Here is a 44,711-nt window from a genome sequence, read left to right as displayed (position 1 = left end):
TATAAAACATGCAAAAGAGGTTTTAAAAGAGGCATTTTTACATAAGGGTTACGCACTTGTCGATATCTTACAGCCTTGTGTCACCTTTAACAAGGTAAATACCTATGATTGGTTTAGCGAAAATAGCTATGTTTTAGATGACTCTTATGATGCGAGTGATTTTGAGCAAGCTGTAAAAAAGTCCTATGAGACTATTCCTATGCCCATAGGTGTTCTTTACAAAAATAAAAATAGTAGAGTATCATTTGAAGAGGCTATAAGAGGCAAAGATGCTAAGCCACTTCATACTTTAACTCATGATGTTAGTCAGATTCAAAGCCTATTTGAGAGTTATTAACACCAAAGTTTTGATGCTATAAGATAAGCATAGCATCACCATAAGAGTAGAATCTGTATCTTTGTTCAATAGCTATTTTGTAGAGCTTCTGTGCCTTTTCTAAACCCGTAAAAGAGGCAACAAGCATTAGCAAAGTCGATTTGGGCAGATGAAAATTGGTAAGTAGATGATTGACTCTTAGAGGTCTGTTGTTTGGATGCAAGAAGAGATTTGCTTCCCCTTTTTGAACTCTGCTTCTTGCATAAAACTCTATTGTTCTAGTAGATGTAGTTCCTACACTTAAGATTTTTCTATCTGAATCCAAAAGTTCCTTTGCTTCATCCGAGATGGCATAATACTCTGAGTGCATCGGGTGTTCTGTAATGGTGTCGCACTCGACGGGCTTAAATGTCCCACTTCCTACATGCAGCGTAACATATGCATGTGCAAAGTTTTTGCAGACTCTCTCGTGCTGCTCCTTTGTAAAATGCAGAGATGCAGTCGGAGCCGCAACTGCTCCCTCTTCTTTAGCAAATACGCTCTGGTACTCACTCTCATCTTCTTTGTTATCTTCTCTTTTTATATATGGAGGAAGTGGGATATGACCGATTTTATCTATGATTGGAAGAAGCTCTTCAAAACGCAAAGGCTTCTCGGCTAAATAAAAGTTTACTATTCTGCTTCCGTCATCTCGAAGCTCTTTTACCTCTGCTACCAAATCTTTGGCAAAGAAAACTTTTGTTCCTTCTTTTACCTTTGCTCTAATATAAACATTGATATCGTTTGCGTTAATAGCTCTGTTTATTAGCAGTTCAATTTTTCCTCCACTCTCTTTTTTGCCAAAGAGTCTTGCTTTAATAACTTTGGTGTCATTAAAAATAACTGCACACTCTTTGGGGATAAATGTTTCTAAGTCAGAAAATCTTACATGTGATATTTCATCCGTAGCTCTATCATAAATAAGTAGCTTTGCGCTATCTCTTGGACTTGCAGGGCAGGTTGCTATGAGCTCTTTTTCAAGGAAGAAGTCATAGCTAGAGGTTAAAAGTTCTTTATTATTCACTATCTTTATTTATCGCTTTTAACTCATCAAGAAGGTTTATATCTTCACTATCCTCACTCTCTTCTTCTAGCGGAGGTGCAGGGTTGACCATTTTTACAATCAAGATGGAGATTCCATATAGTAAGACAAGCGGTCCTGCCATTAGAAGCTGTGTCAAAACATCCGGAGGGGTAAGAAGTGCCGCTACTATAAAGATAAGTACAACCGCATATTTGAAAAATTCTCGCATCTGTCTGTCGTCAACCATTCCAAGGAGTGCTAAAAAGTAGGCAAAAACAGGAAGCTCAAAAGCGATACCAAAACCAAACATAATTTTTGTGAAAAATCCTACATAATCTTCGATATTTATAAGCGGAGTAAACTTGAAGCTACCAAACGTAATAAGAAAGTCAAAACCAAAAGGGGTAACAATATAGTAGGCAAATAAAACCCCTACTGTAAACATTGTAGTTCCGCCGAGGATAAAAGGGATGACCATCTTCTTTTCATTTGCATAAAGAGCCGGTGCGACAAAAGCCCATATTTGGGCAAGTATTATAGGAAGTGCTCCTACAATTGCTGCAAAAAAGGAGACTTTGAGGGCTACAAAAAATGCTCCACCGACCTGATTTGTCGTAACCATTCCATCGGCTGCATGAAGCGATTTTTTGCCGACTTCTATAAGTGCTACATTTAACGGCTCAACAATCCACTCTAAAAGCGCCTCATGAAAGTAGAACATTACAAAAAACATAACAAGCAAGGAGGCAACTGAAATTGCCAGCCTTTTTCTAAGCTCAACTAAATGTGGTTTTATCTCATCAAACATTTTTATTATCTTCTTCTGTTTTATCTATAGCTGGGCTCTTTTTTTTCTTAGTAAGAGTTGCTTCTTGAGGCTTAGAGGTACTCTCATCTTTTGGTTTATCAAATAAACCTTCATCACTAAAACTATCATCTTCAAGTGTTGTTAATTTTGCTGCCATTTTTTTAATATCAGTCGCACTCTTTACCTGATTTGACGCATTTTGAAGCTCTTTTTTATATGCAAGGGCTTCATCTTTCATGCTCTTCATATTTATCTCTTCTTCAAATGACTGCTTCATGCTGCCAATAGTGTTTTTTGTATTTCTAAAAAATTTAGCTATTTCAACCATGGTACTTGGAAGTTTATCAGGACCAAGGAACAAGATAGCTATAACAGCAATAATAAGTATTTCCGTAAAACCCATACCAAACATAAAAAATCCTCAAAGTTATTATTAAGGCAATGATTCTATCTAAAGAATAATTAAATTACGATATAAAGAGCGCAATCTCATCAGCTAAGAGGTACTGTGTGTTGTAAAAGGTATCATCTTTTAGTAGTAATTTTTTCTCTTGAACTAAAAACTCAGCTCTTTTTAGCTCCTGCGCATTTAAGATATTTTTATCAACCCCGACACATGAGCGAAGCCCTAAAAATATCTGTTCTGTTTTTTTGTCGTTTAAATCTAGTTGCTCTGTTTTTATGCTTAGAGGATTTTTTATATACTCTTCTATATCAGTTGAGGGATAGTACCTTTGCATGCCGAATTTGCCGACAGCTCCGCTTCCTAAGCCTATATAATCCTTATATTCCCAGTAGCCAAGATTGTGCGTGCTTTTATATGAGCCGAAGTTGCTTATCTCATACTGCCCAAATCCAAAATTAGCAATCTTCTTAAACAGCCATGATGTAAGATTGAGCCTCTCTTTTGACATATGGGGCTTTTTTTCAAACAGTGTGCCCTCTTCAATAGTTAGAGCGTAGGCGCTTAGATGGTTGATTGGTAGGGAAAAAGCAGTTTTTAAATCATTTTGCAAAAGCTCTTTTGAGTCGCCTAGCGTAGCGTAAATGAGGTCAAGTGAGATGTTTTTGAATCCTGCCTTTTTTGCATTTAAAACCGCTTCTTTTGCTTGAGTAGCGTTGTGCGCACGATTTAGAAGTTTCAGTTTTGCATCATCAAAACTCTGTACCCCAAAGCTTATTCGGTTGATGCCTAGCTGATGCATCCCCTCAAGCCATGTTTGTGTTGCGCTGTTTGGATTAGCTTCGCTGGTTATCTCAATATTCTCTTTTAGATATGGGCGCAAACTCTCAAAGATTTTTTCATAAAGTTTTGGTTCAATAGTTGAGGGAGTACCCCCTCCGATAAAAATCGACTCTATCTCTTTTGGGGCTACTTGAAATCTCTCTAGTTCAAACGCAAGCTGTTTTTCAAGAGAGAGCATGTAGCGCTCTTTTAGATGAAACTTATCTACATAAGAGTTAAATGCGCAGTAATAACATTTGGAATCACAAAAAGGAATATGTATATAGAGTAACATCTTCTACTTTGAGAGGTTGCTTAGTGTATTTATTATCTCATCCATCTTGTCATTTATTAAACTAATTTCGCTTGAGATATTATTAACTTCATTTGCATTTTTATTAAGGGCATCAGAACTCTCAGAGATAGACTGAATAAGAACATTTGTGGTTGCTGAGGTCTCGGCAAGACTTTTTTGCGTTCTCTCTGCAAGCTTACGTACTTCGTCGGCAACAACGGCGAACCCTCTTCCATGCTCACCCGCGCGTGCTGCTTCGATAGCAGCGTTTAGTGCCAAAAGATTTGTCTGCTCTGCAATATCACCGATGGTTGCTAAAATAGTTTTTGTCTCATTTGCATTAGCAACAAGTGTTTGTAGATTTTCAACCATATCATTTTCTTTATGTGCCACATTGTGGATTCTCTCAACAGCACTATTTATCATCTCTTTTAAGTCTTTGATTGTAGTGTTTGTAATCGTTGAAATAGTTTCATTAAGTCTGTTTGAAGAATCAACTATGGCTTCTTGATTCTCTTTGTTTTTTTGCTCCATGCCCTCAAGAGACTCTCCAAGAGCGTTTATGTTATTTAGCAAATCTGCCATTTTTGCCTCTACGTCTATCTTGCTTCTTGTAGAAAAAGAGCCTTCAGAAAATTTCTGTAGCGTTGCTATAGCGTTGTCTATATTTTTCTCAGATGCGACAAGCATATTGTTAAGGCTATTTCTAAGAACGTGGACATACGGCGTTTTGGAGTCAGATGAGATTCTGCATGAGTAGTGTCCTTTTGAGACTTTGTCGGTAAGTAGAACCATCTCTCCGGCAACTTTTGTATCAGCAAGCATAGAATTTTGATATTTTGTGATAATTTGATTGAAGTTAATTTCCGCCTGATCTGTTGTATTTTCATTGATAGTAATTTTGTTTCTTTCAAAATCCATCATCTCGATAAGTTCTAATCTTTTTTGATTTAACTCATTAGAACTTTTAGAACTGTTTTGCATATTAAGTATGATTATAACGCCAAATACTACTATTGTTAAAGCAGCGTGGATAATATTTGAATCTATCATAAATAAAGAGACAACAAGGATGAGAAAAGCTGTAGCAAGGATTGCATTTTTTATTGTATTGTTCATTTTATCTTTCCTATTTAAATGTTTTGTAGAGCATTTGAGCTTCATCTATCTCTTTTTGTGAAGGTTTTCTTCTGCAAGAGAGGTAGGTTTTTTCTTTTCTGGTCTCATCATATATTGGGTAGATTGTAGCATATACCCAGTAGTATCCTCCATCTTTAGTTCTGTTTTTTACATATCCGGACCATATTTTATCGTTTTTTACGGTATCCCAAAGATCTTTAAATGCAGCCTTAGGCATATCTTTGTGACGGACGATATTGTGTGGTTTTCCTACCAGTTCATCAATGCTATAGCCGGCAATTGCGCAAAAATCATCATTTGCAAAAATTATAGTGCCTTTTGAATCGGTTTGAGAAACTAAAAAATCATCATTTTTTAAGACGTACTCTTTCATGGTTTGCCTTTTTTTCGTTTTTGTCATAAAGTTGGCATGATTTTAACAAAGTATAAGTTAATAGCCGGTAAAGGAATTATAATTCTTTTTATGCCTAGTTATAATACATTTATGTAAAAAATTGTTTTATCAAAAATTTTCTTGATTTTGGTATAGAGAATCATACAAGAAAATTAGTTTATTTTAATAGCATCTTTTGTATAATCGCACCAATATAATAATAAGAGCTTTTTGAAGCTTTTTGCTAAGTGAAGTAATGATAAAAAAAGATTTATATCGTCCTAACGTTGCTATGATTGTTGTCTCTAGTTCTTACCCTCGGGTAAAAGAGATTTTTTTGGCACAAAGAAATGATTTGAATGACGTTTGGCAGTTTCCTCAAGGCGGTATAGACGAAGGAGAAGCGGTTGAAGAAGCACTTTTTCGTGAGCTTTTAGAGGAGATAGGTACTGATAGCGTAGAGATTATTGCTGAGTTTCCTGAGTGGATTTCTTATGATTTTCCTTCTAGGATTGCCGAGAACATGAAGCCGTTCATTGGGCAAAAGCAGAAATATTTTTTAGTTAAACTCCATGAGAGCGCAACAATAAATATTCATACACATCAACCTGAATTTAGCGACTTTAAGTTTGTAACCGTTGAGGAGGCTTTAAATATGAGTGCTAGTTTTAAAAAAAATGTTTATGAGAGTGTATTGGGTTATTTCAAAAAAGAGGGATTACTGTAGATGTTGATAGTTCAAAAATTTGGCGGAACAAGTGTTGGTGACTTAGATCGCATCCAAAATGTGGCAAATCGTGTAAGTATTACAAAAAAAGCAGGAAATGATATTGTTGTTGTTGTCTCTGCAATGAGCGGCGAGACAAATAAGCTTGTCTCCTATGCAGAGCATTTCTCAAAAGCTCCTGCAAGGGCTGAGATGGATATGCTTTTGAGTTCCGGGGAGAGAGTAACGGCTTCGCTTTTAGCGATAGCTTTAAGTGAGATGGGGTTTCCTGCAGTATCTATGACGGGAAGAAAGGCTGGTATTGTTACTGATAATATTCATACAAAAGCACGCATCGAGGTAGTAGATCCAACAGCTATGAAAAAAGCTATATCAGAGGGTAAAATCGTGATAGTAGCAGGTTTTCAAGGAGTCTCTCATGATGGCAATGTTACCACACTCGGTCGCGGCGGAAGTGACTTGAGCGCTGTAGCAATTGCAGGAGCTCTAAAGGCTGACCTTTGTGAGATATATACAGATGTTAGCGGAATCTTTACGACTGATCCAAGGATTGAGCCAAAAGCAAAAAAGCTTGATAAAATTTCATACGATGAGATGCTAGAACTTGCCTCTTTGGGTGCAAAAGTGCTTCAAAACCGTTCAGTAGAGCTGGCTAAAAAATTAAACGTAAATCTAGTAACAAGAACAAGTTTCTCAGACGAAGAGGGAACATTAATAACTAAGGAAGAAAATATTATGGAAAAACCGTTAGTAAGTGGAATTGCACTCGATAAAAATCAAGCTCGCATCTCTTTAGTAGGCGTAAAAGATAGACCGGGAATAGCATCTGATATATTTACAAAACTATCAAATAACAATGTAAATATTGACATGATAATCCAAAATGTCGGATATGACGGCAAGGCAAATATTGACTTTACCGTTCCTGTTAGTGACCTAGCTGATGCTAAAAGAGTGGTGGAGGCGTTTGTAGAAGAGGTTGAAATTAATGAAGCTTCTTATGATGAAAACATCTGCAAAGTCTCAATAGTCGGTGTTGGCATGAAGTCGCATACGGGCGTGGCAGCAAAAGCATTTTCTATAATGGCTAAAGAGAATATAAACATTAATATGATCTCAACTTCAGAGATAAAAATCTCTATGGTTATAGATGAAAAGTATGCAGAATTGGCGGTAAGAAGCCTACATGCCGCATACGAGTTAGATAAATAATCAAATGTCTGATTTTGCACAGTGGAGCTTAGATGCTATAAGGGAAGAGGGTGGTTGTTTTAGCTGGCTTGAGGAGCAGCGTTTTGACTGGACAACTACCACTTCACAAGCGCTTGAGCAGATACTTAGCGGCAAGACAATTATTTTAATAACCGACGATAAGAGAAAGTGGCTTGAGACCTATATACTTGAATTTTTAAATGATGTCAAGATGGATCGCCCGCTGCTTCCTATTTTCAGTATAGATAGCATGTATAAACATTTTAACTCTGTCAGCGGCGGCGAGATGCTTGAGGTTGTAGAGGATATGATATCTTTGGCGCACAAAGATGAATACTTTTTTTGGTATATCGGCAGGGGCGAAGATAAAAGAGCTGATATTGCAAAAAGAAAAGATACGAGTTACTTCTGGATTTTTGATGAAGATTATATTAACGCTTTTACCTTGAAATCTTACGACAAACAGCTTGATATCAAGCTGCTTCAACTCTTTCGCCTTTTTAACGCATCTTTAAATGCAACGATGTTTGGAGAAGTTGATGTTGGTTCATGACTCTAAAAAAGGCTACATCTTAATATCTACAGAAAAAGAATCACAGCTTGATAGAATAAGAGAAGAGTTAAAACCAAACAGGGTTGTTGCTTTTTTAGAGGATGAGTTTAAAATTGAACATGCAAAAGCCGTAATTGCAGAAGCCTACATTAGCGAATCAGAGACAAAATATATAGTTATCGGAGCTAATAACTTCAACAACATATCTCAAAATGCACTTCTTAAAATCCTCGAAGAGCCTCCTAGAAATATAGAACTCATCATTATATCTCCTACAAAATCAAATCTTCTTCCCACGGTTCGCTCAAGAATGCCTATAGTAAAAGGCAATAAAATTCGCATACTTCAAGAGATGAAGCTAAATCTCTCACGAGTAAATTATGGAGAAGTTTTTGATTTTTTAAAAGCAAATGCAAGAGTGAAAAAGAGCGAGGCTAAGGCTCTTGTTGAAGCACTTTACCATAGAGCGACTGTTGTAGAGAAACTTATACTAAGCACCCAGCAGCTTCAAAATTTTGACAAAGCATATAGGCTTTTAGAGTTAAACTCAAGACCACAGAGTGTTTTAGCACAGCTTATCATGAGTTTTACAGGAGAAAAAAATGCAAATTGAACTTTTGTCAAACAGTATAGATAAGCATAAATATTTAAAGGAGCTGGGCGTAGATAGCGGAGGTATCGCTATTATGGCAGCAAAGGCAACATACTATACTATTTATATCAGAGATTTGCATGTCGGCGGAGCAAATATCTTAAAGCAGGATGCTTTGAGTGTCGGAGCCGATTTGGCGGTGCCGCGCGGGACGGTAATGGCGAGGATTCCGCATGTAAACTGCATCCTCATAGCTACTGCAAGACAACTCAAAACCCTTAGTACAAAGGAGCTAGCTCAGCCGTTTGGACTAAAAGAAGTGGCAAAAAATCTTCAAGAGATTTTAAAAGTTAGGAGACCTTGCAAAGTAGAAGTCATGGGAATAATAAACGCAAATGACGACAGCTTTTTCTCAGCTTCAAGATTTAACGGCACTAATGCACTCCAAGCAATAGAGCAGATGATAGATGATGGTGCTGATATTATAGATATAGGCGCGGTTTCATCTGCTCCAAACTCTTTGCATGTAAGTAAGGATGAAGAGCTTGCAAGAGTAAGACCCATTTTTGAAGCTATAAAAAAAGCAAAACTCTACAATAAGATAAAGTTTAGCATAGACAGTTATGAGCCTGAGGTGATAGCATGTGCTCTAAAAAGCGGATTTGAAATCGTAAATGACATTACAGGGCTTGCTAATAATGAAGTTTCTAGCCTCTGCGCGAGCAACAATGCAACAGCTGTTATTATGCATATGCAGGGAACTCCGCAGACGATGCAAAATCAGCCACAGTATGAAAATATTTTAAGTGATATATACTCCTTTTTTGAGCAAAGAGTAGCCAAGGCTGAATCTCTTGGTGTAAAAAAGATAACTTTGGATGTCGGAATAGGATTTGGCAAGACACTAGAGCACAACTTGATGCTCATAAAACATCTTGAACACTTTTTAACTCTTAAAAAACCTCTGCTTGTAGGTGTTTCAAGAAAGTCCATGATAGATAAAATCTCTCCATCTTTGCCTCATGAGAGGCTAGGTGCAACACTGGCACTAAATCTGGAAGCTGCAAAAAATGGAGCCTCAATCATCCGCGTGCATGACGTCAAAGAACATGTGCAGGCATTAAGGGTACAAGCGGCATTAAACACGATATAAAAAGGCGGGTAATAAATATGGTATTTCCAAAAGTAGGAAACATAGCGACGACTTCGGTTGTTACAATAGATATAAACAGTTTAATTTCTGATGCTATAAAAAAGATGTTTAGCAATGAGCATAGAAATATAGTAGTTACCGAGGGCAATATTTTTCGCATAATGAGAGTAGCTGATATTTTAAATATGAAAGCAAGAGGCGTAGAACTTGAGAGCTCTTTAAAAAATAGAGATTTACCGATAATTCCCGTAGTAAATAAAGAAAAAACGATTTTATATACATTGGAGTATTTAAATTCTGAAACAGAGTATGTGTGTGCTGTAAATGACGACGGCTCACTATACGGATTAATCTCTCATACAGATATTATAAGCAGTATAGATCCAGACACCTTGATGGACAACTTTTGTCTTGTCGATTTTTTAAAACTTGGAAAAAGATCTAAATGGGTAAATAAAGATTTAAAAACATCAGAGCTACTTTGCGAAATGGCAAAAAATTCATTTGAGAGCGTAATAATTGTAGAAGATTTAAAACCTATAGGCATATTTACTACCAAAGATGTTATTGGGGTTATTGAGAAAAACAAAGATTTGAATGTGCCCATTAGCAAATACATGTCCTCACCTGTTGAGACCATAGCAAAGAACTCTTCCGTTAAAGAGGCTATAGAGTTTTTAAAAAAGAAACATTATAAAAGAGTAATAGTTGTTGATGATGATGGAAAAATGTCTGGTGTTGTTTCGCAAAAAGAGCTTATTGCCACTACATACTCAAGATGGGCAGCTTTAACAAAAGAGTATCAAAAAGAGCTAGATGATATAAACAGTGCACTTGTGAGTAAGAATATAAAATATGAGGAGATGGCATCTAGAGACTCTTTAACAAACCTCTATAATAGATACAAATTTTTAAAACTTTATGAATCATCCCACAAAACAATGCTTGAGAGAGAAAATGAGATGTCTTTAATAATGGTTGATATAGACTATTTTAAAAAGATAAATGATACATATGGGCACAATGTCGGCGATAGTGTTATAGTAGAAGTGTCAAAAGCGCTGTTAAAGGGCTTAAGAAATATAGACATGGTATGCAGATGGGGCGGGGAGGAGTTTGTCATTCTTCTGCCTGCTGTAAATATAGAAAATACTCTTTTGATTGCAGAAAAGTTAAGATGCAGTATAGAGGAGCTTAGAGTAGAGGGTGCTAGCAAAGTAACTGCAAGCTTTGGAGTCTCAAGGGTTAAGAGAGATGATGATATAAGTAGTGTTGTAAATAGAGCGGATATGGCGTTGTATTTGGCAAAATCTTCCGGAAGAAACTGTGTAAAAAAAGCAGACTAAAAAATCATTTTTAGATTGGGTTTCCACAGATAGCGTGGAAACCCATATGGACATTACTCTATTTCAGCGTCTATTACATCATCATCATCTTTTTTCTTTTTAGCATCAGCCGCACCTGCTTCGCCGCCTTGCTCTTTTTTGTACATCTGCTCAGCCATTTTATGACTTGCTTCTGTTAGAGTTTTTACTTTTGCTTCGATTTGCTCTTTTGTTGCGTTTGTATCTTTAAGAAGATCTTTTAGCTCAGTTATAGCAGACTCGATTTTTGTTTTTTCTTCAGCTTCGATTTTATCGCCCATCTCGCCTAGAGATTTTTCACTCTGAGCAATAAGTGCATCAGCTTGATTTTTAAGCTCAACTAGCTCTTTTCTTTTAGAGTCTTCTGCTTTATGAGCCTCTGCATCTTGAACCATTTTGTTAATCTCTTCTTCACTTAGTCCAGAACTTCCAGAGATTGTGATTGACTGAGATTTGCCTGTTCCCTTGTCTGTTGAGCTAACAGTAAGTATTCCGTTTGCATCGATGTCAAAAGTAACCTCGATTTGAGGCACGCCTCTTGGAGCCGCAGGAATGTTGCCTAGTTCAAAAAGACCTAGAGATTTATTATCTTTTGCGAACTCTCTCTCACCTTGAACAACCGAGATACTAACTGCTGGCTGATTATCTTCAGCAGTTGAGAAGATTTGAGATTTTTTAACAGGTATTGTCGTACCTTTTTCAATGATTTTAGTAGCGACACCGCCAAGAGTTTCAATTCCTAGTGAAAGTGGAGTAACATCTAAAAGAAGTACATCTTTAACATCTCCACGTAAAACACCACCTTGAATCGCTGCACCGGCTGCTACAACTTCATCAGGGTTTACACTTTTGTTTAGTTTTTTACCGCCAAAGAACTTAGATACCATCTCTTGTGCAAGAGGAACACGAGTTGAGCCTCCAACCATAATAATCTCTTTGATAGCATTGTTATCTAAACCAGACTCTTTCATAGCTGTTTTGATGTGATCTATTGTCTCTTCAACAAGTTTTTCAATCATGCTCTCAAATTTTGCACGAGTAAGTTTGATAACAAGATGCTGTGGTCCAGCTTCTGTCATAGTGATAAACGGCAGGTTAATTTCTGTTTCGGTTGAGCTTGAAAGCTCCTTTTTAGCATTTTCCGCAGCATCTTTTAGACGTTGTAGCGCCATTTTGTCATTTTTAAGATCTATGCCATGTGCATTTTTGAACTCGCCATTTAGGTAATCAACGATTTTATTGTCAAAGTCATCTCCACCTAAAAATGCATTACCATCAGTTGAGAGAACCTCAAAAGTACCCTCGCTAATCTCTAAAACAGTAACGTCAAATGTTCCGCCGCCTAAATCGTAAACAAGTACATTCTCATCGCCTTTACTATCTAGCCCATACGCAAGCGCAGAAGCTGTTGGCTCGTTGATGATACGAAGAACGTTTAGTCCTGCAATAGTTCCCGCGTCTTTTGTCGCTTTTCTTTGTGCATCATTGAAGTATGCAGGAACCGTGATAACCGCATCTGTTACGCTAGAACCTAAGTAAGACTCAGCATCTTCTTTTAGTTTGCTTAGTATCTTTGCTGAAATCTCTTGAGGAGTGTAGATTTTTCCTGCAATATCAACTGCTGCCATACCGTCTTTATCTATAATGTTGTATGTTACTTTATCATGAGCGGCTTTTGCATTCTCTTCGCTCATCATAAGACCCATAATTCTCTTAATAGAAGAGATAGTTTTGTTTGGATTTGTAATTGCTTGACGTTTAGCAGGATCTCCTACTAAAACCTCACCTTTGTCTGTAAATGCAACAACTGAAGGTGTTGTATTTTTTCCCTCTTTGTTTGGGATTATCTTTGCCTCGCCGCCCTCATAAACTGCTACACAAGAGTTTGTTGTTCCTAAATCTATACCTATTACTTTTGACATGTTGTTATTCCTTAATTTAATTTTATTTGGCGCGAAAGAAACAAGTTCCTTTCACTTTTTCTAGCCACTATGGCACAAAACTTTAGTTTCTTTAGAAAAGCTTGACACGTTTGTGTCAGATTTTATAATAATTTATTAAATACAACGAAATGATATCGTTATATCTTTTTTTTCTTTGCTACTTAAGTAACCTCAGATTAATTCGCTACAACTACCATCGCTTCACGCAACGGTCTCTCTTTGTATCTATAACCTGTTTGAAATGTTTGAACAATTTGCCCACTCTGCACAGTGTCGCTATCTACGCTCTGCACAGCGTTGTGGATGTTTGGATCAAACGGTTCGTCATGGGAGACTATTGTCACACCGTGTTTTTCTAAGGAGGTTGTAAGCTGCTTAAGCGTAAGCTCAATACCCTCTTTGAGTTTTTCTAAATGCTCCTGTGGATCAGAGAGATTTTGTGTAGAAGACAGAGCCATCTGAAGTGAGTCCATAACCGGAATCAAATCTTTGGCAAATTTTTCATTTGAATACTCTACAGCAGCATATTTCTCTCTCTCAAGCCTTTTTTTGATGTTATCAAAATCGGCATGAACACGAGCATACTTATCTTTGAGAGAAGTTAACTCCTCTTGCAAGAGGTCAAGTTCATTCTCAACTGCTTCCGCTTCTGCGGCAGCTTCTTGAGCTAGTTCATCCAACTGGGTGTTTTTGAGAGACTCTTCTTGAATCTCTTCATTATTTTCTTTTGACATAGTTGTTAAAGCACTCCTTTTCTAAAAAGATAGCACTATTATACATATTGAGTGTAACAATGTCAAGCAATAGTTGAATATATTTAGTTAAAAAAGTTGAGTCTGTTATTGTCAACTAGTTTATTTGCTTAAAAATAAGTTTCTGTAGTATCATTACAAAAATAAATATAGGTGGGTAGTATGAGATATTTTGCTTGGTTTTTCGGTATTTTGGCTACATTGATAGTTGTTGTTTATGTGGTTGCTTTTACATCGCTAGGAAATGGATTAATTAAGCCTATTTTAGAGAGCAAGATTAAGGAGCAGACAAAATTAGAGAGTAAGCTCTCGAAATTTTCCTTAAGCATGAGTGATTTTGAGATTGTTTTAGAGATAAACGAGAACAATAAGGCTGAGATAAAAGGGAGCTACTCTCTTTTTTCACAGTCGTTTGATCTCTCTTATGATATAAGTCTTAAAAATTTAAAGACACTAAAATCATTCTCGGGAACCGAACTTAGAGGAGAGTTTTATACAAACGGAAATGTAAAAGGTGACATTGCTTTTATGAAGATAGATGGTAAGAGTAGTGTAGCAAATAGCGATACATCTTATCATGTAGAACTGAGGGAGCTGAATCCTACATCTATTATTGCCAATATAAAGGGTGCAAAACTAGCCGCACTTCTTTATATGGGTGTTCAAAATCCTTACGCAACGGCAGATATAGATATGGATGTAAATTTTAGAGATATAACGCCGCACAAGATGGATGGAGAGGTTGTTTTAAAAACCAAAAACGGCAAAATAGATCCTAAATATATGTTAAGTGACTTTAATGTGAGTATCCCTCAAACCCTATTTTCTATGAATCTTGATGCAAAATTAAAAGGTAATGATGTAGATTACAAATATGAGTTACTCTCAAATCTCTTTAAGATTAACTCAGCAGGTCTTATAGTGCCAGAGCCTTTAAAAGCTGATTTAAAATATTCACTAAATATTGAAGATCTTGAGGTGCTAAAACCCATTACAAAGGCTGATATTAGAGGCGCATTTAAATTAAACGGCAGTGTTAAGGGAGATAAAGAGAGACTTTTGGTATCAGGAGTCAGTGATTTAGCTTCATCAGATATGGTTTTTGAAGCTGTCTTAAAAGAGTTTGCTTTGGCATCTATAAAAGCAAAAGTAGTAAATCTTGATGTTGCAAAACTGCTATATATGTTAAAGCAGCCACACTATAGCGATGGTTTGTTCTCTATGAATGCAGATATTAGTGATGCAAAAGTAGAAAATTTAAGCGGAAGCGTTGTGATGGCAATATCAAAAGGAGTGCTTGATTCAAAATATTTGAGTAAAACATATGAGTTTGCATCTCCTATGCCTAAAACTATATTTGACTTCACGACAACAACTATGTTAAAGAGCGCTATTGCAGAAACTAAAGTTGATTTTAACTCCAACATAGCATCTCTTAATATTAAAAACGCAAAATTTAATATCGAAGATGGCTCGTTAGGGAGTGATTATAAGATTGTTATACCAAACTTAGACGCTCTCTTTTTTGTTACACAACAGCATATGCAAGGTGGAATTACGGCAAATGGAGAGCTTTCTAGGGCAAAAGATTTGGATTTTACATTACAAACCGAAGTTGCAGAGGGGAAAATCAATGCTAAACTTCATAATGATGATTTTTTTGCTACTGTTGATGCTATAAAAACTAATAAAATACTCCAGATATTACTCTATCCAGAAATAGCAGATGCCTCTTTAGATGCTAAGATAGATTATAATCTAGCACAAAGCAGAGGTGCTTTTGAGGGCAAAGTTACGGATGCAAAATTTGTAAAAAATCAAACCTTTGATCTTATAAGTCAATTTATTAAGTTTGATATTTACAAAGAGCTATTTAGCGGTAATGTAAATGCAAAAATAGATAAAGAAAATATTTTAGCTTCCATAGATTTGCACTCTAAAGATGCTGCTATAAAAACAGAAAAAACAAAGCTAAACACAAAAACAAATCAGATAGATACGGACGTTAGTATAAGAATCAAAAAAGATGAGGTTAGCGGAAGCATCACAGGAGACATAAACGCTCCTAAAGTAAGTATAAATATGGAAAAATTTATGAAATCTAAAGCAGGTGAAGAAGTCAAAAAGAAAATAGATAAAGAGGTAGAAAAAGGGCTAAACAAGCTCTTTAAAAAGTTATTCTAAAGAGCTTGAAAAAGCTCCTCCTCTCCAATCAGAGCCTCTTTTGGCTCTGATATATAGTAGCCTTGCATAAAATCTATATCTAGGAGTAGCAATTTATTATAAACATCTTCTGAGTGGACATACTCCGCAATTGTTTGCATATTACTCTGTCTTGCAAAGTGTATGATACTTTTTACAACTTTAAAATCTTTTGCGCTAATATCAATGTTTTTAATAAGAGAGCCGTCTATTTTTAGGAAGTTTGCTTCAATGTCTATAATGGTTTTAAAGTTTGAGTAGCCGCTTCCAAAATCGTCAATAGAGACTTTTGCCTTAAGAGAATGTATAAGATTTATCTTTTGCTTAAAAAGTTCTATATTGTTAATCTCATCACTTTCAAGTATCTCAAACGTTACGCGTGATGCGAGATGTTGATTATCTTTTAGATTATTAATTATAGTCTCTTCGATATCAGAGTTTATAAGGTCTGAGAAGTTCATATTTATACTTACGAGCTTATTGTTGTTTTTAAATGTCTCAAAGACAATAAGTAAAATTCTTTGAGTCAATTTATAGTGCATATTTGTCTCTTTTATTTGTGGTAAAAAAGCAAATGGAGGAATTACTATTCCCTCTTTTGTAACAATTCTGACTAACGCCTCGTATTTAAATATTCTGCTTTGTTTATAATCATAAATTGGCTGATAGTGGCAGATGACTCTGTTTTCATCAATAGCCTCCTTTACAAAGCTAATATCTCCTGATGAGGAGGAGTTCTCTGTACTCTCTTTTTCGTCATAACTAATAACTCTGTTTCTTCCACCTTTTTTAGCAATGTATAGCATTTTGTCGGCTATTTTTATAGCTTCTTGAAAATTCTTCTCTAAATACGGATACTTATGCAGACCGATTGATACGCCTACTCTAATCTCATGGCCATCATAAACAAAGCGCTCTTTGTTTATATTTTTTCTTAATCTTTCACATATATCCAAAGCAGATTTGGCTTTATCACGGTTGTTTATAAGAAGTAGAAACTCCTCTCCGCCGTATCTCACTAGTATATCGTTGTCTCTGATTGATTCTTTAAACACCTTGCTTGTCTGCGATAATATATAATCACCGGTTCTATGACCGTAGGTATCGTTTATGATTTTAAATTTATCCAGATCAAGTATTGCCAAGGAGTAGTTAGAGAGATTAAGAAGCGGCAGAGTCTCCTCAAGGTAGTTTCTGTTAAATGTATTTGTAAGCTGATCTGTAAATATTTTTCTCCTAGTGACAAAGTAGTGAAATATCTGCAGGATAGTCATAACCATGAGCAGAAGAACAAAGATAATCAACACCACAAAAAATGTCTCAAGTGGTTTAATGGACTCTAGTATGATTTTTTGAATATTAGTCGTAATGTCAATATTAAATATTGCTATAACATCTCCATTGCTTATTATTGGGTACAGATATGTCAAATATAGATTTTCAACATCATTTTGCTGTATGACCTGAGGTTTTTTTGTTGAAAAAACAGCTTCATATTCCGGGGAATCTACATCGAATTTCTGATTAAAATTTGCCTTGTCTGTTTTGGATGCATCAAGAAGAAACCTAAATCTGTTTTGCTCATCTTTATATAGAATATACACATATTTTACATTTGAAGTAAGCATTAGGGAGATAATATGTTCATACTCGGCTCTAACATACTCTTTTTTAAACATAGAGAACATATCTTTAGTGGTTATAATCTCTGAGGTATCTAGCATGTCTATTTCTATATTTTGCAAAATATATGAAATCTGTTCTATCTGATGGTTTTGAATTCGCTCAAATATATCATTTTTTGTTTTTGTTATGTGAGTATATATATATGCAAAAAACAGACCAAGCATAAAGAGCAGAAAAAATATTCCAAACTCTCTCTTTTTTACCATACTTTTTCCTCTTTATAGGTCTCTAGCTCTTTAGAGAGTCTGATATTTTGAAAAACTGCTCTCGGTTCAATAATTACTATATTTGGTCTGCCTTTTTTCCAAAAAAATGCACCAAAGCTCTCCGGAATATTTTTCAGCAACTCATAATTGAGTACAAAAATAGGTTTATTTTTACAGTTTTCATCACTTTCTATGCTCTCTTTATTCTCTACTACAATAATAGTTGCTGCTGCACACTTATCCGTTACTATCAGGTAACTGCTCTTTTTAAGCTCTTCAAGCAGATGTTTATTGTCGCACCAGAGTGTTATGCCTTTGTCAATATGAATATTTAAAAATATTTTTTCTAAAATCTGCGCCTTGATATCAACTCTATCCTCTTTTGCAAACAATGCAACAATAAAAAGAAGTATGATAATGGTTGCCCTCATTTAAAAAGTGTACTCCATTGTAAGCAGAACTCTTCTGTCCGTTGCTGATGCTTGAATAGTACCTATTGGAGTTTCTGACGCTCTGTCGAATATATTTTCTGCCTTTACTTTTAGTTCTGTTTTCTTGTTTAGCTTATATATTGCTCCAAGCGAGTAGTCAAATCCTTCTTTAATATCTACACCCTCTAGGCTTGTATATTCTGATTTATAAAGCAGTTCATTGTAAATATCGAACCTTCCAATAGTGTTAAAAAGCTGGAAGGAAGCCCCTTGCTCTGGGCTATAGTAATTATCTCTAAACTGTCTGTAAATTTCTATTTTTATCTTGTTGTCTATGTTGAATTTGTGCTCTATATTTGCAAAAACAAGTTCAAAACTGTTCTCTTTATTACTGTTTACGTAGATGCTCTGCGAAGGGTTTGTTTTGTTCATATCAAATATTATTGCGTTATCAGTTGTACTTCTGCCGACTCCAAATCCAAAAACAGTATCTTCTAGGGTATGGATAATTTCCGCAGTTGTTGTAAGAGACTCTGCACTACGCAAATCAGGGTTGATATTATAGTTAGGCGAATAAGTAGTCTGCATAAATGTCGGATACATATAGCTTTGCATAGCAAAAAGTTTAAATGTCCACTCTTTATCAAGAAGTGCCACGTAGCCTGCTCTTAGTATATGTTCGGTTGAAGATTTGTTGAAGCTGTTTTTATAGAGATCGATTTTAGCGCTAAAGGATATCAGATGATTCTCATTTATATTATAGAGATTCTCAGCATAAAACATATATATATCTAAATCTTTTGGACCCCAGTTTCTTGCATAATTGGCACCATCTATTTTGTATTCGTTGATGCCAAATTTCTGATGTTTAAATTGTGCCCCTAAAAATAGTTCGTTATTTGCGTTTATAAATCTTTTTTCTATGATTGCGCTATACACTTGAGTATATATTTGAGAGTCAAGCTGCTTTGGAAAAGGAGTGCTAACTCCTGTCAACGGTATGCCAATAGTGTCCTTGTCGTAAATTTCGAATTTTTCATAAGAAGCAGTAAGCATTATTTTTAGATTATTTTCAAAATACTTGGTAATATGCGTGTATATATCACTGGTTTTTGTATCTCCATCAGCTGGAGCCATTCCCAGTCCACTAAAAACATCGTATTTCTCTTTAATTGCGCCTACTTCAATGTCGTAGTCATATTTTTTTGAAAATTTAAAATAGAATTGACTCCTTGCCCCGTCTCTTGAGAGTTCTGAATTATTTACCGTATAGTTTTTATAATTATTTTTTTTTAAATCAACATTTGCTAAATATGAGTACCCATCAAAAACCTTTGCATCAACTCCCTGCAATGTCGCGCTTCCAAGCGAGTCAACAGAGGCTTGAATGGATGTGCTGTTTTCGCGAGAGGGCTCTTTGGTGAAGAGTTTTATAAGCAGAGTGCCGGGTTCGTTGCCAAATGTAACTGAATTTCCTGCCTGATAAATTTCTATATAGTCGATAAAATATAGACCCATTCTTCCATATTGTACCAGCACATTTCCAAGTGTTGCGGAGTTTAATTCATGAGAGTTTATATAAAGTTTTACAGGATGAGACGACATCTGTGTTTCACCGCTTCTAACAAGCGTAGTCATTCCATTTTTTCTTGGCTGAAGTGTGAAAAATCTTAAAGTTTTTAAAACATCATTTAGCGTGTAAGCCTGCATTTTATCGAGTTCTGAGCGTGTTATTACCCTGATATGTCCAGCACTCTCTTTTTTTGTGTGATGGTAAGGCTCCTCAGCGCTTTTATACTCCTTTAGAAGCGAATCAAGCGATGACTCATTACCAAATAGAAGAGTAAAAAGTAATAAAAAAGGTATAAAAAAGCGCATAAATAAACCTTAAATAATAATGCAAGAGTATATTTAATAAATGCTTAGTTTATACTTGCATCTGCAAGTGTCAAACAAAAGAGAACCTTTTTGGTATTTTTTTGCAAAGCTCCAACAGCTTGAGTTAAAGTTAAGTTCGTAGTAATAATATCATCTATTAAAATCAGATCTTTTTGCTTAAAATTTTTAACCTCAAAATCTCTTGGGTTCAGGAGTCTGAACTCTTTGCTTTTGCCAGAGTAAGAGACTCTGTTTTTTGCTCTTAGTTTGTTAAAAAGGGGATTTATATATCTGCTCTTTAGCGCTTTGTTAAGAATCGCCGTGTGAGAGTAGCCATATTTGGAGTAATCATCTACCGCAATCGAGGTAATAGTATGCGAGTAGTTGAACTCTGCGGCAAATTTTTTAAAAGAGTTTTTTGCAAGTATTGAGTAGATATAGTAGCCCAAATCTGTATGCTTTGTATGAAGGAGTTCTTTTATGTCACTGTATTTGTAGAATGAAATTACATCAATGTTGCCCAATATTTTTCGCCTGTAGATTGAGGGAGTTAAAAAGGTGTTTTGACAGTTATGGCAGATATGTGAGAGAGATAGATTCTCACACATCAAGCAGCGCATTTTAAGCCATTTTCCTAGTCCATCTTTAGTACAGACATAAATGCTTCTTGAGGAAGCTGTACTTTTCCGATGGATTTCATTCTTTTTTTACCCGCTTTTTGTTTTTCAAGCAGTTTTCTTTTTCTTGTGATATCTCCGCCGTAACATTTGGCTGTAACATTTTTGCCCATACTCTTTACAGTCTCTCTTGCAATAACCTGAGAACCCAAAGATGCCTGAACGGCTACTTCAAAAAGTTGACGAGGTATAATCTCTTTCATGTTCTTAACTAAAACACGACCGCGTGATAATGCCTGATTGCGAGGAACAACGATACTTAGCGCATCAACTGCCTCTCCAGCTACTTTTATGTCAAGTTTTACTAGGTCGCCAACTCTAAATTCAATCGGCTCATAATCAAAACTTGCATAACCTTTAGATATTGATTTTAGTTTATCGTAAAAGTCCATTACTATTTCGTTCATAGGCACTTCATACTCAAGCATAACTCTATCTTGGTTAAGATAAGTCATTTTTGTTTGAGTGCCACGCTTATTTATTAGCAGAGTTATAATATTGCCGAGATATTCACTTGGAGTAATAACAGTAGCTCTTATATATGGCTCTTCGATTCTGTCTATACGGGTTACTTCTGGCAGTTCAGAAGGGTTATGAACATGAATTTTTTCGCCGTTATTTAGATAAACTTGATAGATAACAGATGGGGCAGAAGCGATTAAATCAAGATTAAATTCACGCTCAAGTCTCTCTTTTATAACTTCCATATGAAGCATACCTAAAAATCCGACACGAAAACCAAACCCCAGAGCTAAAGAGGTTTCTGGTTGATAAGAGAGTGAACTATCATTTAGTCTGAGCTTGTCAAGTGCATCGCGTAAATTTTCAAATTCGTCTGTGTCTATCGGGTATATTCCTGCAAAAACAAAAGGCTTCGCCGGTTCATATTCTAATACAGGTTCGTGCGTAGGGTTTTTGGCATCAGTGATAGTGTCCCCTACATTTACAACATGTATCTCTTTTAATCCTAGTACAACTATGCCAATCTCTCCAGTTTTTATAACAGGAGTCTTTTTACGCTTAAGCGGATGCGGGTACATCAAATCAAGAACCTGATGCTCCTCGCCATTACTCATAATTTTTACAAGTTGATTTACTTTTATCTCACCGTCAAAAACGCGGACAAGACCTAAGGCGCCTAAATACGGGTCAAACCATGAATCATAAATAATTGCTTTTGTTGGAGCTTTTGGATCTCCAACTGGAGCAGGTATTCTATCTACGATAGCATCAATAAGCTCACGAATACCTGCGCCGGTTTTTGCAGATACCAAAACGGCATCTGTTGCATCTATGCCGATGCTTGTCTCAATCTCTTGGGCAACTTTAACAGGGTCTGCAGCAGGTAAATCTATCTTGTTTATAACTGGGATAAGTTCGAGGTTGTTTTCCATAGCCAAAAAGACGTTTGCAATAGTCTGAGCTTCAACGCCTTGAGCAGCATCAACTATAAGAAGTGCCCCATCGCTTGAAGCCAAAGATTTGCTAACCTCATAAGAGAAATCGACATGACCCGGAGTGTCAATAAGGTTTAAAATATAGTGTTCGCCGTCTTTAATATAATCAAGTCTGACACTTTGCGCCTTTATGGTAATACCGCGCTCTTTTTCGATATCCATAGTATCCATCATCTGCTTGCCGAGTTCCCTCTGGCTTACAGAGCCGCACTCTTGGATGATTCTATCAGCTAAAGTGCTTTTGCCGTGGTCGATATGCGCGATGATGGAAAAGTTTCTAATATTTTTCAATTAATTCCCTTAATTATGCAAACAGCGAGTTTACGCTTTCGTTGTGATAGACTCTGCGAATAACCTCTGCAAAAAGAGGCGCAACAGTTAAGACAACAATCTTATCATCTGCTTTTGACTCTAGCGTGTTTGTAACTATAAGCTCATCAAGTTCGCTATTTTGTATGTTTTCATACGCTTTTCCACTAAGAACGGCATGTGTAGCACAAGCCATAACAGAAGAGGCACCTTTGTTTTTAAGCGCTGTTGCAGCCTTTATCATAGTTCCCGCCGTATCAACCATATCATCAATCATAATAACATCTTTGCCGCTTACATCTCCTATGATGTTCATAACTTCACTCTCGTTTGCTTTTTCACGGCGTTTGTCAACGATTACCATCTCAAGTCCCATTCTTGAAGCAAAATAGCGAGCGCGTGCTACACCGCCGATATCAGGAGAAGCAATGATGGGATTTTTTAGGTTTTTACTTTTTATGTAGTTCTCAAAAGTTACAGAGCCGTAAAGATTATCAACAGGGATGTTGAAAAAACCTTGAATCTGCCCTGCATGAAGATCAATAGTTACGACTCTATCTATGCCTGCGGTTTGATACATGTCAGCTACTAATCTTGCAGTTATCGGAACACGCGGTGCAGCTTTGCGGTCTTGTCTTGCATAACCATAGTATGGAACAACAGCAGTAATGCTCGAAGCTGATGAGCGGCGAAGTGCATCTGTCATGATAAGTAGTTCCATAAGATTGTCGTTTGAGGGTGCGCCTGTTGATTGAACAATAAATACGTCACGACCGCGAACACTCTCGGCGATTTGAATTGAAATCTCACCGTCACTAAACTTTTTCACATCAGCTTTAGCCAATGGAACATCTAAAATCTGACAAACTTCTTTTGCAAAATTAACACTAGCAGAACCTGCAAAAATTTTATAACCGCGCATAGGATACCTTTTAAAAAATTTAGTGGAATTATACAAAAATAGTGCTGAGGAGTTGTTAAAATGAAAGACATCTAAAAATATTCTTAGATGCTAAAATAGTATTTAGCATCTGAGGATTTTATCTAGCTTCTTTGATGGCATCAAGTGCCGCTTCATAGTCAGGCTCGGCAGTAACCTCTTTTACAATCTCTTTATAGACGATAGTTCCGCTTCTATCAATCACAAAAACGGCTCTGGCACATAAGCCTTTTAGCTTATTATCAGCCATTAAAACACCATAAGCTTTGCTTACCTTTTTGTCAAGATAATCACTTGCAACAGAGAGGTTTTCAATGTCGCTTGTTGTACAAAAACGCTCTGAGGCAAACGGTAAATCCATAGAAACTACGGTAGTTTCACAGATGTCAAGATTGTTTACGTCCTCGTTAAATCTTCTTGTTTCAGCAGCACATGTGTCAGTGTCTAAAGAGGGAACGGTTATAATTAACTGTATCTTATCTTTGGCTCCGCCTATTTCTACGTTGTTTAAGTCGGTTCCGATTGCATGTACAACTGGTGCTTTGTCTCCAACACCGAGCTCATCGCCCTCTAAATTTACCGCGGTTCCTTTAAACATTGTTGTTTGCATAAATATTCCTTAAATTTTTTTTAATTATATTATCATAAAAATTATGTAATTTATCTTTTATGAGTATCTTTTTTTGTATAATCATCAGAGATGATACAAATAAAAATATGTAAGAGTATAAATGCAAAACCCTTTTGAGTCCGGACACATTAAAAATTATCTGCTTTTTTATGCAAGTACAGTCTTGATTGCGCTGCTTTTTTTCATAGCTGCTTCTCTTTTTCATGATACAAAAAGTGTTGAGCAGAAGATATTTAGCACAGAGCAAAACAGTACAAAACAAACTGATAAAACAGAGCAAAAGGCTGTGGAAGTGCAGGGCAGAGCAGAGAAGTTTAAGCTTTTAGAAAAAGCCTATTGATTCTCTTTTGTAATGATATAGAGCTGCTCGTGGTTTAGGCGCTTTAGTATATCCATGACATTTACAAAGTCTTGAAATTTTGACTCCTTATCGCTTCTTAGAACTACCGTCTGCTCCTTTGAAATAGCAGAGAGTCTAATTTCGAGAGTCTTTAAATCAACCTTCTCTTTCTCTATAAAGAGCTCGCCTTTGGCATTTACGTAAACAGTAACCTCTTTTTTAACATCCTCTTTTGTTGCTGTTTTTGCGCTTGGAAGCTCAATCGGGATGATGCCCTGATTTACAAAAGTTGCAGTTGTTAGTACCATTACTAAAAGAACGAGCATGATGTCGATAAAAGGGATGACATTTATATCATCAAATCTTTTTCTTATTTTTTTACACTTTGCCATAGTTAGTTACTTATTTTTTTGTCTTGCATTACGTCAAAAACGGTTAGTATTTTCTCTACTTTACGGAGTAAAATAGTATAAGCAACGATAGCCGGCATAGCGACTATTAGTCCCATTGCAGTAGCTTTTAGCGCAAGAGCAAGACCTACCATAATCTTCTTAGCATCTATAGCGCTCGCATCTCCCATCGTATAAAATGTAAGCATAATTCCTATGACAGTTCCCAAAAGACCGACATAAGGGGCATTTGAACCTATGGCGCTTATAGTGCTTATGTTGTCTGTTAAATCCATCTCTAGAGTATCTCTATGCGCATACTTTTGTACATCAACAGTAGCATAAAACATCATCCTCTCAATAAAGAGCCACAGAGTAACAATACTCATAACGACAAGAAGTCCTATAACACCATAATCAAGCGCTACTTCCGCATATGCTAAAATATTTTTTTCCACTAATTTTCCTTAAATTTTAATGTAACCGTTGTTCCTACATTTGGTTTGGATTTGAAACTGAGCGAAATGGCATTAGCATCACAAAATCTCTTTACCATACTAAGCCCGATACCAAAACCTCTCATATTTTTGTTGCTTTGATAGTAGTTGTCAAAAATTCTTAAAAGCTCCTCATCATCAATACCACAACCAAAATCTTGTATATGCAAGATATTATTTTCTAATCTTATACTTACTTTGTGAATATTTTGTGAATATTTCACAGCATTATCTATAAGATTATCAATTACTTTGGATAAGCCGATTTTATCATTATTTATCTGCGAGGGGGATAAATCAAGCTCAAACTCCATGTGCGTATAGATGCGGTTTAAAAAAGTAACCCTGTTTTGTACAAGTTCGCTTAGTTCAAATTTTTCGTATGCAATGTCGGAACTTTGAAGTTTTATCATATAGTCTAGTTCGTTGTATCGTTGCTGCATCATTTCGCATGCATTCTCAATTCTGTAGGTTCTTTTTAAATCCTTTTCACAGGTAAGGCTTTTTTTTAACATATGCATATTTGTCTTAATCGTGCTTATTGGAAGATTTAACTCATGAAGAGTCTCGGTCGAGAGATTTTGAAGATTTGTTACATGCTCAAAAAGCGGGTCGATAGAGAGTTTTGAGATAATTATACCTGCAAACACGCTTAGTACAAATAGTGTGAAAAATAGCAAGGAGATATTTTTAACCTCGGCAACGGAGATAGAGTAGTATAAAATTGCCATTAGTACAGTAACTGTAAGCATGTAGTAGATAAAGACAGTTATGCGAAGATTACGAAACAAGTCTGTATCCTATGCCTCTGATATTTTCAATGCCGATTTCCGGAACAAGCTGTTTTATTCGTGCTATATAGACCCTAATTGCTCCATCGCTTCCACCTTCATTGCTACTCCACAACTCATTTAAAATCATCTCTTTTGGCACGGTGTAGTCTATATGTTTCATAAGTAGTGCAAGAAGTTGATACTCTTTTTTGGAGAGATCTAACTCCATGTTTTTGTAAAGAATTCTCTTGTGAATCATGTCATGATAAAGCAGAGCAAAGGAGTTGCTTATGGTGCAATTTGTTCTTTTTAAAATTGCATTTATGCGTAAAAGCAACTCATCGGCATCAAAGGGTTTTCTCAAATAATCATCGGCACCGCTTAGAAAACCTCTCTTTAGCACCTCTTTATCTTTGTGGGATGTTAAAAATATAGCAGGAGTTTTATCAAGCGAATCTCTTAGCTCTTGTAAAAACGTAATACCGTTTATAATAGGGACATTAATATCCAATAGATAGAGGTCAAACTTTTTTCCAAAGGTAATATCTAGTGCACTTTGACCGTTTGTTGCGTGTGTGACTTGATGCTCTGCTTCTTGCAGAAGATCTATAAGCGTCTCTGCAAAAAGTATGTCATCCTCAAGTAGCAGTATTTTACTCAATGCTCTCAATCGCCCAGTTTATTACTTTGCCCGCATACATTGGGACAACACCGTTATAGGTTTCAGGTATAACAAAAGCTCTTTTATGCAAAACAACCTCTTTAAACTCCGGACAAATTCCATAGATATTTTGCGCATTGTCGCTTACAAAAGCTTGAAGATTCTCAAGCTTGTCATACTGTTCAAAAATTTCACATAGAAGTTGAAGTGCTATCGGTGCGCTAAAAACTCCTGCCGCACATGCCGAAGACTCTTTTTTGTCTTTTGAGTGAGGTGCCGAGTCTGAACCAAACATTACTTTTGGGTGCGCCTCAAGGGCGACGCTTAAGAGTGCATCTAAATCTTCTGGTCTTTTTGCAATTGGCTTGCAGAAGTTATGCGGCATCATCATCCCTCCTACAACATCATCAAGTGTTAAAAGAAGGTGATGCACGGTTATGGTAGCATATAAGTTTTTATGTTTATCTAGCATCAAAACTGCCGCTTTTGTTGTAATATGCTCCATAATGATTTTTAAATCTGGAAAGTTTGTAGCAAGAAGTTCATAGATGCTCATAAACTCAGCTTCTCTGTCCATCACAAAGCCGTCAGTTTCGCCATGCACGCAAAGAGGAATTCCAAGGATACTCATCGCCTCAAGTGTTTCGCGCATCTCCTCTATGTCAAATGATGAAACGCCGTCCTCAGAGTTTGTCGTAATTCCCGCAGGATAGAGCTTGATAGCCGTAATATAATCTTTTACATCAGCTAGAAATTTTTTGCTATAGTTTTTATAAAAAAGTGTCATGTAAGGCTCAAAATAGTCGTTTGGAGCCGCTAAGATGATACGCTCTTTATAAGCTTTTACATCCTCAAGCGTAGTAACTGGCGGAACAAGATTTGGCATGATTAGAGCGCCACTGAAACTATAAGCACTAAGAGGAGCAATATTTTCAAGCATGACTCCATCGCGAAGATGCAGGTGCATGTCAAGAGGCATTAAAAGTGTATGAGTTTTCATAGGGAATCCTTTGCATCTTGTATGAGGTTGTTAATCACTTTTTCGTAGAGTTTTACCTCTTCTTGCGAGGTTGATTCAAAGCGGGTTACTAAAACAGGAGTCGTGTTGCTCGCACGCACAAGCCCCCATCCACGCTCAAAATTTATGCGCACTCCATCGATATCTATAATATTTTTTATAGCAGGAAATGACTTGGGAGGGTTTTTGAGAAGCTCCTTAACTTTATCGATGATTTTAAACTTCTCGCTCTCGGTCGTATGCACCTTTATCTCCTCTGTTGAAAAAACTTTCGGAAGTTTTGCGAGCTCTGCATCTAAATCAATTCCATCATGTAGTAACTCTAACATTCTAAGGGTTGCGTAGATAGCATCATCATAGCCAAAGTAGCGATCTTTGAAAAATATATGTCCGCTCACTTCACAAGCAAGGTCTGCATCTACTTCCTGCATCTTTACCTTTATATTTGAGTGACCTGTTTTGTACATGATTGCAGTAGCCCCACGACGCTCTAGCTCATCATACATAACTTGCGAACACTTTACTTCGCCGACAACGGTAGGTTTATCCATCTTCATAGCAAATAAAAGAGCCATCATATCGCCTTTTATGTTGTTCTTGTGAGTAAGAACTGCGATTCTATCGGCATCTCCGTCGTATGCAAAAGCAATGTCCCCGTCAGTTTCTAGGAGGTTTTTTACATCTTCTAAATTGTGCTCATCGGAGGGATCTGGATGATGGTTTGGGAAAGTGCCATCAGGCTCGATGTACAGACCCTTTGTATTGAGCCTTAGGGTGTCAAAAATTCTCTCGGTAACGACTCCCGCAACTCCGTTTCCGCAGTCATATACGATTCGCGTGGGCATATCTCTGAGGTGAGAAAATTCGCTGATAAGGTAGTCCACATATCTTGTAACGGCATCTATCTCTGTTACATCTCTCTTTGGAATATGCGGAAACTCCATAGCCTCACACTCGCGACCGAGCGCATATATATCTTCTGCAAAAAAAGGCATCTTGTTGATAGTTATCTTAAAGCCGTTGTACTCGCTTGGGTTGTGAGAACCGGTAATCATAACCGAGGCAGATGGAGTGATGCCACTCCACTCTTGATAGGAGGTAAAGTAGTTTACAGGAGTAGGAACAAGCCCCATGTTCAAAACCTTTTTACCGCCGGCATTTAGTCCATGAGCAAGGTACTCAAAGAGGATAGGAGAGTGGCTTCTAGCATCATACCCGACGGCAACATATTCGCCTTTGATTTTTGAAGCAAGCGCGTAACCTATTCGCACAACACTCTGCTCATTTAACTCTTTTTCATAAATTCCCCTGATGTCATACTCTCTGTAAATACTCACAATATTTGCCTTTTATCAATTTATTGGTGTTATTTTACAATAAATCACTTTTGATTGGATAAACGAAGATGGATTTAGTCTCTAATTGTAAGTAAAGTATTTTAGTATACATAAAATAAAGTTCTTTTATGACTAAATAGCTGTATTGAGTTAGAATAAGAATAGCTTTTTTGTGATACAAAAATAATATTATCACAAAATAATACTTTATCTTTTTTATTTATTAATTACTTTTTATTATAATTAAAACAATGATGATATTTTCTTTATTACCCTTAAAGTGCCTATTTTTCGCATGTATATCTATGGTGTATTCTATTTTTATAATTTTACATAAATAAATTTATATAAAAATATAAAAATTGCTTTAAGAATATAGTATTATAATATTGAGTTAAAATATTAGATGTTGTTAAATGAATACTACTTCTAAAGGTTTTGTTGTTATGAAAGATTGTAAATCTATTTTGTTGTTATTTCTATATATTTTCTTTAGTTGCTCTCTTTATGCTGCAAGCGTAGTGGGGTCCAAACATGATTTGAGTATGTCAAATTATTATGGTTCTAATGGAGGTGAAAATACGGAAGTTTGCGTTTTTTGTCACACTCCGCACTCATCAAATAGCCAAGAGTTAAAAGATGGTCCGCTCTGGAACAGAAAATTAACCGATACATCAGTTTTTGAGATGTATAACGGAGCACCGGGTACGCCTTCTCATACATCTATGTTGTGTCTAAGCTGTCATGATGGAATAAGTTCTCAAGGAGTGAGTGCTGTTAGTGCATATGATGGTCACAATGTTCTTAATCCTCCAGGTTCCGGCACAGGAGGAACTATCTCTCTAAACTGTAAGGCTTGCCACCCTTTTAGTAGAGGTGAAGCGGGCATGTTTCCATCTGAAGTATGGCAAGTAGGACCTATCCTCTCTGACGACCATCCTGTTTCCATAGACTATGATGCTGCTGCAACTGCTAAGCCAAGTGAATTTAAAGCTGTTCCGGATTCTGATGTAAAACTATTTGGCGGGAAAGTTGAGTGTGCAACATGCCACAATGTGCATAATCCTGAATATGGACTTTTTTTAAGAAAACCAAATACCGGAAGCTCTGTATGTAATTCATGTCATATAAAATAAATATGTTTAAATGGCGATAAAAATTAAAATTTTAAAATATGATATTTTAGGAGGTTAGAAGTGTATGGCTCCGGATACTGGATTCGAACCAGTGACCAAGTGATTAACAGTCACCTACTCTACCGCTGAGCTAATCCGGAATGTTTGATAGGTCGGAATTATACTTAATGAGTTTTAAAAAGTCAAGATTTTTCTATGCTACTTTGTGCGTTTTCGCTTTTCATTTTCATTTAGGATAAAAAATTCTAAATTTCCGACTTTTTTAGTAACTATTTTGGAGCTTGAGATGAGTTTTTCAAGTCGTATTTTGCTTTTTTCATCAAAGAGCAGGTTGATGTCATCTATAGTTAGCGGTCTTTTGTCTAGCGTGTTTAAAATCTCTTCATCACTATAGTTAGAGTTGTTTGGTTCTGCGTGAACTCGTGAAGCTATATGAATAGGCAAGAAACTCTCAAAGAGCAGCGAGGCATCGTGAAGTTCCTTGTAGCTTAGTCCGCTTACTGGATAAGCAGGCGGTCTGTCTATCGTGCCCAAATCAATCCTAGCAACATCTAGTTTCAGCAGAACTTCGTTTAATTTTTTTATCTCATCTTCTGTGTCATTAAGCCCATGTACAAAGAGTATCTCTATGAAAAGTTTTCCTTTAAAAGCTTTGGAAAAATCTATCACTTTTTGGACAATATCTTTTATCTCTATCCCTACATGCGGTCTGTCTATTCTCTTAAAAACACTTTGGCTTATCGCATCAAGAGAGAGTTTGACTTGGTCAAGTTTTAAAAGGGAGTTAAAAACTTTTTCATCAACAAGTGTTGCGCTGTTTGTGAGGATGAGTGTTTGTGTACTATTTTTGATTTTGTTAATTTCATCTATGAGTTCATCCAGATATGGGTAGAGAGTCGGTTCCCCGTTTGCTGTTATGGTTATGACATCTATCTTGTCATTTAAATGCTCTTTTAGTTGGGCAATTATTGTGGATACTTCTACCACTTTTTTTTGCATGTCAGTTGTTGCACTTGGAGCTAGTTCACAGTAGAGGCAGTCAAAATTGCACTGTTTGAGGGCAGGGGAGAGGTCTATACCCAAAGAAGAACCAAATCTTCTTGAGTTTATAGGGCCAAAAATAGTCTTCACTTATTTTTTACTAACTCTATGACATTCAGCTATGAAATGTTTTGCATTTTCAACAGGAACATCAGGAAGAATTCCGTGACCGAGGTTAAAGATATGTCTTTTGCCGCCCATGATGCTCTGTAGCGCTTCTACACACTCTGTTGTTGCCTCTTTTGAGTAGAGTCTGCATGGCTCCATATTTCCTTGAAGAACATACTTATCGCCTAGTTTTTCTTTTGCAAGTCCCATTGGAGTAGACCAGTCAACGCCAAAAACTTCAAAATTTCCATACACTTTATCTAAAAATGCGGGAACTCCTTTTGGAAACATAATAATCGGAATATTCGGATATTTCCCTTTAAGATAATCGGCAATTTCTACCATGTACTTCCAAGAGAACTCATCATATTTTGAAGGCTCAATTGCAGCAGCCCATGAGTCAAATATCTGAACAACATCTATACCTGCTTGAATCTGTTTTTCCATATAGAGTTTTACAACCTCTGTCACTTTTGCTAAAATTTTGTGCAGAAGTTCAGGGTCTGAGTACATCATTTTTTTACAGATATTGTATGTCTTTGTACCTTCTCCTTCTATCATGTAGGTTGCAAGTGTCCAGGGAGCACCGCAAAATCCTATAAGAGCTTTGTCATCCGCTAACTGCTCTTTGATAAGTTTAATAGTGTCGTAAACATAAGTAAGTTTAGATGCAGCTTCTTCGCCGCCGAGGAGTCTATTTAAGTCAGCTTCTGTTTTAATAGGGTCGTTAAATTTTGGTCCCTCACCTTTGATAAACTCCAAATCCATTCCCATCTCATCAGGAATAACCAATATATCACTAAAGAGTATAGCTGCATCAACACCAACTATATTAACCGGTTGAAGAGTTACTTCGCAAGCTTTTTTTGGGTCATGGCATAAGTTTAGAAAATTTCCGGCTTGCGCACGCACTTCCATATACTCTGGGAGGTAGCGACCCGCTTGTCTCATCATCCAAACAGGAGTGTATGGAGTCTCCTTGCCAAAGCATGCATCTACAAATATTTTACTCATTTTAATCCTTCGTATAGTTTTATTTTTAGTGACTTTTTCCGACTTTGCTTAAAAAGTAAAGTCCTACAGCAACTGCTGTGATTGAAAGAGCTAGGTAGAGCAAATCTAGTGCACCGCTGTATGTAGTATGCCCGACTTTTTGGAAAAAACCAACAACCAAAACCATAACTATGACTTTAGATATTTTATCTTTTAGTTGATCTAGGGAGTGCACTGCTAGGAGTTGATTTTCACACCCATCTTTATCTTTTGCTGGATCGATATCTGAGATAAAGAGTTCATAAAGACCAAATGAAAAAATAATCATAACAACACCTATAAGATAAAGGTCAACGGCACCGATGATGCCTCCAACAAGCTCTTCATGAAAGTGTTCGGGATGTATATGTGTTATATATGTGTTAATAACATAAAGTGCAGTTTCATAAATATCAAAACTGGCAACAACAAAGAGCAAAACAGCGCCGATAAGACCAAAAACTACGGCAAGAATTATGATAAATCTTGAACCCCATAGACTTCTTTCAAAAAGTTTCTCTAACATTTTATTTTTCTTCTTCCATTTCTATCCATTTTTGAGCAATTCTAACGGCATTTGTCGCTGCACCGACTCTTAAGTTGTCGGCAACAATAAACATGTGAAGTATGTTTTTAGAGAAACTGTCATTTCTGATGCGCCCGACAAATGTCTCGTTTTTTCCTAAAGATGTTGCAGGCATTGGGTAGATAGACTCTGAGGGATTGTCTAAAATTATGATATTTGGAGCTTTTTTAAGCACCTCTCTGGCTTCATTTGCATTTATTTCATTTGCAAATGTAAGAGTCAGAGCCTCTGCATGACCGCGAAGAGTTGGAACACGAACACATGTAGCACTTAGAGGAATTTCTCTATGCATAATTTTTGTAGTCTCATTAACCATCTTCATCTCCTCTTTTGTGTAGCCGTTTTCTAAAAAAACGTCTATTTGAGGGATTACATTTAGAGCGATTTGGTGCTTAAATGCTTTGCGCTCGCTCTCGTCTAACTTAAATGAAAAGAAATCTTTCATCTGGTTGACAAGCTCTACCATGGCACTTTTTCCTGCACCTGAAGTTGCCTGATATGTGCTTACATCAACTCTTGTCAATTTGTATGCATCATCAAGAGGCTTTAGGGCTTGAACCATTTGGATTGTTGAGCAGTTTGGATTTGCGATAATTCCTGATTTTTTCCATTTTGCAATATCTTGCGGATTTACCTCAGGAACAACAAGCGGAATATTTTCATCCATTCTAAAGTGAGAGGTGTTGTCTATTACAACTGCGCCTGCTCTTACAGCAGCCCCTGCAAACTGAGCGCTGATGCTTCCACCTGCAGAAAAGAGGGCAATTTCGATATCCTCTTCCTCGAAAACAGTGTCAGTCAACTCTTTAATCGCTATCTCTTTGTTACCAAATTCTACGCTTTTGCCTAAACTTCTAGAGCTTGCGAGTGGCACAAGCTTGTTGATTGGAAAAGATACTTCATGCAAAATTGCCAATATCTCTTCCCCTACTGCTCCATTTGCTCCGACAACTGCTACATTATATTTTTTTGACATATCTACTCCTTATAGTTCATGATTTTTTATCTTTTTTTCTAAGCTTGCCTTGCTCATACCGAGTGTTTTAGAGGCTTTTTCAAGATTGCCTTGCGAAGAGAGTAAGACCTCTTGTATCAGCTCTTTTTCCATCTCTGTTATATCTCTTCTTTTTGCCAATCCTCTATATTCTAAAAATAGCTCTTGGGGCGTTATCTCCTCGTTCTCGCTAAGTATAACCGCTCTCTCGACAACAGACATAAGTTCTCTTATATTTCCCGGCCAGTGGTAATCAAGCAGCTGTTTTTGAGACTCATTTGAGAAGCTTTTTAAATCAAACCCATATTTTATACAATTTTGCTCTAAAATTTTTTGCGCTATCTGCAATATCTCATCTTTTCTCTCTCTTAGAGGCGCAATATTTATGGGAATTGTATTTAAACGAAAATAGAGGTCATCTCTAAATTCGCCGTTTTTTATCTTTTGACCTAAGTTTGCGTTAGTTGCAGAGATAACTCTGATATCAATTTTTATCTCTTTTGAGGAACCTAGTCTTCTTATCTCTTTCTCTTGAAGTGCACGAAGAATTTTAGCTTGAACACTGTATGGCATCTCGCCAATTTCATCCAAAAACAGCGTTCCTCCGTTAGCTAATTCAAACTGCCCTGCTTTTGCCTCGCTCGCATCAGTAAAGGCTCCCTTTTCAAAACCAAACAGTTCGCTCTCTATGAGGTTATCAGGAATTGCTGCCATGTTGATGGCAATAAATGGTTTTTTGGCTCTGGGGGAGTTCTCATGTATATAAGAAGCAAAGACCTCTTTTCCGACACCACTCTCGCCTAAAAGCAAAATACTTGCATCTGTCTTAGCAGCTTTATCTGCAATTTTTAGAGCAGATTCTAACGCTTTTGAAGTGCCTAAAAAACCATTAGTAGGGTTTTTGCTGCTTTTTTGAGGGATGCTTTTTTGCACCTTTTGTATTTTGTCTTCTCTTTTAATAGCACCTATGAGAGTATCTACATCAAAGGGTTTTAGTAAAAAATCTTTTACACCGAGGTGAATAGACTCTATAGCTCTTTGAAGAGTTGCATTTCCGGTCATTATTATGACTTCAAATTTGCCGCCAAGTGTTTTTATAAACTCAATGCCGTCCATTCCTGGCATATTAATATCTGTAATAATTAGGTTAAAACTCTCATCAATGCCCTTTAGTGCGTCTTTTGCATTTTTAAATGTTTGAATCTCAAACTCTTTATAGTCGCTCATAGCGATTTCAAGAGATTTTCTCATATTGATATCATCTTCGACTATTGCAATTTTCACTAAAAAACCTTAGAGTTTGAGTATTTTAATACCCTTATTTTAAAGGTGCAATGATAGCAAAATTATCATTAAAATCGACTTTGAAGCAAGTAGTTTTGAGTGTCATTATTGTTGTGAAGCTGTTTTGCATATTTATAGTTTTTTCATCATGATTTACATGAAGACCGAGTTTGTGAATATACTCTATAAATTCTTCAGGGTTTTTACTGAGGAGTTCTTTTAAGTCCCCTTGCGCGCTATTTTGCAAAATAAACTCTTCTTGTGGTTTGCCTTGGCATTTTGTCATAGCTTTGGATACTAGAAGTGTCTCATTGTAAAGAGTTGCGTCTTTTACTATATATTTGTAGGAGATAAGATACTCGTCTGCACAGAGTGCAAGCGAGTTAAAGAGTATTATTGAACAAAGTCTGAGTGAGAAATTAAGATTTCCATCTCTACTTCGCATAAGCCCTCTTTGAAAGTTGTTTCAACAATGTCGGCATTTCTTACCATCGCTTGAACATACGTGCGAACTGTTGATCTTTGAACCATCATATTTTTGATAGTATCTTGTCCATCTATGCGAACACCCTTTACTTTTTCGGCGATTGCTCTATAAGCATCAGCAATAGCCGCTCTTTTTGCAAGTGCGTACGCTTGAGCGGGAGAAGAGGTGTTCATTGGTGCAACACCTTGTCCGACAACAGAGATATGTATAGTTTTGTTTTTTTCTAAAACTTCTTCTTCGGCTATGTCAGAAGCTATCTTAGAAGCTATCTCTTCTTCTTTTTGAGCCTTAGCAACAGCGAGTTCTTCTGCAACTCTTTGGTTCTCTTGTTTTATTTGAGCCACTTCAGCTTTAACTTTAGCAAGTTCAGCATTTGTTTGCTCAATAACTGCAATATCTACTGTGCTAGTTTTATCTGCACCCATTAGAGTTGAAACACTCAAAAGTATCGCAACTAATATAAAAGATTTCATTGTTTGTCCCTTGACATGGTTTTTATATTGCTACAATAGCAACTATTATTCCAATTCGTTTAATTCAAGAAGAGAGTCGTCGCCTTCCTCATCTTCAATCGGCTGTTTCGGACAACGAGAAACATTCGCCACATCATCGCCTTTAACTATATAAACACCGCTTGTATTTCTGCTTGATTTGGAGATAGTTTGCATATCTACTCTTATCATCTTGCCTGCTTTTGTAAGTGCCATCATGTCCATGTTTTCATCGACCATAAGACATCCAACTACATATTTTCCTGTTTTTTGAGTCATTTTCATAGCAATAACACCGCTTCCGCCACGGTTAGTCAAACGATATTCTCCCGCATCAGTACGCTTACCGATACCTTTTTCGCTAACTATTAAAATTTCCTCTTCATCGCTTGCAATTATGTTTGCATCAACTACTTCATCAGAAGTATGTTTAAACTTGATGCCTCGAACTCCTCTTGTATTTCTTCCCTGATCACGAGTTTTCTCTATGTCAAATTTTATACACTGCGCAAGTTTTGTTACGATAAATAGATATTTTATGCTTCTGTCTGCAATTTTAGCCGTTATGATAGAGTCATCATCATCAAGACTTATAGCTCTAACCCCGTTACTTCTTATATTGGAGAATTCGCTTAAGTTTGTTCTTTTTACAACGCCCTTTTTAGTGAAAAATACAAGAGATTTCTCTTCACTGAAGTCTGTTGTAGGGTTGATTGATTGAATTTGCTCCTCTGCAACTAGGTTAAGCAGGTTTACAACCGCCTTGCCTTTTGCAGTTCTGCTTCCCTCAGGGATTTTGTACACTTTTAGCCAGTGGAGTTGCCCGCGGTCTGTTACAAAAAGAAGTGTGTCATGTGTATTACAGGTAAAGAATCTCTCAATAAAGTCATCTTCGTAGGTAGTAACTGCTATCTTGCCTTTACCGCCTCTTTTTTGTTTTTCATACTGCGCCAAAGGAACTCTTTTGATGTAACCTCTGTGAGTGATAGTTACAACCATAGGCTCATTTGGAATTAAATCTTCTATGTCTATATCGTCGTAATCATCCTCAATGTCGGTTCTTCTAGCATCTGTATAAGTAGAGAGAATCTCATCAAACTCTTGATCTATGATGCCGTGTAAAACTTCTTCACTTTTTAAAATTGATTCTAAATACTCTATAAGTGCAAGAAGTTCAAGAAGCTCATTCTCGATTTTTTCACGCTCTAAACCTGTAAGTCTTCCAAGGCGCATATCTACGATGCTTTGCGCTTGAATTGGCGTAAAATCAAACTCTGAAATCAAGTTGTCTCTTGCATCTTCGATACTTTTGCTTGACTTGATAACTCTGATAATCTCATCAATAATATCAAGCGCTTTTTTTAGACCCTCTAAGATATGCGCTCTAGCTTTTGCTTTTTCAAGGTCAAAAATAGTACGGCGAATAATAATAGTTTTACGGTGATTTATAAAGTGTTTTAGTATATCGATAATGCCAAAAATTCTCGGTTCTTGATTTAATATAGATAGCATGATGATACCAAAAGTAGTCTGCATACTTGTCTGCTTGAAGAGGTTGTTAAGAACTATTTCGCTCATTGCATCTTTTTTTAGCTCAATTACAACGCGGATACCGTCACGGTCAGATTCGTCACGAATCTCTGAAATACCATCAATCATCTTATCTTTTACTAAGTTGGCGATATTTTCTATTAAGCGGGCTTTGTTTACCTGATAAGGAAGCTCGTCAATTACGATAACATCTCTGTTGCCTTTTTTCTCAATATGAGTTTTGGCACGAACTTTTATGCGTCCGCGACCTGTCTCATATGCATCCATAATCCCTTTTTTGCCAAATATTGTCCCGCCTGTAGGAAAATCCGGAGCTTTAATATGTTCCATTAAATCATAAAGCTCAATATCAGGATCTGCTAAAAGTGCTTTTAATCCCATCATAATCTCTTGAGGATTATGCGGAGGAATATTTGTCGCCATACCTACAGCAATCCCCGAAGAGCCATTTATAAGTATGTTTGGTACTCTAGTTGGCATAACATCAGGTTCAACAGTAGTTCCGTCATAGTTTTCAATCATATTAACAGTGTTTTTTTCCAAATCTTTTAGAAGTTCACCTGCATATTTTGTCATTCTAGCTTCAGTATAACGCATAGCTGCTGCATTGTCGCCATCAATCGAACCAAAGTTTCCTTGCCCATCAACAAGTTTCATTCTCATGGAGAAGTCTTGAGCCATACGAACAAGTGCATCATAAACTGCAGTATCCCCATGCGGGTGATACTGACCGATAACGTCACCTACGATACGCGCAGATTTTTTAAACTTTGCGCCATATGAAAGGTTAAGTTTGTCCATAGCGTACAAGATTCTTCTGTGAACAGGCTTAAGTCCGTCACGCACATCAGGAAGCGCACGACCTACGATTACGCTCATAGAGTAGTCAAGGTAACTGTTTTGAAGAGTCTCTTCAATGTTTATAGTCTGTATATTATCATTGTCTAGCAAGTTTCCCATATATAACACCTAATCTTTATAAATTGAAAAATGAATTCTATGGATGATATCTCATTGTCGCTTAAGAATTGCGTAAAGGTATAAAAGTTTCTTTGTAATTTTAAGATAGCGTGAAAATGTGTTGCAAACTAATAGTTGATTAAAAAATAATCAGTTTTCTATCATATAATTATTTTGGAAGCTATATAATTTTGTTAGATTAAAAAAAGGATTTAGTGATGAAAATATTTTTATTTAGTTTGCTGTATTTGCCCTCTTTTGTATTTGCTGAGGATGTGTTAAATAGCGGCGATACTGCATGGATGCTTGTTGCCACTGCATTTGTTATGCTTATGACACCTGCCGGATTAGCACTATTTTACGGTGGCTTGACTCGCTCTAAAAATGTACTAAACACAATAGGTATGAGTTTGGGTGCTTATGCAGTTGGAACTTTAGTATGGGTGCTTGTCGGTTACTCTATTGCTTTTGGAGAAGGTAATTTAATCGGTAGCGGGAAGGTGCTTTTATCTGGAATTACATCAGAAACTTTAAGCGGGACGATTCCTGAGCTTCTTTTTGTAGCTTTTCAGGGGACTTTTGCGGCTATCGCAGTTGCAATTGCTAGCGGATCTATGATAGAGAGAGTTAAATTTTCAACCTTTATAGTGTTTGCCTCTTTATGGATAGCTGTAGTTTACGCACCAATCACGCATTGGACTTGGGGTGGAGGAGAGACTCTTAACTTCGGTGAGATGGATTTTGCAGGAGGAACGGTTGTTCATTTAAATGCAGGTATTGCAGGATTGGTTGTGGCTTTAATACTTGGGCGCAGAAGAGATTACGGCAAAGTTGCTATAAAGCCGTTTTCACCTGTACTAGTAGCACTTGGTGCAGCACTGCTGTGGTTTGGATGGTTTGGTTTTAATGCCGGCTCAGAGTTAGCTGCAGACGGTGTTGCTGCATCTGCATTTTTGGTTACAAATGTTTCTGCTGCACTTGGTGTTATTGGTTGGATTATTGCCGAGTGGTTTGTCTATAAGAAGGCTACCCTCGTTGGAGGTGCATCCGGTGCTGTTGCCGGTTTGGTGGCAATAACTCCTGCCTCAGGCAGTGCTGGTGTCGAGGGAGCTATAATTATCGGTTTAATCGGCGGTATTTTGGGCTTTTTAGCTGTTGCAAAACTTAAAAATATGTTTAAAGTAGATGATGCTTTGGACGCTTTTTGGATTCATGGATTAGTTGGTATTTGGGGCTCAATTGCTACAGCTATATTTATAGCACCTTATGCGGTGCCGCAAGAGTACAACATGGCTTCACAGCTTCTAAGCCAGTTTAAGGCAATCTCTCTAACAATTGCATACAGCGCCGTTGCGACAGCAGTTGTTTATTTTATTGCTTCAACGCTTACAGGCGGAGGCAGAGTTGATGACGATAGCGAGAGCAGAGGGCTTGATGAGACTTTTCATGGCGAAAAGGCATTAAACCTATAATTTGAACGCCGAGGGAAGTAATTCCCTCAGCTATGCTTGCCGCTAAGACACTAAAGCTAACTCCGTAAAGGAGTAGATCTATAGTAGTTGTGTAAAAACATAAAAACGGTTACAATTTTAAACTTGATTTGGAGATATTATGATGAAAAAAATAGAGGCGGTTATAAAGCCATTTAAACTAGAAGATATAAAGGATGCTTTGGCAGAGATAGGAATTACAGGCATGACGGTAAGCGAAGTGAAGGGTTATGGTCGTCAAAAGGGGCATAGTGAACTTTATCGCGGTGCTGAGTATGTTGTAGATTTTCTGCCAAAGATAAAATTGGAAATGGTAGTTAACGACGATAGTGTAGAGCAGGTTATAGATACTATTGTAGAAGCTGCTAGAACAGGCAAGATAGGTGATGGCAAAATATTTGTAACGGATATTGAGAAGATTATTCGCATTCGTACAGGTGAGACTGACAGCGAAGCTATATAGTCACTAGAAAAAGGATTTTTTTCCTTTTTCCAAAGTAACTGATTAAAAATTAATCAGTTACAAAACAGCAAAAGCAGTATCAAAAAATATAAATTTCTTTAATACTTTAAAAGTGATGAAGCGCAACTTATCGGGCTGAGTATTAACGAATGCGGGGTTGAATTTTATCCGAAGTTTAAAAATGCAAGATAGATTTTTTCCATTTAACAAAGCAGTAACAATCTTTTTGTTATTATCTCATTTATGATTAGACACAAAAGTTCCTTTTTTATATCACTTAGCATTCATGCGTTATTATTTATTAGTCTATACTTCGCGTGGAGTGGCATTTCAAAAGTACAAAGAACTCACTTAGAACATAAAATTTGTGTAGAGTTATGCAGAGTTGAGCATCAACAAAAATCTATAGAGCCAGTAAAAGAGCAGATAGCAAAACCACAACCTAAAATAGAACCAAAACAAAAGCCAAAACCGATAATAAAACAGGCTCTACCCAAACAAATTCAAGAGACTCCAAAAGAGATATCCCCAGAGATAGCGGAGATTTCACAAGACAAACCTAACCCAATATCAAAAGTAGAAATTACCAAAAACGAAGAAGCGCTAACCCATGTTCTTTTAAAACCTAAAAAAGAAGATGTCAAGCAAGAGCAGGATGGAAGTAAAGATCAGTATATCAAAATAAATACCCAAAAAATAAGTGAACTTATAAGAGACAATCTTTACTATCCCATTGCGGCGCGTAAGAGAAATATCACGGGCAGAGTAAGTATAAGATTTACTTTAGGAGTTGATGCAAAAGTTTACTATATTAAAGTAGTTGATTCAAGCAGTGACATTTTAAGCCGCGCGGCTGTTAAGACTATAGAGGAACTCTCAGGAAAATTTCCAAAGCCAGAGCAAGAAATTACCTTGAATCTGCCAATTGATTATGCACTGAATTGAACCTTTTTAATCTGAAAATAAGTTTATTGTTTAATAAGGGAGCTTAAGTGATAATGTGTTTTTTAAAAATTAGGAATTAAGATATATGAGATGTAAACATAACGACAATCATCACCATCATCCTTTAGCAAACAAGGGGCATGAAGATGCGCACGGACATTCGCATGACCATAGTACCACTAAAGATAAAAAGCTTTTAAAAATCTCTTTTATTATAACTTTTGTGGTTATGATAGTTGAGATAGTAGGTGGGATTTATGTAAACTCTCTTGCACTTATCAGTGATGCAATTCACATGTTTACCCATGCTTTTGCGCTTGGACTCTCACTTTTTGCGCTTGTTATCTCTACAAAAAAGCTTGATGATAAGAAGTCGTTTGGCTACTTTAGAGCTGAGGTGTTAGCGGCATTTATTAACGGTCTTACCATTGCACTCTCAGTTTTGTGGATAGTTTATGAAGCGATAATGCGACTCTTGCATCCAGAGGAGATACTCGCAAGCGCAACTATTTTTATAGCTACATTAGGATTGGTTGTAAATGTAATTACGGGGCTTATACTTTTAAGAGCAAATCATGACAACATCAACATAAAATCCGCATTTTTGCATATGCTAGCAGATACAATCTCCTCTGTGGCTATTATCTTAGGCGCTATTGTTATCTACTATACACAATTCTATATACTCGATACCATTTTGGCTCTGCTTGTAGCTCTTGTGATAGCAAAATGGGCAAAAGACCTGCTTAGTAACTCCATACATGTTCTTTTAGAGGGTTCTCCCCATAATCCCCAAGAGATAAAGAGCGCTATTTTAGAGGAGTTTAAATATATAGTCGATCTGCATGATATACACTGCTGGGAGATTTCGCACAACTACTACTATCTTACATGCCATATAGTTTTAGACTCTAAAGAGCAGATGCTATATAACGATACTATTGTTAATGTCGGCAAATTCTTAGAGCATAAATTTAACATAGGGCATGTAACTATACAGATAGAGTTTGAGTAAGTAGAGATTATTTATGATCTCACTTGATTTCTGCCGCCTCTTTTTGCTTCATAAAGCTTTTCGTCGGCTCTTTTTATAGTCTCTTGGATTGCCTCGTCATTTTCATGAAGTGCAACACCAAAACTACAAGTGATAGCAGGTATATTTTCAGGCTTGTCATTTTGTATCACAAATCTTAAATGCTCCGCTTGTCTTATGACATCTTCGATAGTTTTAGCGTACATAATAATAATGAACTCTTCGCCTCCCCATCTTATTAGCTTGTCATCTTTTCTTATGAAACGGCTGACAGTATTGACTAAATTTTTTAGAACCATATCTCCAACATCGTGACCATAGCTGTCATTTACAATTTTAAAGAGATCAATATCAAAAATCATGATTCCGGTTTTGCCGTTTTGTTTTTCGTTGTTGTGGATTATGCTTTTTATTGAGGAGTCGAAAAATGTCCTGTTGTAGGCGTTTGTAAGTTGATCTTTAACAGCCTTTATCTCTAGTTGCAACTTTTCAAACATAGTATCACTTATATCACTAAAGTTGATGATATATGTTTGCGGGTCATAGTTGTTAATAGAGACTGAAAATGCATGTGCTGTTTTATTTTTGTTTTGCATGGAGACAATTCTCTCTCTGCCGGGGAGATTTAGCAAACTTCTTACCCAGTGATCCTCTTTGGGCAGCATTTTTCCCATATGGAAGAAAGCATTATCTTGCATAAACATGGCGCATATGCAGGTGTGTTCTTTTGAAAACGACTCTAAATCCTCATACCCAAAAAAATCAAAAAACTTCTGATTTGCAAAGAGCATTTTAGTTTCATCCGACAAAATAACAATGCTATCTTGCAGGTCTATAAATTTGCGTAGTTTGTCCAAACTGTTCTTTTGGTAAGTAATATCTGAGATGATGCCCTCTAGAGTTTGCAACCCATCCTCGCTTGTTCTTCTTTTGCCGCTTTCGCGAACCCATACAGTATCCCCAATAGAGTTTAAAATCCTATACTCCATAGTATATTCACTCTCATTTTTTAGAGCTTCTTTGATTTTTGAGATAACAGTTTGTTTATCACTCGGGTGAATTATATCTCTATAATTTTTGATTTTATTTAGTATAAAACTTTGTGCTTTGTAGCCGGTTATTTTATAGACGGCTCTGTTTATAAAAAGCATCGTCATTTCAGTATTAGTTTTACATCTAAATATAATATCCGGAATATTGTCAACTATGGATTGGAGTTCATTTTTTATATGAGATATCTTCTCTTCATAAGCAATAAGATTTGTTATATCTTGAACCGTTCCCATAGTGTGAATATGTTCACCTTTTACATTATAAGTGTGATGCCCAATCTCATTTAAATAAGCAATCGAGCTATCTGCTCTTACTATTCTGTGCTGAATATGATAGTTACTTTTTGTCTCTATCGACTCAATAAAGGCTTTTTTTAGTTCTTCTTTATCATCTGGGTGGACATAACTTAAAAAAATCTCATAAGTCGGCTCAAAAGAGTGCGGCTTTTGATGTAAAATAGCATAGGTTTCATCACTCCATGTCAACCTATTTATTTTTACATCAAGTTCCCAAGAACCAAGCTTTGCAATATGCTCTACCTCCTTGAGTAAAATATTATTTTTTTTCAGTATTTCATGCTTTTTTTGAATTTTATAGTAAAAAAATGTAAGCAGAGCAAGAAAAAAGATAACAATTACATTTATAAACCTATTTTTTTTAAACATAAATTCAAGCGATGAATTTGGACGACTAACCATTATATATGCTACTTGTTGGTTTGAGTATTTGTTTATAATAGGGATAAATGTAGTCATATAAAACTTATCATCAAGGCATGAAAAGAAACTAAATCCGTAACCTAGTGAGATGCTCTCTTTTAGTTTTGAGTAATTTGCGGTTAATTTTTCAATAAGCTTATTTCCCTCTTGAGATATGCTCTTTTCATAGAGATATTCATGGCTAATATTGCTTTGAGTATAGTTGTGTTTCTCATTAGCAAAAACCTTTTTCTCAACTATGTCTTTTTTGATGATAAACTCCACATCAGCAGCAGCCTCATCTTTTAGCTGTTTAACTATCTCTTGCATAGAGACTGAGATTTCAACACTTCCATAGTGTTTATCTCCATCTAAAACAGGGTAGACAAATCTATATCCATTATAGATTCT

At 36.5% G+C, this 44,711-nt stretch carries 43 protein-coding genes, 1 tRNA gene and 1 pseudogene; 14 read left to right on the top strand and 31 right to left on the bottom strand.

The genetic code is table 11. The annotated features are described in order from the left end of the window. Positions 1–337 (top strand): annotated as a pseudogene (locus M0Q17_RS01745) (2-oxoacid ferredoxin oxidoreductase); the annotation flags it as partial. 16 nt (positions 338–353) lie between these two features. On the opposite strand, the gene queA reads toward M0Q17_RS01745, so the two are convergent. Genes queA through M0Q17_RS01715 form a run of 6 tightly spaced genes read right to left on the bottom strand, consistent with a single transcriptional unit; the run spans position 354 to position 5,220 of the window. Beyond that, a complete protein-coding gene (gene queA / locus M0Q17_RS01740; protein ID WP_295082660.1) occupies positions 354–1,379 on the bottom strand; it encodes a tRNA preQ1(34) S-adenosylmethionine ribosyltransferase-isomerase QueA in 1,026 nt (341 codons plus the stop codon). Further along, positions 1,372–2,187 (bottom strand): twin-arginine translocase subunit TatC, encoded by an 816-nt coding sequence (tatC, locus tag M0Q17_RS01735; protein WP_295082658.1) that lies wholly within the window; start codon positions 2,185–2,187, stop codon positions 1,372–1,374. Before tatC ends, queA begins: the two co-directional genes overlap by 8 nt. Further along, complete coding sequence (tatB, locus tag M0Q17_RS01730; RefSeq protein ID WP_295082656.1) at positions 2,180–2,599, bottom strand: Sec-independent protein translocase protein TatB; 420 nt, start codon at positions 2,597–2,599, stop codon at positions 2,180–2,182. Before tatB ends, tatC begins: the two co-directional genes overlap by 8 nt. Positions 2,600–2,654: 55 nt before the next feature. Then, positions 2,655–3,707, bottom strand: a complete 1,053-nt coding sequence (gene hemW / locus M0Q17_RS01725) for a radical SAM family heme chaperone HemW (protein ID WP_295082654.1) — start codon at positions 3,705–3,707, stop codon at positions 2,655–2,657. Positions 3,708–3,710: 3 nt separating this feature from the next. Then, positions 3,711–4,826 (bottom strand): methyl-accepting chemotaxis protein, encoded by a 1,116-nt coding sequence (locus M0Q17_RS01720; protein ID WP_295082652.1) that lies wholly within the window; start codon positions 4,824–4,826, stop codon positions 3,711–3,713. A 10-nt stretch (positions 4,827–4,836) separates the two neighbouring features. Next, positions 4,837–5,220: a PAS domain-containing protein gene (locus M0Q17_RS01715; RefSeq protein WP_295082650.1), complete on the bottom strand. Its 384-nt coding sequence runs from the start codon at positions 5,218–5,220 to the stop codon at positions 4,837–4,839. A gap of 256 nt (positions 5,221–5,476) precedes the next feature. Between M0Q17_RS01715 and M0Q17_RS01710 the strand changes: the two genes are divergently transcribed. Genes M0Q17_RS01710 through M0Q17_RS01685 form a run of 6 tightly spaced genes read left to right on the top strand, consistent with a single transcriptional unit; the run spans position 5,477 to position 10,803 of the window. Continuing rightward, positions 5,477–5,947, top strand: a complete 471-nt coding sequence (locus M0Q17_RS01710; protein WP_295082648.1) for an RNA pyrophosphohydrolase — start codon at positions 5,477–5,479, stop codon at positions 5,945–5,947. Beyond that, the gene (locus M0Q17_RS01705; RefSeq protein ID WP_295082646.1) at positions 5,948–7,159 is read left to right on the top strand and encodes an aspartate kinase; all 1,212 of its coding nucleotides are present in this window, start codon (positions 5,948–5,950) and stop codon (positions 7,157–7,159) included. Positions 7,160–7,163: 4 nt separating this feature from the next. Then, positions 7,164–7,712, top strand: a complete 549-nt coding sequence (locus M0Q17_RS01700; RefSeq protein WP_295082643.1) for a HobA family DNA replication regulator — start codon at positions 7,164–7,166, stop codon at positions 7,710–7,712. Beyond that, positions 7,675–8,325, top strand: a complete 651-nt coding sequence (locus M0Q17_RS01695) for a DNA polymerase III subunit delta' (RefSeq protein WP_295082641.1) — start codon at positions 7,675–7,677, stop codon at positions 8,323–8,325. The genes M0Q17_RS01700 and M0Q17_RS01695 overlap by 38 nt, the downstream gene beginning before the upstream one ends. Further along, complete coding sequence (gene folP, locus M0Q17_RS01690; protein WP_295082640.1) at positions 8,315–9,457, top strand: dihydropteroate synthase; 1,143 nt, start codon at positions 8,315–8,317, stop codon at positions 9,455–9,457. The genes M0Q17_RS01695 and folP overlap by 11 nt, the downstream gene beginning before the upstream one ends. Positions 9,458–9,474: 17 nt before the next feature. Then, complete coding sequence (locus M0Q17_RS01685; protein WP_295082638.1) at positions 9,475–10,803, top strand: diguanylate cyclase; 1,329 nt, start codon at positions 9,475–9,477, stop codon at positions 10,801–10,803. 53 nt (positions 10,804–10,856) lie between these two features. Here the strand turns inward: M0Q17_RS01685 and dnaK are convergent, their stop codons facing one another. Further along, positions 10,857–12,743 (bottom strand): molecular chaperone DnaK, encoded by a 1,887-nt coding sequence (gene dnaK / locus M0Q17_RS01680; RefSeq protein ID WP_295082636.1) that lies wholly within the window; start codon positions 12,741–12,743, stop codon positions 10,857–10,859. A gap of 197 nt (positions 12,744–12,940) precedes the next feature. Further along, positions 12,941–13,498, bottom strand: coding sequence for a nucleotide exchange factor GrpE (grpE, locus tag M0Q17_RS01675; protein WP_295082634.1), 558 nt, complete (start codon positions 13,496–13,498; stop codon positions 12,941–12,943). A 180-nt stretch (positions 13,499–13,678) separates the two neighbouring features. Here grpE and M0Q17_RS01670 point away from each other — a divergent pair, with 180 nt between their 5' ends. Then, positions 13,679–15,700, top strand: coding sequence for a hypothetical protein (locus tag M0Q17_RS01670; RefSeq protein WP_295082632.1), 2,022 nt, complete (start codon positions 13,679–13,681; stop codon positions 15,698–15,700). On the opposite strand, the gene M0Q17_RS01665 is transcribed toward M0Q17_RS01670, so the two are convergent. From M0Q17_RS01665 to tpx, 7 genes are all read right to left on the bottom strand, one after another. Continuing rightward, positions 15,697–17,610 (bottom strand): EAL domain-containing protein, encoded by a 1,914-nt coding sequence (locus M0Q17_RS01665; protein WP_295082630.1) that lies wholly within the window; start codon positions 17,608–17,610, stop codon positions 15,697–15,699. The genes M0Q17_RS01670 and M0Q17_RS01665 overlap by 4 nt on opposite strands. Then, positions 17,604–18,041 (bottom strand): hypothetical protein, encoded by a 438-nt coding sequence (locus M0Q17_RS01660; RefSeq protein WP_295082628.1) that lies wholly within the window; start codon positions 18,039–18,041, stop codon positions 17,604–17,606. The genes M0Q17_RS01665 and M0Q17_RS01660 overlap by 7 nt, the downstream gene beginning before the upstream one ends. Then, complete coding sequence (locus M0Q17_RS01655) at positions 18,042–19,919, bottom strand: TonB-dependent receptor (RefSeq protein ID WP_295082626.1); 1,878 nt, start codon at positions 19,917–19,919, stop codon at positions 18,042–18,044. 44 nt (positions 19,920–19,963) lie between these two features. Beyond that, a complete protein-coding gene (locus M0Q17_RS01650) occupies positions 19,964–20,539 on the bottom strand; it encodes a ComF family protein (protein WP_295082624.1) in 576 nt (191 codons plus the stop codon). A gap of 14 nt (positions 20,540–20,553) precedes the next feature. Continuing rightward, positions 20,554–22,344 carry a translation elongation factor 4 gene (lepA, locus tag M0Q17_RS01645; protein WP_295082622.1) on the bottom strand — a complete coding sequence of 597 codons (1,791 nt, stop codon included), beginning with the start codon at positions 22,342–22,344 and terminating at the stop codon, positions 20,554–20,556. Positions 22,345–22,357: 13 nt separating this feature from the next. Further along, positions 22,358–23,284, bottom strand: coding sequence for a ribose-phosphate pyrophosphokinase (locus M0Q17_RS01640; RefSeq protein ID WP_295082620.1), 927 nt, complete (start codon positions 23,282–23,284; stop codon positions 22,358–22,360). A gap of 118 nt (positions 23,285–23,402) precedes the next feature. Then, positions 23,403–23,912, bottom strand: a complete 510-nt coding sequence (tpx, locus tag M0Q17_RS01635; protein WP_295082618.1) for a thiol peroxidase — start codon at positions 23,910–23,912, stop codon at positions 23,403–23,405. A gap of 121 nt (positions 23,913–24,033) precedes the next feature. Between tpx and M0Q17_RS01630 the strand changes: the two genes are divergently transcribed. After that, positions 24,034–24,273 carry a hypothetical protein gene (locus tag M0Q17_RS01630; protein WP_295082616.1) on the top strand — a complete coding sequence of 80 codons (240 nt, stop codon included), beginning with the start codon at positions 24,034–24,036 and terminating at the stop codon, positions 24,271–24,273. On the opposite strand, the gene exbD is transcribed toward M0Q17_RS01630, so the two are convergent. From exbD to M0Q17_RS01600, 6 genes are read right to left on the bottom strand one after another with little or no spacing between them, the layout of a single operon-like run. Further along, the gene (gene exbD / locus M0Q17_RS01625) at positions 24,267–24,665 is read right to left on the bottom strand and encodes a TonB system transport protein ExbD (RefSeq protein ID WP_295082614.1); all 399 of its coding nucleotides are present in this window, start codon (positions 24,663–24,665) and stop codon (positions 24,267–24,269) included. The two genes, M0Q17_RS01630 and exbD, sit on opposite strands and share 7 nt — an antisense overlap. A 2-nt stretch (positions 24,666–24,667) precedes the next feature. Then, positions 24,668–25,120, bottom strand: a complete 453-nt coding sequence (gene exbB, locus M0Q17_RS01620; RefSeq protein WP_295082612.1) for a TonB-system energizer ExbB — start codon at positions 25,118–25,120, stop codon at positions 24,668–24,670. Next, entirely contained in the window at positions 25,120–25,950 is an 831-nt protein-coding gene (locus M0Q17_RS01615; protein WP_295082610.1) for a HAMP domain-containing sensor histidine kinase, read from the bottom strand. The genes exbB and M0Q17_RS01615 overlap by 1 nt, the downstream gene beginning before the upstream one ends. Further along, positions 25,940–26,593 carry a response regulator transcription factor gene (locus tag M0Q17_RS01610; protein WP_295082608.1) on the bottom strand — a complete coding sequence of 218 codons (654 nt, stop codon included), beginning with the start codon at positions 26,591–26,593 and terminating at the stop codon, positions 25,940–25,942. The genes M0Q17_RS01615 and M0Q17_RS01610 overlap by 11 nt, the downstream gene beginning before the upstream one ends. Continuing rightward, positions 26,586–27,593, bottom strand: a complete 1,008-nt coding sequence (gene pyrC / locus M0Q17_RS01605; RefSeq protein ID WP_295082606.1) for a dihydroorotase — start codon at positions 27,591–27,593, stop codon at positions 26,586–26,588. The genes M0Q17_RS01610 and pyrC overlap by 8 nt, the downstream gene beginning before the upstream one ends. Continuing rightward, on the bottom strand, positions 27,590–28,948 hold the full coding sequence (locus M0Q17_RS01600; RefSeq protein WP_295082604.1) for a phosphomannomutase/phosphoglucomutase: 1,359 nt from the start codon (positions 28,946–28,948) through the stop codon (positions 27,590–27,592). Before M0Q17_RS01600 ends, pyrC begins: the two co-directional genes overlap by 4 nt. 446 nt (positions 28,949–29,394) lie before the next feature. On the opposite strand from M0Q17_RS01600, the gene M0Q17_RS01595 reads away from it, so the two are divergent. Next, the gene (locus tag M0Q17_RS01595; RefSeq protein WP_295082602.1) at positions 29,395–30,084 is read left to right on the top strand and encodes a cytochrome c3 family protein; all 690 of its coding nucleotides are present in this window, start codon (positions 29,395–29,397) and stop codon (positions 30,082–30,084) included. A gap of 65 nt (positions 30,085–30,149) precedes the next feature. Here the strand turns inward: M0Q17_RS01595 and M0Q17_RS01590 are convergent. The 9 genes from M0Q17_RS01590 to gyrA form a co-directional block, all read right to left on the bottom strand. Then, positions 30,150–30,224: transfer RNA gene (locus M0Q17_RS01590), tRNA-Asn, on the bottom strand. A gap of 58 nt (positions 30,225–30,282) precedes the next feature. After that, positions 30,283–31,215, bottom strand: a complete 933-nt coding sequence (locus M0Q17_RS01585; protein WP_295082601.1) for a radical SAM protein — start codon at positions 31,213–31,215, stop codon at positions 30,283–30,285. Next, the gene (hemE, locus tag M0Q17_RS01580; RefSeq protein WP_295082598.1) at positions 31,216–32,247 is read right to left on the bottom strand and encodes a uroporphyrinogen decarboxylase; all 1,032 of its coding nucleotides are present in this window, start codon (positions 32,245–32,247) and stop codon (positions 31,216–31,218) included. A gap of 25 nt (positions 32,248–32,272) precedes the next feature. Beyond that, positions 32,273–32,791, bottom strand: coding sequence for a YqhA family protein (locus M0Q17_RS01575; RefSeq protein ID WP_295082596.1), 519 nt, complete (start codon positions 32,789–32,791; stop codon positions 32,273–32,275). Between the two features lies 1 nt (position 32,792). Next, positions 32,793–33,827 (bottom strand): aspartate-semialdehyde dehydrogenase, encoded by a 1,035-nt coding sequence (locus tag M0Q17_RS01570; RefSeq protein ID WP_295082594.1) that lies wholly within the window; start codon positions 33,825–33,827, stop codon positions 32,793–32,795. Between the two features lie 9 nt (positions 33,828–33,836). Further along, positions 33,837–35,129: a sigma-54 dependent transcriptional regulator gene (locus M0Q17_RS01565; RefSeq protein ID WP_295082592.1), complete on the bottom strand. Its 1,293-nt coding sequence runs from the start codon at positions 35,127–35,129 to the stop codon at positions 33,837–33,839. A 34-nt stretch (positions 35,130–35,163) separates the two neighbouring features. Then, entirely contained in the window at positions 35,164–35,574 is a 411-nt protein-coding gene (locus M0Q17_RS01560) for a hypothetical protein (RefSeq protein WP_295082590.1), read from the bottom strand. Beyond that, entirely contained in the window at positions 35,523–36,089 is a 567-nt protein-coding gene (locus tag M0Q17_RS01555; RefSeq protein ID WP_295082588.1) for an LPP20 family lipoprotein, read from the bottom strand. The genes M0Q17_RS01560 and M0Q17_RS01555 overlap by 52 nt, the downstream gene beginning before the upstream one ends. Positions 36,090–36,134: 45 nt before the next feature. Beyond that, positions 36,135–38,618, bottom strand: coding sequence for a DNA gyrase subunit A (gene gyrA, locus M0Q17_RS01550; RefSeq protein ID WP_295082587.1), 2,484 nt, complete (start codon positions 38,616–38,618; stop codon positions 36,135–36,137). A gap of 218 nt (positions 38,619–38,836) precedes the next feature. On the opposite strand from gyrA, the gene M0Q17_RS01545 reads away from it, so the two are divergent. The 4 genes from M0Q17_RS01545 (at position 38,837) to M0Q17_RS01530 (ending at position 42,531) form a co-directional block, all read left to right on the top strand. Further along, positions 38,837–40,090 (top strand): ammonium transporter, encoded by a 1,254-nt coding sequence (locus M0Q17_RS01545; RefSeq protein ID WP_295082585.1) that lies wholly within the window; start codon positions 38,837–38,839, stop codon positions 40,088–40,090. A 142-nt stretch (positions 40,091–40,232) separates the two neighbouring features. Next, positions 40,233–40,571, top strand: a complete 339-nt coding sequence (locus M0Q17_RS01540; protein WP_295082662.1) for a P-II family nitrogen regulator — start codon at positions 40,233–40,235, stop codon at positions 40,569–40,571. Positions 40,572–40,814: 243 nt separating this feature from the next. Further along, positions 40,815–41,516, top strand: a complete 702-nt coding sequence (locus M0Q17_RS01535; protein ID WP_295082583.1) for a TonB family protein — start codon at positions 40,815–40,817, stop codon at positions 41,514–41,516. 85 nt (positions 41,517–41,601) lie between these two features. Next, positions 41,602–42,531 carry a cation diffusion facilitator family transporter gene (locus tag M0Q17_RS01530; RefSeq protein WP_295082581.1) on the top strand — a complete coding sequence of 310 codons (930 nt, stop codon included), beginning with the start codon at positions 41,602–41,604 and terminating at the stop codon, positions 42,529–42,531. Positions 42,532–42,542: 11 nt separating this feature from the next. Here the strand turns inward: M0Q17_RS01530 and M0Q17_RS01525 are convergent. Next, positions 42,543–44,711: sensor domain-containing diguanylate cyclase (locus tag M0Q17_RS01525; RefSeq protein WP_295082579.1), on the bottom strand; the 2,169-nt coding region annotated here is incomplete at its 5' end.

The organism is Sulfurimonas sp., assembly GCF_023229105.1.
GTDB lineage: Bacteria > Campylobacterota > Campylobacteria > Campylobacterales > Sulfurimonadaceae > Sulfurimonas.
Note: the sequence above shows the minus strand (reverse complement) of the source record. Positions and strands in the feature narration are given on the sequence as shown.

Excerpts from the sequence above, each read along its gene's own strand:
- M0Q17_RS01660 (WP_295082628.1), bottom strand. The coding sequence starts at position 18,041 with ATGAGGGCAACCATTATCATACTTCTTTTTATTGTTGCATTGTTTGCA.
- dnaK (WP_295082636.1), bottom strand. The coding sequence starts at position 12,743 with ATGTCAAAAGTAATAGGTATAGATTTAGGAACAACAAACTCTTGTGTA.
- M0Q17_RS01695 (WP_295082641.1), top strand. The coding sequence starts at position 7,675 with ATGCAACGATGTTTGGAGAAGTTGATGTTGGTTCATGACTCTAAAAAA.
- M0Q17_RS01595 (WP_295082602.1), top strand. The coding sequence starts at position 29,395 with ATGAAAGATTGTAAATCTATTTTGTTGTTATTTCTATATATTTTCTTT.
- M0Q17_RS01655 (WP_295082626.1), bottom strand. The coding sequence starts at position 19,919 with ATGCGCTTTTTTATACCTTTTTTATTACTTTTTACTCTTCTATTTGGT.
- M0Q17_RS01560 (WP_295082590.1), bottom strand. The coding sequence starts at position 35,574 with ATGCGAAGTAGAGATGGAAATCTTAATTTCTCACTCAGACTTTGTTCA.
- folP (WP_295082640.1), top strand. The coding sequence starts at position 8,315 with ATGCAAATTGAACTTTTGTCAAACAGTATAGATAAGCATAAATATTTA.
- M0Q17_RS01570 (WP_295082594.1), bottom strand. The coding sequence starts at position 33,827 with ATGTCAAAAAAATATAATGTAGCAGTTGTCGGAGCAAATGGAGCAGTA.
- M0Q17_RS01545 (WP_295082585.1), top strand. The coding sequence starts at position 38,837 with ATGAAAATATTTTTATTTAGTTTGCTGTATTTGCCCTCTTTTGTATTT.
- gyrA (WP_295082587.1), bottom strand. The coding sequence starts at position 38,618 with ATGGGAAACTTGCTAGACAATGATAATATACAGACTATAAACATTGAA.
- M0Q17_RS01720 (WP_295082652.1), bottom strand. The coding sequence starts at position 4,826 with ATGAACAATACAATAAAAAATGCAATCCTTGCTACAGCTTTTCTCATC.
- hemE (WP_295082598.1), bottom strand. The coding sequence starts at position 32,247 with ATGAGTAAAATATTTGTAGATGCATGCTTTGGCAAGGAGACTCCATAC.
- M0Q17_RS01665 (WP_295082630.1), bottom strand. The coding sequence starts at position 17,610 with ATGGTAAAAAAGAGAGAGTTTGGAATATTTTTTCTGCTCTTTATGCTT.
- grpE (WP_295082634.1), bottom strand. The coding sequence starts at position 13,498 with ATGTCAAAAGAAAATAATGAAGAGATTCAAGAAGAGTCTCTCAAAAAC.
- M0Q17_RS01670 (WP_295082632.1), top strand. The coding sequence starts at position 13,679 with ATGAGATATTTTGCTTGGTTTTTCGGTATTTTGGCTACATTGATAGTT.
- M0Q17_RS01530 (WP_295082581.1), top strand. The coding sequence starts at position 41,602 with ATGAGATGTAAACATAACGACAATCATCACCATCATCCTTTAGCAAAC.
- tatC (WP_295082658.1), bottom strand. The coding sequence starts at position 2,187 with ATGTTTGATGAGATAAAACCACATTTAGTTGAGCTTAGAAAAAGGCTG.
- M0Q17_RS01540 (WP_295082662.1), top strand. The coding sequence starts at position 40,233 with ATGAAAAAAATAGAGGCGGTTATAAAGCCATTTAAACTAGAAGATATA.
- M0Q17_RS01555 (WP_295082588.1), bottom strand. The coding sequence starts at position 36,089 with ATGAAATCTTTTATATTAGTTGCGATACTTTTGAGTGTTTCAACTCTA.
- M0Q17_RS01575 (WP_295082596.1), bottom strand. The coding sequence starts at position 32,791 with ATGTTAGAGAAACTTTTTGAAAGAAGTCTATGGGGTTCAAGATTTATC.
- M0Q17_RS01710 (WP_295082648.1), top strand. The coding sequence starts at position 5,477 with ATGATAAAAAAAGATTTATATCGTCCTAACGTTGCTATGATTGTTGTC.
- pyrC (WP_295082606.1), bottom strand. The coding sequence starts at position 27,593 with ATGAAAACTCATACACTTTTAATGCCTCTTGACATGCACCTGCATCTT.
- M0Q17_RS01640 (WP_295082620.1), bottom strand. The coding sequence starts at position 23,284 with ATGCGCGGTTATAAAATTTTTGCAGGTTCTGCTAGTGTTAATTTTGCA.
- M0Q17_RS01705 (WP_295082646.1), top strand. The coding sequence starts at position 5,948 with ATGTTGATAGTTCAAAAATTTGGCGGAACAAGTGTTGGTGACTTAGAT.
- M0Q17_RS01685 (WP_295082638.1), top strand. The coding sequence starts at position 9,475 with ATGGTATTTCCAAAAGTAGGAAACATAGCGACGACTTCGGTTGTTACA.
- tatB (WP_295082656.1), bottom strand. The coding sequence starts at position 2,599 with ATGTTTGGTATGGGTTTTACGGAAATACTTATTATTGCTGTTATAGCT.
- M0Q17_RS01535 (WP_295082583.1), top strand. The coding sequence starts at position 40,815 with ATGATTAGACACAAAAGTTCCTTTTTTATATCACTTAGCATTCATGCG.
- M0Q17_RS01700 (WP_295082643.1), top strand. The coding sequence starts at position 7,164 with ATGTCTGATTTTGCACAGTGGAGCTTAGATGCTATAAGGGAAGAGGGT.
- M0Q17_RS01630 (WP_295082616.1), top strand. The coding sequence starts at position 24,034 with ATGCAAAACCCTTTTGAGTCCGGACACATTAAAAATTATCTGCTTTTT.
- M0Q17_RS01715 (WP_295082650.1), bottom strand. The coding sequence starts at position 5,220 with ATGAAAGAGTACGTCTTAAAAAATGATGATTTTTTAGTTTCTCAAACC.
- exbD (WP_295082614.1), bottom strand. The coding sequence starts at position 24,665 with ATGGCAAAGTGTAAAAAAATAAGAAAAAGATTTGATGATATAAATGTC.
- M0Q17_RS01650 (WP_295082624.1), bottom strand. The coding sequence starts at position 20,539 with ATGCGCTGCTTGATGTGTGAGAATCTATCTCTCTCACATATCTGCCAT.
- hemW (WP_295082654.1), bottom strand. The coding sequence starts at position 3,707 with ATGTTACTCTATATACATATTCCTTTTTGTGATTCCAAATGTTATTAC.
- tpx (WP_295082618.1), bottom strand. The coding sequence starts at position 23,912 with ATGCAAACAACAATGTTTAAAGGAACCGCGGTAAATTTAGAGGGCGAT.